At 64.0% G+C, this 57671-nt stretch carries 48 protein-coding genes, 1 tRNA gene, 1 pseudogene and 2 riboswitches (1 of these 52 running past the window's edge); of the genes and pseudogenes, 11 read left to right on the forward strand and 39 right to left on the reverse strand.

All coding sequences use genetic code 11. From position 1 onward, the window contains the following. Positions 1-18: 18 nt before the first annotated feature. Positions 19-1011 carry an IS110 family transposase gene (locus tag F623_RS0109805; protein ID WP_018862131.1) on the reverse strand — a complete coding sequence of 331 codons (993 nt, stop codon included), beginning with the start codon at positions 1009-1011 and terminating at the stop codon, positions 19-21. A gap of 613 nt (positions 1012-1624) precedes the next feature. Between F623_RS0109805 and F623_RS0109810 the strand changes: the two genes are divergently transcribed. From F623_RS0109810 to F623_RS0109830, 5 genes are all read left to right on the forward strand, one after another. Then, positions 1625-2032 carry a pilin gene (locus tag F623_RS0109810; protein WP_018868623.1) on the forward strand — a complete coding sequence of 136 codons (408 nt, stop codon included), beginning with the start codon at positions 1625-1627 and terminating at the stop codon, positions 2030-2032. Positions 2033-2108: 76 nt separating this feature from the next. After that, positions 2109-4073: a M48 family metallopeptidase gene (locus F623_RS0109815; protein ID WP_018868622.1), complete on the forward strand. Its 1965-nt coding sequence runs from the start codon at positions 2109-2111 to the stop codon at positions 4071-4073. Positions 4074-4106: 33 nt separating this feature from the next. Continuing rightward, the gene (locus F623_RS0109820) at positions 4107-5003 is read left to right on the forward strand and encodes a glycosyltransferase family 2 protein (protein WP_026279393.1); all 897 of its coding nucleotides are present in this window, start codon (positions 4107-4109) and stop codon (positions 5001-5003) included. Further along, a complete protein-coding gene (locus tag F623_RS0109825; protein ID WP_018868620.1) occupies positions 4987-6261 on the forward strand; it encodes a glycosyltransferase in 1275 nt (424 codons plus the stop codon). Before F623_RS0109820 ends, F623_RS0109825 begins: the two co-directional genes overlap by 17 nt. Then, positions 6258-7442, forward strand: coding sequence for a CDP-glycerol glycerophosphotransferase family protein (locus F623_RS0109830; protein WP_018868619.1), 1185 nt, complete (start codon positions 6258-6260; stop codon positions 7440-7442). The genes F623_RS0109825 and F623_RS0109830 overlap by 4 nt, the downstream gene beginning before the upstream one ends. On the opposite strand, the gene F623_RS0109835 is transcribed toward F623_RS0109830, so the two are convergent. Both F623_RS0109835 and F623_RS0109840 read right to left on the reverse strand, forming a co-directional pair. Further along, positions 7432-7818 (reverse strand): adenylyltransferase/cytidyltransferase family protein, encoded by a 387-nt coding sequence (locus F623_RS0109835; protein WP_231367710.1) that lies wholly within the window; start codon positions 7816-7818, stop codon positions 7432-7434. The two genes, F623_RS0109830 and F623_RS0109835, sit on opposite strands and share 11 nt — an antisense overlap. Before the next feature lie 20 nt (positions 7819-7838). Beyond that, positions 7839-8831, reverse strand: a complete 993-nt coding sequence (locus tag F623_RS0109840) for a glycosyltransferase family 2 protein (protein ID WP_369772113.1) — start codon at positions 8829-8831, stop codon at positions 7839-7841. 198 nt (positions 8832-9029) lie between these two features. Here F623_RS0109840 and F623_RS13430 point away from each other — a divergent pair, with 198 nt between their 5' ends. Continuing rightward, on the forward strand, positions 9030-10109 hold the full coding sequence (locus F623_RS13430) for a stealth family protein (RefSeq protein WP_155984201.1): 1080 nt from the start codon (positions 9030-9032) through the stop codon (positions 10107-10109). Between the two features lie 350 nt (positions 10110-10459). Here F623_RS13430 and F623_RS0109855 read toward each other — a convergent pair whose 3' ends face one another. After that, positions 10460-11710, reverse strand: a complete 1251-nt coding sequence (locus F623_RS0109855; RefSeq protein WP_019572177.1) for a polysaccharide biosynthesis C-terminal domain-containing protein — start codon at positions 11708-11710, stop codon at positions 10460-10462. Positions 11711-12425: 715 nt separating this feature from the next. Between F623_RS0109855 and F623_RS0109860 the strand changes: the two genes are divergently transcribed. Next, complete coding sequence (locus F623_RS0109860; protein WP_018862384.1) at positions 12426-13268, forward strand: ion transporter; 843 nt, start codon at positions 12426-12428, stop codon at positions 13266-13268. A 203-nt stretch (positions 13269-13471) separates the two neighbouring features. On the opposite strand, the gene F623_RS0109865 is transcribed toward F623_RS0109860, so the two are convergent. Further along, positions 13472-15157, reverse strand: coding sequence for a 2-isopropylmalate synthase (locus F623_RS0109865; protein ID WP_018868613.1), 1686 nt, complete (start codon positions 15155-15157; stop codon positions 13472-13474). A gap of 162 nt (positions 15158-15319) precedes the next feature. Between F623_RS0109865 and F623_RS0109870 the strand changes: the two genes are divergently transcribed. Beyond that, complete coding sequence (locus F623_RS0109870; RefSeq protein ID WP_018868612.1) at positions 15320-15811, forward strand: Lrp/AsnC family transcriptional regulator; 492 nt, start codon at positions 15320-15322, stop codon at positions 15809-15811. A gap of 39 nt (positions 15812-15850) precedes the next feature. Here the strand turns inward: F623_RS0109870 and znuB are convergent, their stop codons facing one another. Next, positions 15851-16672, reverse strand: coding sequence for a zinc ABC transporter permease subunit ZnuB (znuB, locus tag F623_RS0109875; RefSeq protein ID WP_018868611.1), 822 nt, complete (start codon positions 16670-16672; stop codon positions 15851-15853). Then, a complete protein-coding gene (gene znuC, locus F623_RS0109880) occupies positions 16669-17499 on the reverse strand; it encodes a zinc ABC transporter ATP-binding protein ZnuC (RefSeq protein WP_018868610.1) in 831 nt (276 codons plus the stop codon). The genes znuB and znuC overlap by 4 nt, the downstream gene beginning before the upstream one ends. 78 nt (positions 17500-17577) lie before the next feature. On the opposite strand from znuC, the gene F623_RS0109885 reads away from it, so the two are divergent. Next, on the forward strand, positions 17578-18672 hold the full coding sequence (locus F623_RS0109885) for a zinc ABC transporter substrate-binding protein (protein WP_018868609.1): 1095 nt from the start codon (positions 17578-17580) through the stop codon (positions 18670-18672). Positions 18673-18746: 74 nt separating this feature from the next. Here F623_RS0109885 and F623_RS0109890 read toward each other — a convergent pair. The 8 genes and pseudogenes from F623_RS0109890 to F623_RS0109925 form a co-directional block, all read right to left on the reverse strand. Further along, positions 18747-18938 (reverse strand): annotated as a pseudogene (locus tag F623_RS0109890) (GGDEF domain-containing protein); the annotation flags it as partial. A 154-nt stretch (positions 18939-19092) separates the two neighbouring features. After that, positions 19093-21468: a sensor domain-containing diguanylate cyclase gene (locus F623_RS0109895; protein WP_018868607.1), complete on the reverse strand. Its 2376-nt coding sequence runs from the start codon at positions 21466-21468 to the stop codon at positions 19093-19095. A 220-nt stretch (positions 21469-21688) separates the two neighbouring features. Then, positions 21689-23200: an aminomethyl-transferring glycine dehydrogenase subunit GcvPB gene (gcvPB, locus tag F623_RS0109900; RefSeq protein WP_018862391.1), complete on the reverse strand. Its 1512-nt coding sequence runs from the start codon at positions 23198-23200 to the stop codon at positions 21689-21691. A gap of 71 nt (positions 23201-23271) precedes the next feature. Next, complete coding sequence (gene tpx, locus F623_RS0109905; RefSeq protein WP_018862392.1) at positions 23272-23799, reverse strand: thiol peroxidase; 528 nt, start codon at positions 23797-23799, stop codon at positions 23272-23274. 50 nt (positions 23800-23849) lie between these two features. Continuing rightward, positions 23850-25208: an aminomethyl-transferring glycine dehydrogenase subunit GcvPA gene (gcvPA, locus tag F623_RS0109910; protein ID WP_018862393.1), complete on the reverse strand. Its 1359-nt coding sequence runs from the start codon at positions 25206-25208 to the stop codon at positions 23850-23852. 119 nt (positions 25209-25327) lie between these two features. Next, a complete protein-coding gene (gene gcvH, locus F623_RS0109915; RefSeq protein ID WP_018137941.1) occupies positions 25328-25720 on the reverse strand; it encodes a glycine cleavage system protein GcvH in 393 nt (130 codons plus the stop codon). A gap of 74 nt (positions 25721-25794) precedes the next feature. Next, on the reverse strand, positions 25795-26892 hold the full coding sequence (gene gcvT, locus F623_RS0109920; RefSeq protein ID WP_018862394.1) for a glycine cleavage system aminomethyltransferase GcvT: 1098 nt from the start codon (positions 26890-26892) through the stop codon (positions 25795-25797). Between the two features lie 278 nt (positions 26893-27170). Further along, positions 27171-27280, reverse strand: a riboswitch (glycine riboswitch). Between the two features lies 1 nt (position 27281). Then, positions 27282-27382: riboswitch (glycine riboswitch) on the reverse strand. A gap of 184 nt (positions 27383-27566) precedes the next feature. Continuing rightward, a complete protein-coding gene (locus F623_RS0109925; RefSeq protein WP_018862395.1) occupies positions 27567-28496 on the reverse strand; it encodes a ZIP family metal transporter in 930 nt (309 codons plus the stop codon). A gap of 167 nt (positions 28497-28663) precedes the next feature. Here F623_RS0109925 and F623_RS0109930 point away from each other — a divergent pair, with 167 nt between their 5' ends. Continuing rightward, the gene (locus F623_RS0109930) at positions 28664-30055 is read left to right on the forward strand and encodes a sodium:alanine symporter family protein (RefSeq protein ID WP_018862396.1); all 1392 of its coding nucleotides are present in this window, start codon (positions 28664-28666) and stop codon (positions 30053-30055) included. Continuing rightward, the gene (gene nadC / locus F623_RS0109935) at positions 30045-30953 is read left to right on the forward strand and encodes a carboxylating nicotinate-nucleotide diphosphorylase (protein ID WP_026279391.1); all 909 of its coding nucleotides are present in this window, start codon (positions 30045-30047) and stop codon (positions 30951-30953) included. Before F623_RS0109930 ends, nadC begins: the two co-directional genes overlap by 11 nt. Positions 30954-31804: 851 nt before the next feature. Here the strand turns inward: nadC and F623_RS0109940 are convergent. From F623_RS0109940 to F623_RS0110055, 24 genes are all read right to left on the reverse strand, one after another. Then, positions 31805-33007 (reverse strand): aminotransferase class I/II-fold pyridoxal phosphate-dependent enzyme, encoded by a 1203-nt coding sequence (locus tag F623_RS0109940; protein ID WP_018862398.1) that lies wholly within the window; start codon positions 33005-33007, stop codon positions 31805-31807. Continuing rightward, positions 32994-34457: a ribosome biogenesis GTPase Der gene (gene der / locus F623_RS0109945; protein WP_018862399.1), complete on the reverse strand. Its 1464-nt coding sequence runs from the start codon at positions 34455-34457 to the stop codon at positions 32994-32996. Before der ends, F623_RS0109940 begins: the two co-directional genes overlap by 14 nt. Positions 34458-34507: 50 nt before the next feature. Next, complete coding sequence (bamB, locus tag F623_RS0109950) at positions 34508-35698, reverse strand: outer membrane protein assembly factor BamB (RefSeq protein ID WP_018862400.1); 1191 nt, start codon at positions 35696-35698, stop codon at positions 34508-34510. Between the two features lie 15 nt (positions 35699-35713). Then, a complete protein-coding gene (locus F623_RS0109955) occupies positions 35714-36328 on the reverse strand; it encodes a tetratricopeptide repeat protein (RefSeq protein ID WP_018862401.1) in 615 nt (204 codons plus the stop codon). A 43-nt stretch (positions 36329-36371) separates the two neighbouring features. Beyond that, positions 36372-37655: a histidine--tRNA ligase gene (hisS, locus tag F623_RS0109960; RefSeq protein WP_018862402.1), complete on the reverse strand. Its 1284-nt coding sequence runs from the start codon at positions 37653-37655 to the stop codon at positions 36372-36374. A gap of 63 nt (positions 37656-37718) precedes the next feature. After that, entirely contained in the window at positions 37719-38900 is a 1182-nt protein-coding gene (locus F623_RS0109965) for a RodZ domain-containing protein (RefSeq protein ID WP_018868605.1), read from the reverse strand. Next, the gene (gene pilW / locus F623_RS0109970) at positions 38890-39660 is read right to left on the reverse strand and encodes a type IV pilus biogenesis/stability protein PilW (protein ID WP_018862404.1); all 771 of its coding nucleotides are present in this window, start codon (positions 39658-39660) and stop codon (positions 38890-38892) included. Before pilW ends, F623_RS0109965 begins: the two co-directional genes overlap by 11 nt. Beyond that, entirely contained in the window at positions 39660-40793 is a 1134-nt protein-coding gene (locus F623_RS0109975) for a bifunctional tRNA (adenosine(37)-C2)-methyltransferase TrmG/ribosomal RNA large subunit methyltransferase RlmN (RefSeq protein WP_018868604.1), read from the reverse strand. The genes pilW and F623_RS0109975 overlap by 1 nt, the downstream gene beginning before the upstream one ends. Positions 40794-40921: 128 nt before the next feature. Beyond that, positions 40922-41353: a nucleoside-diphosphate kinase gene (gene ndk / locus F623_RS0109980; protein ID WP_018868603.1), complete on the reverse strand. Its 432-nt coding sequence runs from the start codon at positions 41351-41353 to the stop codon at positions 40922-40924. 193 nt (positions 41354-41546) lie between these two features. Continuing rightward, positions 41547-42170 carry a class I SAM-dependent methyltransferase gene (locus F623_RS0109985; RefSeq protein ID WP_018862407.1) on the reverse strand — a complete coding sequence of 208 codons (624 nt, stop codon included), beginning with the start codon at positions 42168-42170 and terminating at the stop codon, positions 41547-41549. A 63-nt stretch (positions 42171-42233) separates the two neighbouring features. After that, a complete protein-coding gene (gene pnp / locus F623_RS0109990; protein WP_018862408.1) occupies positions 42234-44321 on the reverse strand; it encodes a polyribonucleotide nucleotidyltransferase in 2088 nt (695 codons plus the stop codon). Positions 44322-44446: 125 nt separating this feature from the next. Next, positions 44447-44716: a 30S ribosomal protein S15 gene (rpsO, locus tag F623_RS0109995; RefSeq protein ID WP_012982141.1), complete on the reverse strand. Its 270-nt coding sequence runs from the start codon at positions 44714-44716 to the stop codon at positions 44447-44449. Between the two features lie 111 nt (positions 44717-44827). Beyond that, on the reverse strand, positions 44828-45787 hold the full coding sequence (gene truB, locus F623_RS0110000; RefSeq protein ID WP_018862409.1) for a tRNA pseudouridine(55) synthase TruB: 960 nt from the start codon (positions 45785-45787) through the stop codon (positions 44828-44830). A gap of 13 nt (positions 45788-45800) precedes the next feature. Then, entirely contained in the window at positions 45801-46244 is a 444-nt protein-coding gene (rbfA, locus tag F623_RS0110005) for a 30S ribosome-binding factor RbfA (protein WP_018868602.1), read from the reverse strand. After that, on the reverse strand, positions 46244-48952 hold the full coding sequence (gene infB, locus F623_RS0110010; RefSeq protein WP_018862411.1) for a translation initiation factor IF-2: 2709 nt from the start codon (positions 48950-48952) through the stop codon (positions 46244-46246). Before infB ends, rbfA begins: the two co-directional genes overlap by 1 nt. An 81-nt stretch (positions 48953-49033) precedes the next feature. Beyond that, complete coding sequence (nusA, locus tag F623_RS0110015; RefSeq protein ID WP_018862412.1) at positions 49034-50521, reverse strand: transcription termination factor NusA; 1488 nt, start codon at positions 50519-50521, stop codon at positions 49034-49036. 58 nt (positions 50522-50579) lie between these two features. After that, a complete protein-coding gene (gene rimP, locus F623_RS0110020) occupies positions 50580-51035 on the reverse strand; it encodes a ribosome maturation factor RimP (protein WP_018862413.1) in 456 nt (151 codons plus the stop codon). Positions 51036-51233: 198 nt separating this feature from the next. After that, positions 51234-51310, reverse strand: a tRNA-Met gene (locus F623_RS0110025). Between the two features lie 98 nt (positions 51311-51408). Next, a complete protein-coding gene (locus F623_RS0110030) occupies positions 51409-51753 on the reverse strand; it encodes a DUF2818 family protein (RefSeq protein ID WP_018862414.1) in 345 nt (114 codons plus the stop codon). 3 nt (positions 51754-51756) lie between these two features. Further along, entirely contained in the window at positions 51757-53205 is a 1449-nt protein-coding gene (gene nuoN, locus F623_RS0110035) for an NADH-quinone oxidoreductase subunit NuoN (RefSeq protein ID WP_018862415.1), read from the reverse strand. Between the two features lie 13 nt (positions 53206-53218). After that, the gene (locus F623_RS0110040) at positions 53219-54733 is read right to left on the reverse strand and encodes an NADH-quinone oxidoreductase subunit M (protein WP_018862416.1); all 1515 of its coding nucleotides are present in this window, start codon (positions 54731-54733) and stop codon (positions 53219-53221) included. 52 nt (positions 54734-54785) lie between these two features. After that, entirely contained in the window at positions 54786-56795 is a 2010-nt protein-coding gene (nuoL, locus tag F623_RS0110045) for an NADH-quinone oxidoreductase subunit L (RefSeq protein ID WP_018862417.1), read from the reverse strand. Between the two features lie 6 nt (positions 56796-56801). After that, positions 56802-57107, reverse strand: coding sequence for an NADH-quinone oxidoreductase subunit NuoK (gene nuoK / locus F623_RS0110050; protein ID WP_012982131.1), 306 nt, complete (start codon positions 57105-57107; stop codon positions 56802-56804). A 103-nt stretch (positions 57108-57210) separates the two neighbouring features. After that, on the reverse strand, positions 57211-57671 hold the 3' portion of the coding sequence (locus F623_RS0110055; RefSeq protein WP_018862418.1) for an NADH-quinone oxidoreductase subunit J. 193 nt of this gene lie beyond the right edge of the window; only the last 461 of its 654 coding nucleotides appear in the window; its start codon lies beyond the right edge, outside the window; the stop codon is at positions 57211-57213.

The following is a 57671-nucleotide window of genomic DNA, read 5'->3' on the forward strand; positions in this document are numbered from 1 at the left end:
CGTAGATACCGTCTTGCCCTATGAGGTGCAAGGCGTGTCATTTCGGGGTTGATACGGAGTTTGCGACTTGAGGACGCCGAAGGCGATGTGCAGGAGCTTGCGCATGGCTGCCCCGATCGCGGCCATCTTGGCCTTGCCCCGCCTCAGAAGACGGTGGTACTGGTGCCGTACGTCCGGGTTGTGGCGGCTGGCCACGACGGCGGCCATGTAGAGCGTTTTGCGCAGCCGCCCCGAGCCGGCCTTCGCCAGCCGCGGGGGTCGCTGGACCGAGGTCCCGGACTCCTGCAGGACCGGTACCAGTCCATGGAACGCCGCCGCCTGCCGAGCACTCGTGAACGCACGGCTGCGCAACGTCGCGGCCATCGACGCCGACAACACCCGGCCGATGCCGGGGATGCTCTCCAGCAAGGCCCGATCCCGCTTGAGATGATCATGCGCGTCGAAGTGATCATCGATCTGCTGCTGTAGCCGACGGTATTCCTCGCGCAGGGCTTGCAGCACGTTGTCGATCGACGCCTGGGCGAGGGTGTCCTCGCTGAACTGCGCCTTCTCCAGGCGATTCTCCTCGCGCCGGATGTCCTGCTCAAGGGCTTCCAGCCGGCTGAGCAGGCGTTTGAGCTCCCGCACCTCGGGCGGCTCAGGTTGCCAGCGCCGTGGCGCGCGCTCGATGCCGTAACGCGCCAGCATCATGCTGTCCTTGCGATCCGTCTTGTTGCGCACCCCCATGCCTTGGGCGTGGAAGCGCACCTGAGCCGGGTTCAGCACATAGACCCGAACCCCCTGCTCATGCAGCCAGTAGGCTAGCGGTTCGTGATAGATGCCGGTGGCTTCCAGATACACCTGAAGCGTCTCGGGCGCTTCACCCGTGTTGCGCTGCAGCCAGCGCAGCAACTCCGGGTACTGGTCCTGGCGGTTCGGGAATACCTTCGGCTTGACCTTGCCCGCCTCCAGATCCCGGACCCACATGCAGTCGAGCTTGTTCTTGCTGACATCAATGCCAATATGAGCCATCTCGTCCTCTCACCTTGTCCGTACAGCCTCACCCGCCCTTCACGGGGAGCTTGGATACCGTTCAAACTTCGAGATGAAAAAGGACTCGGGGGCCCATCTACGGCACAGGTTCGTGACCTCAGGATGCGATCGGGTTACCCCGAGTCCGGTGCGGTCCATGGTAGCGATCCGTGAACCGCAAGACACAAGGATGCGATGAGCTCCGCGAATCGCATCATCACACCTGCCCACAACCGGTGCGTTTCACCAGGCTCAACCCACCCTGCGAATCGCTTTGTCATCTCGGCTGCACCCCCGTCATCCCGGCCCCAGCGCAGCGAAGAGCCCGGATCTCCACCCCCAGCCGAAACCCCTGCCTGGCGCCATCCGCCCGGCACAACACCCCGCAAACCCCCAACACTGACAATGTGCGTCAGTTCACATGACAAAATTGGTCACATGCCCCCTGTCACAGAGTGACCAAAGCCGTCATACTCGGGGCATCAGGCAACCCATACCCGCCTGACTACGGGGCTTTTCGCGAAATCGGACGAGTTGGCACCCGCCTTGCATCCACTAGAACGTATGCCGCACGGCGGCACTCCGTCTTCCGTCACACACAGGGAGTAACACAATGCAGAAGAAAACCGCCCAACAGGGCTTCACCCTTATCGAACTGATGATCGTCATTGCGATCATCGGCATTCTAGCTGCCATCGCATTGCCGGCTTACCAGGATTACACCGCCCGTGCCCAAGCCTCCGAAGGGTTGAGTGTGACTTCAGGTGTACGAGCCGATTTCGCAGTTGCCCAATCCGAGGGAGAAGATTACAGCGCAGACGACCTCGGGAACCTTTCGGGCCGTTACGTCAGTACGGTCACTTACGCTGGCAGCCGTTTCACCGTCAACTTCGGCGACGGTCGGCTTGCTGGCGATAGCTTCGAACTATCCCCGCGCATTAGCAACAATCAGATTCAGGGATGGACCTGCCGTGGGACCAACATCGAAGACCGGTTCTTGCCCAGTGCCTGCCGTCCGTAAGACTTTACAATAAGGCCTTGATCGTGAACCGGGGTTGCCGTGCGGCGCGCGGCAACCCCTTTTTTATGACGCTTGCATGCTAATTTCCGTCTCCAAGGCACATCAGCTCGCTCCTACGGTCGCGTTAGCCACCGCACTGCTCGCGGTCGGAAGTCTCTATGCCCTAGCCTTGCCGGGCTACTGGCTATTCGACGACTGGCCTAACCTTGTGGGGTTAGACCATGTCGATGATTACCATTCGGCGCTGCGCTATATACTGTCCGGCGAGGCCGGCCCTCTGGGACGACCGGTCTCCCTGTTGACGTTCGCTCTACAGGCCGACGCCTGGGCTGAGAATCCCGAAACCATGCTTCGGGTCAACTTTGCAATCCATCTGCTGGCGATGGTCGCAGTATTCTTTCTCGCGAGCGGTCTCACCAAACTACGCCCGACCCTCTCTGTGGAGCGGGCCTTCTGGATCGGCGCACTGACCGCCGCCATCTGGGGCATAGCTCCTTTCCTGGCCACCACGCACCTTATGGTCATCCAGCGTATGACCAGCCTTTCTGGCCTCTTCGTCTTTGCCGGACTCGCGCTGTTCGTCTGGGCACATGTGCTGAACAACCGCACTGGACGATTTCTAAGCCTGATCGGCGGACTTGGCGTCGCCACGGCACTGGCCGCACTGTCAAAGGAGAATGGCGCGCTCTTGCCTCTCCTGGCACTGCTCATTCTTCTGGCCTGGATTCCCAGAGAGCGCTGGCTGCGCGGGCTATGGGAACGCTCGGTCATCGTCTGCCTCGCCGTAATCCCGAGCCTGTTTATCCTCGGGTATCTCGGTCTGGACCTGTTCGACACTCTGCGGGCCGGCGATTACGGGAACCGAAGGGAATTCACGGTGGCGGAACGTCTGATGAGCCAGCCCGTGATCCTGCTGGACTATCTCCGCCAACTACTCATACCACGCGCCATTGCGGCCACCCCTTTCATGGACCACATTCCCGCCTCGCGGGGTTTGCTGGACCCACCGATCACATTAGTCGCAATGGCCTTCTGGCTTGCGCTCGCGGGAGCCGCCATATGGCTGCGCCAAATCGCACCCTGGTTCCTCTTCGGACTCACCTTCTTCCTACTTGCCCACGTACTGGAGTCCACCTTTATTGGCTTGGAGCTGTATTTTGCTCATCGAAACTATGTCCCGGCCTTCGGGCTGTTTTTTGCGCTGGTCTACCTCGTCTTTACATTACCCGCCCAATACCTACGGGCTGGACTGATCGCCTTGATCGCCTACGCACTACTCAGCGCCATAGTCCTTTTTCAAGTAACCGCGAACTGGAATGATAAGAGAGTGAACGCGGAAATGTGGATTGATTACAACCCCCACTCTGTTCGAGGTACGCAACTTCTTGTCCAACAGCTCAACGCATCTGGCGAGCACATGGCGGCTCGAGAGTTACTGGAACGTATCGCCAAAAAGCGCCCCGAAATTGCGTTGTTGCAGATCCAGCGAACGAATAACTGTATCGGCGCAGTTGAAGAGTTTCCCAATATTCTGAATGAGGTACTGACCAAGCTAGCTTCGACTCCTCGCTACCGTCCCATTGGGCCTATCGAACTCCACAGACTATCGCAGAGCAAGGAGCCTTCGCCCCTCTGCCCCCCACGAGACCACGCGGTACTTATCAAACTCTCAAATGCGCTACTGGATAACCCAGCGTTTTCGGATAGGGACTTTTCCAAATCACAGCTCCTAATTGCACGCGCATTCGCTCAGGTTCACTTAGGGGAAAAGGCGAAAGCCGTGGAAGATTTCCACGAATCGGTTAGGCTCCATCCGGATCTCGAAATAGCTTTTCGCAGTTTATCTCTCCAAGCCAACCTGGGTGACTACGAAGGTGCTTTCGCGTTCTTGGAAGAGCTGGAAGCCAACGTACCGAATGACCCCTTGCGACATGTCGCTTGGCGAAGCAGGATTTCAGAGTTCCGCGGGATCCTGGAAACCTCGCGCGAGATCGATCGACAATCCGATGCACCCGGGGTTTTCGCACCCATCCCCGAATAGCAGGGCAGGCGCCCACACCAAAAGGAACGGCCGATGCCTGGATCACTTAGTGTCGTAATTCCGGCCCGTAATGAAGGACGGGCGATCGGGAGTGTTGTGCAGGGGGTGCGCGAGGTGCTGCCTGATGCAGAGGTCATCGTGGTCGATGATGGGTCCGTCGACAACACCGCGGCGACGGCCAAGGAAGCCGGCGCCAGAGTACTTGTGCAGCCTTACAGCATGGGCAACGGAGCCGCCATCAAACGCGGCGCGCGCTCGGCCGGAGGGGACATAATCGTATTTATGGACGGGGACGGGCAGCACAACCCGGACGATATCGGACGCCTTGTCGAGTGTCTTGAAAACGGTTTCGACATGGCGGTGGGGGCGCGACAGAAGGGCTCTCAGGCCAATGTGGGACGAGGCCTGGCTAACCAGTTTTACAATCGCCTGGCCAGCTACATGACGGGACAACACATCAAGGATCTGACCTCGGGCTTTCGCGCCGTACGGGCGCGGCTCTTCCGGGAGTTTCTCCACCTGCTACCCAATGGTTTCTCGTATCCAACCACGATCACGATGGCGTTCTTTCGCGCCGGGTACCCGGTTTCGTATGTGCCCATACACGCCGCCAGGCGGGTCGGCAAGAGCCACCTGAAGCCGATCCAGGACGGCATTCGCTTTCTGCTGATCATCTTCAAGGTCGGCACACTCTATTCGCCGCTCAAGCTGTTCGTTCCATTTAGTCTCGTCTTTTTCCTGGTTGGCCTTGGCTATTACTTGTTCACGTTCGTGACCATGGGCCGATTCACCAATATGAGCGCCCTTCTGCTTACAACATCCGTGGTGATCTTTCTGATCGGACTGGTTTCCGAACAGATCACCCAGCTCATTTACAAGGACGCGGTGGCGGAGGACGATCCGACCTCCACTGATGGCCGACACGACTGACACCCCAGCCAGCACGCACCGCACCCGCGTGCTGATGACGACCTCCACCCTCCCACGCTGGGAGGGCGACACCGAGCCGCGGTTCGTACTGGATCTTGCGCGCTCACTGGATGCGCAATGCGATGTCGAACTACTGGCCCCGCACGCACCGGGCGCCGCGCGCAGAGAAACGCTCGAGGGCGTCGCGGTCTCTCGATTCCGGTACTGGATCCCCGCCTGGCAGGCCGCTGCCTACGAGGGTGGGATGGTGCAGCGGCTGCGGCGCAGGCCCTGGCGCGTGCTCCAGCTCCCGATATTTTTGCTGTCTCAGACCCTTGCGATCGCACGTCGTCTGCGCAGAAAGTCGGATGTCGACTTGATACACGCGCACTGGATCGTCCCTCAGGGACTCGCCGCCATAATCGGTCGTGCGCTTGCGGGCAAGCCAGACGTTCCGATCCTCTGCACATCCCACGGTGGAGACCTCTTTGGGCTGCAGAAAGGCTGGATGCAGCGGCTGAAGCGATGGATCGTATCCCGCTGCGATGCCACCACGGTGGTCAGTGAGGCCATGGTCGCGCCCATGCAGACGCTTGGTTCCCGCCATCCGCCAGAAGTAATCCCCATGGGCACCGACTTGCAGGGCCTCTTCACGCCCGGGGGCAAAACCTCGACTCGGCGAGAACCGAATCACCTGATCTTCGTCGGGAGGCTGGTGGAAAAGAAGGGTGTGCACGTTCTGCTGGACGCCCTGGCGATGTTCGATGCCGACAAGCGGCCTGACCTCGACATCGTGGGGGAAGGGCCGCTGCGGCCAGCGCTGGAAGAGCGGGTGCGGAAACTCGGCATCGAACCCAGCGTGCGTTTTGTGGGTGCAATCCCCCACTCCAGGCTCCCCGAGTACTACCGCCGCGCCAGCGTGGCGGTGTTTCCGTTCGTCCAGGCCTCCGACGGCGACCAGGAAGGTTTCGGGCTGGTGATGGTAGAGGCGATGGGCTGTGGGTGTGCGGTTATCGCATCCGACCTGCCCGCCGTGCGCCAGGTCATTCCCACAACCGAACACGCGGTGCTCTCACCTCCGTTCGATCACCAGGCCCTTTTCGAACAGATTCGCCGCACCCTCGAAGACCCGGAGCACCGCGCCCAAATAGCGTTGCAGGGGCGCCGGTTCGTACTGGAACGGTTCGACCGGGACGTCACCCGTGACGCCTTCGCGTGCCTCTACCAAACGCTGGCGAGCCCTGGGACGAACAAAACCAGCCACAGTCCCGACAGATGAAGATCGACAAGCGCAACCCGGTCCACTGGATGCTACTCGGGTCGTCCGCGATCATGGCGGTTGCCGCCGTTCTACTCCGTCCTCTGTTACGCGAGCGCAAGCGGACGGATCGCGCGCGTCGAGTCCTGCTGTATGGGCACAAGCTGAACGGGAACCTGCTGGCCCTCTACAACGCGGTACGCAACGACGAACCCGGTTTGAAAATCCAGTTCCTGACACTGGACCCGGCGTATCACCGCAGCCTCAGATCCTCCGGGGTCGACAGTGTCCTTGCGATCACGCCCTCAGCCGCACTCGAACTGGCCCGGGCCGATGCCATCATCAGTGATCATGGACTGCACACGCTTCAGGTGCTGCTTGAGTGGACCGACATCCGCTTTTTCGATGTCTGGCACGGCATTCCCTTCAAAGGCTTCGACGCCGACGACTTTCGTGTCCAGCATCGCTATGACGAGATATGGGTGGCTTCTCCCCTGCACCGACAGCTTTACGTCGACCGGTTTGGATTCGACCCCAACCGGGTTGTAGCCACCGGCTATCCGCGAACCGACCGTCTTGTCGCTCCGGAATCGACCAACGCCGAAACCCGCCAACGCCTCGGCCTCCCGCCCTCGGGGCCGGTGATCCTGTTCGCGCCCACCTGGGCCCAGGACGATGCCCAGCGTGCGATCTATCCATTCGGGGAGACCGGAGACCGGTTTCTGAAGGGCCTGTCCGACGTCGCAGCGCGGCACAACGGTTGCGTGATCCTCCGCCCCCATCTCAATACCCGCGAACCGGTCACGGCCCAGCAACCACGTGTTCACACGCTCGCGTCCGACGCATACCCCGACACCGAAGAGATCCTTCAGGTCAGCGACATCCTGATCTGCGACTGGTCGTCCATCGCATTCGATTTTCTCCTGCTGCAACGACCTACGATCTTCCTCGAAACACCCGCGCCATTCCGCAAGGCCTTCTCACTGGGCCCGGAGTGGCGTTTCGGTCCGGTCGTGGACGACCTTCCCGCGTTGCTCGCAATCTTGGACACTGCCCTAGATGAGCCGGATCGATACTGGGAGGATTACAGACAAACCCACCAAAGTACGCTTGAACGCCTTTATCAGGGCTACGCCGACGGGCAGGCCAGTCAGCGCTGTATTGAGCGCCTGCAGAGCCGGATCGGGCCATCTACTTCCTGATCTTCTCGATCACGGCCGTCGTGGACACCGCGGGTGTCCGGGCAAAATAGACAACCTTGCAGATATCCGAAAACTCGTCGAACCGGCCTTTCCAGTCATCACCCATCGCCAGGACATCGGCTTCATTCTCGATCAGGTAGTCCCTTTTCTGCTCGAGCGACGCCTCGAAGAACACATCGTCCACACAGCGCAGCGCCGCTACCAGCCGCGCCCGCTCATCCTGCGAAAAGACCGGTGCGCGACCCTTCTTGGACTCATTCAGCGCATCGGTCGATACCCCGACGACAAGCCGATCTCCAAGCGCACGCGCGCGTTCCAGCAAACGCAAATGCCCCAGATGCAGCACGTCGAAGGTGCCAAACGTCACGACTGTCACAGGCCCGTGTTCCATACAAACTACCTTCTGCGTTCCATGCGGATCGGCGACTGGCGCAAGGACACCAGCCGATGCAAATGATAGTGGAGCCTGCGTACGAGGCGCTTCGGCAGTACGTGGAGCAACGCGGGTTGTTGCCTGATGAGGCTCAACGCGCGCCGCCAACGCCCCTGTCGGATATCCCTGGAGAACGCATACAGGGCTTCGTTCACCCGCAGTGCCTCGATCTTGCGATCGAACGCCCCGATCACGGGCTCGGGCCAGTTTGTCATCTCCCTGCAAGCTTCCAGGCACCGGCGCATCGCCGCATCATCGGAGAGCTGCGCCGTGATCGAACCTGGTGTAATCCGATAGTAGTAAAGTGGCTCGGGCCAATAGCGCAGCTGCGCGCCCGCCGCAGCGAGGCGTAACACAAATTCGGCATCTTCCCCGAAGATGCGGCTGCTGTGTCTAACGCCGCTCTCTCGGAGGAATCTCGCCGGTATGATTGGCTTGATCAGCAACCGATCCGAACGAATGTACTCTTCAAGCGCAATTTCTCTACTGACCTTCCCACGTGAACCGAAGGCACGCCATCCATGAAGCGCTCTCCACGGAACCATCCCACCCTCCGCGTCATGGCAGATTAAGAGATCGTCGAACACCAGAGCATGTCCCCCCCAAGCTTCTGCTCGCCACATAAGCTGTGAAAGCCGGTCCGGATGCCAAGCGTCGTCCGCATCGATCACAGCAATCCATGATCCCTTGCTCACGGCAATCGCTCGGTCTCGAGATCGGCCCGGCCCGATGTTCTGCTCGTTATGAATCAGCCGCACCCTCGGGTCTCGGACGCTAGACAACACGTCCCAAGTGCCATCAGTGGAACAGTCGTCACAGATGATCAACTCGATCGATTCCATCGTCTGTTCAAGTACGGAATGAACCGCCTGAACAACGGTGCTCTGCGCATTGTATGCGGGCATCACCACCGAGACCCTAGGTGGGCACATACCCCCGTGCGCTGTCCAAGCCATTCCTAGGCCTTTATCAACGGAACCATCACGCCAACCCCGGGGTCGCAACCTTCACGATGCACCGCCCCCAAGACCCAGAACCCCTTTCGCCATCCCTCCAAGCGTACCCCCATCATCCTCTCAATCTTCCTGAGGCAAATTCCACCTGCTATCCTTCCCAAATTGCCTTCCACCGCTCGGCCCTCCGAGGACGTACCCGTGCCACCGGCGCCGCACCAAACCAACAGCCCACTCAACAGCGAACCCATTGATGCGGTCATCACATGGGTCGATGGCAATGATCCACGCCACATCGCCAAGAAAAAGGCCGTGCTCGGCGAGAAAAGCCGGTTTTCCATGAGCGCTATCCCGGGTGGACGCAGCCGGACCAGATTTATGGACAACGGCGAGCTGGCCTTGTGCATATACTCAATCCGAAAGTTCGCACCGTGGTTTCGAACGATATATGTCGTTACAGATGATCAATGTCCTGACTTTCTGGACATCCGCACTCGGCAAAGACTGGCCGTACAAATCATCGACCACAAAACCATTTTTAGAAACCATGAATGGGCACTTCCTACGTTTAACTCCCGGACCATCGAGACTGCAATTCATTTGATACCGGGACTTTCAAGTCGATATGTATATTTCAATGACGATTTTGTGATCCTTCAACCAACCAACGCAGATGATTTTTTCAGTTCAAATGGAGTCGTATTGCGGGGAAAGTGGAAAAACATTCAGAAATTTGGCCCCCTTCGGTTATCAGTTAGCTCATTGGCCAACCATTTCGCCGAGCGTGTTCTCGGAATCAATAGGTCCATGCACATACTGCCTCAGTACCGCGCTGCAGAACTGGCCGGTCTGCGGGACCAATTCCTCGAGATACCACATGTGCCATATCCCGTGAAGAAGTCCTCTCTTGAGCAGTATTTCTCACGAAACCCGGACGTTTTCACCGAAAACATTCGGTACCGGTTTCGAGATATGAACCAGTTTGTCACAAACCCGCTCGCTGCATATTTGGAGATCGTCAGTGGAAGATATACTGTGTCACCTAGGGATGACTATCTGACAATCTGCTTTAACCGACATACTCCCAAGAAAATACGCGAGAAAACTGATTTGATTGAATCCGGAAATATACGATTTCTCTGCCTGCAAGGCCTTGAACAGGCTCCTCCTCCGGCCTTCCAACGCGTAAGGTCACTCCTAGATTCACTGGTTTTCGACCGCCCTACCGCGAACCCCTTGAGCCCTAATGACCAACGTTCGCCCGGCGGGCAATCTGGCTAATGAGCGGAAGGAAGACATCCGAACTTTTGCGCCCTTAGTCTCGCTGCGCAGTGCAACAGGTGGAGCCGTCAAAAGGCGCGACCGGAGAAGGACGAACCCCACACGAAGAGCCGGTGGTAAGAATGTCTTGAATCCTTCTGACACGTTAGACCACTTGCACTCATCCCGCGCATACGATCGCGGGGAATATCGATCACAACGCCCCCATCGGCGCGGGATTACAACTCGACCAGATGAACCTCGCCTCCTCGCAACCCCACCGGGCGGGAACCGCAAACCTGTACGCCCCGACGTTCGCCCATCCCAGGCACCCAGCATTCGCCATATTAATGAATTGTCCACTTCCCCCTCTAACCCGCGCTTTGCAGAGGAACCGTCCTGACGCCCAACGACCGGCTGACCGCCAGGGCCAGGACAGCATGGGCCGCCGCCAGGGTTACGGCGGTCGCCATGGCTGCTCCGAGCATCCCGAACGGCGGGATCAGCGCGAGATTTAGGACGATGTTGGTCACACTGGCGGCCACAAAAATTCGCAGTGAAATTCGCTCGTGGCCGGTCATTTTGAGGACCGTCGGGGCCAGCCCGAAAAAGGCCACGGCAATCTGACCCGCCGCCAGAACCAGAAGCGGCCCGATGGCCACGACGTAGTCTCCTCCAAAGACGATACGCAACAGCCATTCCCCCGCGAAGTAGAGCACGGCAAAGGCCGCAACTGCAGCAAGAAAACTCCATCGGGCCGCGCGGACGACCAGACGTTGCAGGCCTACTTGATCGTTCAGCGCATGCAGCCGGGCCACGCGGGGGCCGACCACCAGCGTAACGCCCACCAGCACGAAGATGATCAGCTCCGCCGCCTGCGCGGCAATGCGGTACTGTCCAACCTCGGCCGCTGTGGTGAGCACTCCCAGCAGGACGATGTCGGTGTACTTGATCAGCTGCTGCGCGCCCATCAGCAGCGCCAACGGGACCAGGGCCCGCCACCATTCACCGGGTACAGAGAAGGGCTGCACGTCCCGTGTTTCCGGGGCCCTGAGTCTATGGAACCAGAGCAGGCCAGCGAGCACCGCAACCGCCGTGGCGGCGGCGTTGATGCCTACGGCCAGGCCGGGCTCCAGTCGCGAAGCCAGCGCCAGGGCGCCCACCCCCAGAAGCAGCAGCCCCGGCTTGACCAGGGCTTCCAGCAGTATGCCCTTGACCGGTTCGCCAATGCCCCGCATCAGCGCGATACGCAGACTGTTGGCGACCAGCAAAGGGATCAAAACAATCCCGCCGAGGGCTGTCCAGTATTCCGTGGGCGACAGGCGTTCGCCCCATATGACGAGTGCCGCGATCAGCACACCGACGACCGCCAGAGTCGAGAGGGTCGAAACACGGAAGGCCCAACGCCAGAAGCCCCGTACCCGCGCCCAGTTCGCAACCGCATGGCCTGCAGCCGTCTCACGTACCGTCAACGTCCCCAGCCCGGCGTGCGCGGGAAGCACAACCAAAGACGCCACTGCGATTACAAAGCTGTAGATCCCGAACCCACTGGGCCCCAAGGAACGCGCCAGCACGACAGTCGCCGCCAATCCCAGTACGAGGCTGACGACCTTCAGCATCATCACAAGACTGGTCTGAGAGCCCAGACTATATAGCGATTGATCGCCCGATCTTCCCAATTCGTGGCTCCCCCACAGACGCCGCGTTGCGCGACATACCCCAACCAGGACCGCACGATCGAATGCGCCGGCAGCTGCTAGTTGCCCACGCCTAGGCGGCGATCATGCTTGTTCCTTCAAGCTCATTGTCGTTACGAAGGATAACGTTTACCGACGTATGGGGGCAGTTGGCGAGCCCCATTCGTCCTGTCGGTGCAATTGGGATTGGCGTTGCTCTTGCGCCTTACAGGGCGGAACGGGACTGGTCGCCAGCGGGGGCCTGACGAGGGGGCATCCAAAAGAAAGAGCCACCCGGGCTTCCGTTCCTGGGCGGCTCTAGTGAAGGCGTCCCTGCCTTCGCGGTTAAAAGTAGCACACCGTTTACCGATTTCTAGACTTATTCCGCGTTTTTTGCCGAACGGCGCCGTGTGAACGATGAACGGTGTTTTCTCCAAAAGATCAACGATCATTTCATTCGTTTTGGCAAATCCAATCAGTCACATGGCTTCGCTTTGTGCGGTCGGCGCAGGGGGCATTGCCACGCAAGGCCGGTCGATGATTGCCGCTGATTCGGGTTTCGCCTACTCTTTGGCGCCTTCCCCGCGTGGCGCCCGGCAGTCACACAGCCGCGCCGCCGCGGGAAGCTCCATTCGTAATCAATACCAGGCAACCAAGCACCATGAGCGAGCCCATCACGCTGCGCGGCCGTCTCGGCCAGTTCATCGAGGCGCGCCTGACCCAGCGCGCCATCATCGCAATCATCCTGCTGAATGCCGTGACGCTCGGACTGGAGACGTCCGACACCGTGATGGGCTGGATGGGGCCGGTGATCATCGCCGCAGACGTGACCATCCTGTCGATCTTCACCGCCGAGGTGCTGATCAAGCTGTTTGTCTATCGCCTCAGCTTCTGGCGCAACCCGTGGAACGTCTTTGATTTCCTCGTGGTGGCGATCGCCCTGGTCCCGGCCACCGGGCCGTTCCAGGTGTTGCGCGTGCTGCGACTGCTGCGCCTGGTGTCGATGGTGCCGAAACTGCGCTTTATCGTGGAGGCGCTGTTGAGGGCCATTCCCGGGATCATGTCGATCATGGGCCTGTTGATACTGATCTTCTACGTGTTCGCGATCATCGCGACCGGGCTTTTCAGCGACTCGTTTCCGCAAAAATTCGGGACGCTCGGGGCCTCGATGTACAGCCTGTTCCAGGTGATGACACTGGAAGGCTGGTCCGAAGACATCGCACGCCCGGTGATGGAGGTCTACCCCTGGGCCTGGGCGTTCTTCGTACCGTTCATCCTGATCGCCACGTTCACCGTGTTGAACCTGTTCATCGCGATTATCGTGGACGCGATGCAGCGCATGCATGACCGCGCGATGGAGATCGAGCAGCAGATGATCCACGACAGCGTGCACGAGGAGAACAAGGCGCTGCACTCGGAGATCCACGAGCTGCAGCAGGAGACGGTCAAGCTTCAGGAACGCCTGATCCGCATGCAGAGCATGCTGGAGAAACGGGTGAAGTGACGACCTGACGAATGGCGGCATGCGCACGGTTCGCGTGCGAGCACGCTCCCGCAGGGTCCGGAATGTCCTCCGGGCCCATGGAAATCCGTAGGATGCAATGAGCGCAGCGAATTGCATCAATGCCGCGCCGCCCCCCAGCGACCGGTGCGTTTCGCGAGGCTCAACGCACCCTACGAAGCCTCCGGTAGTCCGTGGTCGCTGGATCAGGCGTTGGCGGCGACCTGCTCGGCCGCGGGTTCGCCCAGACGGCGGCCGGTGGCGTTGAGTACGGCCTGCAGCGTGGCGGCGGTCGTGTCCTCGCCCAGGGCGACGCCGACGGAACGCTCGCCGTCGACCTGTACGTCCACCGCGGCCATGGCGCGCGCCTCGGTGCCCGCCTCCATCGCATGCTCGTCAAAGTGGTTCACCTTGACCTCCACGCCCCGGTCGGCCTTCATCGCGGCGGTCAGGGCCTCGACCGCGCCGTGGCCCTCGCCCTTCAGGCGTGACTCGCGTCCGGGCGGGCCCATGGTTGCGTCCAGCCGCACCACCGCGCCTTCCTTCTCGATTTCGTAGCGCACCAGATCCCAGCCGGCGACCGGCGTCAGGTAGTGCTGTTCGAACAGCCGGTGGATACGCTTCGAGGAGACCTCAACCTGGGTGGTCTCGGCGTCCTTCTGCACGATGCGGGCGAACTCGATCGCCAGCCAGCGCGGCAGCTCAATGCCGTAGTCGCGCTCCAGCACATGGGACACCCCGCCCTTGCCGGACTGGCTGTTGATGCGCACAACCTCTTCATAGCGCCGACCCAGATCGCTCGGGTCGATCGGCAGGTAGGGCACGTTCCAGTGGCCGCCCTTCTCCTTGTAGTGCGCCAGGCCCTTGCGGATCGCATCCTGATGGCTGCCGGAGAACGCGGTGTACACCAGCTCGCCGGCCCACGGGTGGCGCGGATGGATGGGCATGTCGGTGCACTCCTTGTACACGTCCATCAACCGTTCCATGTCGGACAGGTCGATGGTCGGGTCGATCCCCTGCGAGTACAGGTTCATCCCAACGGTGACCAGGTCCATGTTGCCGGTGCGCTCGCCGTTGCCGAACAGCGTGCCCTCCAGGCGATCAGCCCCGGCCAGCAGGCCCAGTTCGGCCGCGGCCACACCGGTGCCCCGGTCGTTGTGCGTGTGCAGCGACACGCAGAAGTGCTCGCGATACTGCACATGGTCGCAGAACCATTCGACCTGGTCGGCGAATACGTTCGGCGTGGCGGACTCGACCGTGGCCGGCAGGTTGATCACCACCTTCTGGCCCTGATCCGGGCGCCAGATCGCGTTTACTGCATCCACGACCTCGACCGCGTAGTCCAGCTCGGTGGTGGAAAAGCTTTCCGGCGAGTACTGGAAGATCCAGTCCGTCTGCGGGTATTTCGCCGCGTAGTCGCGCACCCAGCGCGCGCCGTTCTCGGCGATGCCGCGGATGCCGGCACGGTCCATGCGGAAGACCTGCTCGCGCTGCGCCGGGTTGGTGGAGTTGTACACGTGCACCACCGCGCGCGGCGCGCCCTCCAGCGCCGCGAAGGTCTTCTGGATCAGATCCTCGCGGGCCTGGGTCAGTACCTGGATATACACGCCCTCGGGGATACGGTCTTCCTCGATCAGGCGGCGGGTGAAGTCGTAGTCGATCTGCGAAGCGGAGGGAAAGCCGATCTCGATCTCGGTCAGGCCAATATCCACCAGCACCTCGAAGAAGCGCATCTTCTGCTCGACGCTCATCGGATGCACCAGCGCCTGGTTGCCGTCGCGCAGGTCCACCGCGCAGAAGCGCGGCGCAACCGTGGTGCACTTCGCCGGCCAGCGGCGATCCGCCTTGTCGATCGGCGGGAACGGGGCATATTTGGTGTGATCGAAGGCCATCTTGATTCTCTCCTGGGGCCGCAGCGTTCATCTGCGGCGATTCGTCCACTTGCACATTATCCTAACGAATTTATGCGGACAGAACCTTGCTTATTTCGCATGGAACCGGCTCATCGTGGTTCATTATTGCGTACGATAGCCAATTAGGCGCAATATTCCACCATGGAACCGCAACCGCACAAGCTCGACCGCTTTGATCGCCACATCCTGGAAATCCTGCAGGAGGACGCGAGCCTGTCAAACCAGGCACTCGCCGATCGCGTGGGGCTGAGCCCTTCGCCGTGCCTGCGGCGGGTCCGGGCACTCGAACAGGCCGGAATCCTGATCCGGCGCGTGGCCCTGCTCGACCGGCGCGCCCTGGGGCTGGAACTGACCGCGCTAATCCACATCGGCATGGACCGCCACACCCCGGAACGCTTCGCCCGCTTCGAAGAGGCGATCTCCAGCTATCCCGAGGTGCAGCACCTGTATCTGATCACCGGGCAATCAGCCGACTACATGCTGCAGGTCGTGGTCCCGGACATGGATGCCTACCAGAACTTCCTGCTGCGCCGGGTCACCCGGCTGGAAGGAGTGGACTCGGTGCACTCGAGCTTCGTGCTGCGCCGCGTGGTGGATCGCACCTCGCTGCCGCTGGACTACATCCGCGACTGACGGCGGACCACGACCGGTCCTACGACACGGCTTCGTTGCTCAGCGCCCGCCGAACTGGGGCAGCAGACGCGCGGGCAGCAGGTGGACCAGGATAAAGCCCAGCATCGCGGCGACGACGATCGTCGGCCCGGTCGGGGTGTCGTACTGGAACGAACCCCAGACGCCGGCGATTACCGCCAGCATGCCGATCACGCCCGCCAGCAGTGCCATCTGCTCCGGCGTCGAGGCAAAGCGCCGGGCACTCGCGGCCGGGATAATCATCAACGCCGTGATCAGCAGCACGCCCACCACCTGCATCGCCGCCGCGATCACCAGCGCGATCAGCAGCATCAGCCCCAGACGCACGGCCAGCACCGGTACGCCCTCGACCCGCGCCAGCTCCTCGTGCACCGTCAGCGCCAGCAGCGGCCGCCAGAGCAGTACCAACAGCAACAGCGCAATGCCGCCGCCGATCGCGATCGCCACCAGGTCGTTCGTGCCCACCGCGAGGATGTCGCCAAACAGATAGGCCATCAGATCCACCCGCAGGCCCTCAATAAAGGTGACCGCCACGATCCCCAGCGACAGCGCGCTGTGCGCGAGGATCCCCAGCAGCGTGTCGGAGGCCAACTCCTGGCGCCGCTGGAGGATCACCAGCAGCACCGCGATCGCGACGCAGACGATGGTCACCATCAGGTTGAGATTCGTTCCAAGCAGAAACCCGAGCGCTACCCCCAGCAGGGCGGAATGCGAGATCGTGTCGCCGAAATAGGCCATGCGCCGCCAGACCACAAAGGCACCCAGCGGTCCGGCCACGGCCGCCACCATCAGCCCGGCCAGCACCGCGCGGACCAGGAAGTCATCCAGCCAGGCGTCGATCATCGTTTCGGCCTTCCCTGTCCGTGACGGTGGGCGTGGCCACAGCCGTGTGACCCGCCCGCCCCGTTGTCGTCCAGATCATGCACTTCGCCGTGCAGGTCGTGGACATGGTTGTGGTCATGTTTGTAGATACCGATGCCCTGCACATCGGCGGTGGGGAACAGGCGCTGGTATTCCGGGTGGCGCGAGACCTCCTCTGGCCGGCCGGTGCAGCAGACGTGCTGGTTCAGGCAGATCACGGCATCTGCACCCGCCATGACCAGATGCAGGTCATGCGAGACCATCAGCACCCCGCAGCCCGTCTCGCGCCGAATGTCGTCGATCAGGCGAAAGACCTCCCCCTGCCCGACGATATCCACGCCCTGCGCCGGCTCGTCCAGCACCAGCAGGTTGGGCCGGTTGAGCAGGGCCCGTGCCAGCAGCACACGCTGCATCTCGCCCCCGGACAGGGACTGCACCGGCTTGTCCAGCAGATGCGGGACACCCACTCGCTCCAGGTGGGCCAGCAACTCGGCCCTCGGCGCGCGCTGGCGCAGCGTCAGAAACCGCCGCACCGACAGCGGCAGCACTGGTTCGATCTGCAGGCGCTGCGGCATGTAGCCGATGCGCAGCCCGCGACGACGCTTCACCTGCCCCCGCGTCGGCTGCCACAGGCCCAGCAACACACGCAGCAGGGATGTCTTGCCCGCACCATTGGGACCAATCACCACTGCGACCTCGGCCGGCGGGATCTGCACTGAGACCCGGTCCAGGATCAGCTTGCCCCCGCGCTCCAGGGAGATGTCACGGGCATCCAGCAGCGGGCTGTGATCCGATTCCGGTGCGGACATGGTGGCAGGGCTTCCCTTGTTCATGTTGATATACTATAACGTTCTCTGATTACGATCCGACACCCTGGAGACTCCGCCATGCACTCGCGCCCGTGCCACCCCTTCGGGATTTCGCTGACCGTCAGCCTGCTGGCCATCCTGGGCCTGTTGCTCCCGGGGATGGCCGCCGCGGACAAGCCGCGCATCGTCGCGACCATTCTACCGATTCACAGCATCGTCGCCGCCCTGGGCGAGGACGCCTTCGACGTGGAACTGCTGGTCCCCGCCACCGCCTCGCCGCACGGATACTCCATGCGGCCATCCGAGGCGCGCCGTCTGCAGAACGCGGACATGGTGGTCTGGGTCGGCCCGGATCTCGAGACCTTTCTGGAGCGTCCGCTCCGCAGTGCCGGCAGCCGCGAGATTATCAGCCTGATGGACGACCTCGACCTGGACCTGAAGCCCACGCGCGAAGGGGGCGTCTGGGAGCATCACCACGACCACGGGGACGATGATCACGGCCACGACGACCATGACCACGATCACAATGGCCATGGCCACAGCCACGACGACGGGCACTCCGACGACAATCACGGCCACAACGGCCATGGCCACAACCATGATCACGGCCACCACGACGAGGCCCATGGGCACGACCATGATCACCATCACGGCGACTACGATGCCCATATCTGGCTTTCGCCCGCGGTGGTACGCGCGATCACCGAGCAGCTCGCTGACAAGCTGATGCAATGGGATCCGGAACGCGCCGAGACCGTTGAGGCCAACCGCGATGCCCTGCTCGAACGCATCGACGATCTGGACGGACGCCTGGCGGAGCAGCTCGGGCCGGTGCGCGATCAGGCCTTTATCGTGTTCCACGACGCCTACCAGTACTTCGAGCAGCACTACGGCCTGAACGCCGCCGGTTCAATCAGCATCGACCCCTCGCGCAGCCCGGGGCCACGACGCATCAGCGAGCTGCGCGAACGCGTCGCCAACGGCGACGTGGTCTGCCTGTTCACCGAGCCGCAATTCCGGCCGGCCCTGGCCGAAACCGTGGCCGAGGGCACCGATACACGACTTGGCGTGCTGGACCCGGTCGGTGCCGAGTTGGAACCCGGCCCGGATGCCTGGTTCGAGTTGATGCAGAACATGGCGGACGGCTTTGCCGACTGCCTGAGGAAGGAATAGCCCGCGGGACAAGCCAAGGCGGTGCGTTTCGCAGCACTCAACGCACCCTACGCGGTTGAGTTACGGCCGAGGGATCATGAAGTCGCTTCCGGCAAAGCCGCTACCGCCACTCGGTTGCGGCCCTCGCCCTTGGCGCGATAAAGCGCCTCGTCGACCCGGCGCAGCAATCCGGTACGCGGCTCGCCCGGAGAACAGGCCGCCACACCGAGGCTGATCGTAACCCGGCCGGCCCCCGGGAACTCATGCTGCTCCACCCGCGCCAGCATAAGCTTGAGCGTCTCGGCGGAATAACGGTAGAAGCCCGCTGCGGCAGGCTCGCCAAGCAACCGGGATGCGGGTACTGATGGTAAAGGGCTGCTCGTAGACCTGGGCCGCGGAGTCACCCTAGGGTCGGCGCTGAGCAGTGACCTGGATTGATCGTCATGCACTCAGTTGCACGACACGATTACGTCCGCCTTTCTTGGCTGCATACATGGCGTCGTCCGCCCGTTTGATCCAGTCCTTGATGGGCTCGCCGAGCCGGTACTCTGAAACCCCCAGGCTGATCGTAATAGAGCCCACGCGCGGAAACGGCGTACCGGCAACCTGCTCGCGCAGCTGTTCCGCGACATGGTGGGCACGCTCGGCTTCGGTGCCCGGCAGCAGCACCACAAATTCTTCTCCGCCCCAGCGCCCCAGCGTATCGGTCTCGCGCAAGCGGGATGTCATGACCTGCACCAGTCTGTGCAGGACCTCATCGCCCATTTCATGGCCAAAGGTATCGTTAACGCGCTTGAAGTGGTCGATATCCAGCAACAGGAGCGAGCAGGGGTGTTCGTACCGCTGCGCGCGGCGTGCCTCCTGTTCCAGCAAAGTTTCGAAATAGCCTCGGTTGGCGGCGTCGGTCAGCGGATCGTAGAAGGCCTGGTGCTCAAGAGCCGCTTCCAGCTCTTTCTGCCGCGTGATGTCGTGGAACATGGCCACGTAGTACTCGACTTCGCCGCGATCATCGCGAATCGCCGTGATGATCTCGTGCAATGGAAAAATCTCGCCATCCTTGCGGCGATTCCAGATGTCGCCCTCCCAGTATCCGGTCTCCCGCACCGTACGGAACATTGCCTCGTAGAAATCGCGGTCCTGGCGCCCGGAATTCAGGATGCGCGGATTGGCCCCCACCGCCTCCTCCTCCGTATAGCCGGTGAGCCTGGTGAACGTCGCATTCACCCGCTGGATCGTACCCGCGACATCGGTAATGAAAATGGCCTGACTGGTCTCGAAGGTCGCCGCCAGTAGACGTTGCTCCTGTTCCAGGTGGTGCTGCTCGGTGATGTCCTGCACCGTGCCCACCATGCGCTCGGGCATGCCGCAGGGACCAAGCTCGACGGAACCGCGTTCGCGCACTACGCGCTCGGTTCCGTCCGGACGCACGATGCGGTGAGTAACATCGAACTGCTCCACCCCTGCCAGGGCCCGATCTACCGCCGCCTGGACACGCTCTCGATCCTCCGGATGCACGGCCTGCATGAATGCCCCATGCGTACCCGCCCAGCGGGATCGGTCCATCCCGAAGATGCGATAGACCTCGTCGGACCAGCGAACCTCACGGTTCTGGAAATCGGAAACCCAGTTGCCGACATGCGCGATCCGCTGCGCCAGGGCCAACTCGCGTTCACTGCGCTGCAAGGCCCGCTCAACACGAACCCGTTGGGTAATATCCAGAATCACGCCATGCCAGAGGACACTGCCATCTTCCAGCGATTCGGGACTCGCGTGGCCTTCCAGCCAGATCTCGCTCCGTCCGGGGCGCATCACGCGGTAGCGCTGCAACCATGGCTCCAGCGAACGCATCGATGCCTCGATGCTCGCACGGATGCGGTCGACATCTTCCGGATGGATCACCCGAAAAACAGCCTCGGCATCGCGCATCGCCTCCTCGGGCGCGATGCCGAAGATATCGGTCATACCCTCACTGGCATACGGGTAGCAGGCACGCCCGTCGGGATGCTGGCGGTACTGGTAGATCACGCCGGGCAGGTTGTGGGCGATCTTTTCCAGATGACGTTCGGTCTCGATCCGTGCGCCGACATCCTGGAACGCACCCACCAGTTCGGTCACCGCGCCCGTTTCGTCACGAATGGCGGTGATCTGGTCCTCCAGCCACTGCCAGTGGCCATTGGGCATCCGCTGACGGTAGTTCAGCCGGCAGAAACCGCGCGCACCGTCGTCGAGCCATCGCCTCACCTGGCTGGCGCAACGGCTATAGTCCTCGGGCGAGAGATGGGTGCGTAACCAGTCGGCAGTCGAACTGATCTGCTCGGGGGTCCATCCGGTCACCGCGATCGAATTTCGGCTAAGCCAGGTCATGGTGCCCAGGTCATCGGGATCCATGGTGTAGATGACCGCCGGACTGGCGCGCAGCAGGGTGTCCATGCGCTGTTCGGTTCGCTTGCGCGCTTCGATGTCGGCAAACGCCCCCAGCAGGGCCTCCGGGCCGTCGGAAGTCGCGGGAATGCGGCTTATGCTGATCTCGACCCAGCGGGGTGCACCCGTGGCGTCAATCAGGCGAACCTCCACCCGACAATTGGGGCAGACCCCGTCGAGCAGGTCGCGACGCCACGCCTCGCAAGGCTCGACATCGTCGGGACACAGGCGATCGTGCAGCCACGCTCCTGCCAGATCCACCGGGTCGCACGCGAGCATTTCACCCAGGCGCGGGTTGGCGCGCAGGATGCGCCCCTCCGTGTCCATCTCCGCCAGTCCCACCGGCGCGTGTTCGAATAGCGCGGCGTACCCATGGACGGCACAAATCTCCGTCATTCCTCGTCCTTGCCCGCCACGAAAAGACCTGCTGGCCCTTCCACCCCCCTGCCGGGAGACCCCACGGACGTGGTAATGGATTTCGATATCCAGTCTAAAACTTACCACAAAACTTGGGATTATTTCGCGCCCTCGTCAAGAAAAGGACCCGACAAGACACAAAAAAAAGCCCCCGAGACCGGGGGCTTGTACCAAATGGCCAACTGTACAGGGGCGGGTGCTAGCCGCTGGTTCCGGTACGCGGGGCAGGCTCGCCATCCTGAGCGCCCGGTTCAAGGTAGACCACGTCGAGCGCCTTCGCGGCAGCGACCTCGTTGAAGCGGCGGTTCGGCAGGTTGTGCGGCGAGGCCTTGATCGTGTCGATATCGCGACCGGCCTCTTCCAGGATCGCGGCCATCGCCTCGACAAACCCGTCCAGCGTCTCCTTCGACTCGGTCTCGGTCGGTTCGACCAGCAGGCACTCCGGCACCAGCAGCGGGAAATAGGTCGTCGGCGCATGGTAGCCGTGGTCGAGCAGACGCTTGGCGACATCACCCGCGGTCAGCCCCAGCTCCTTCGCCTGCTTCTTCAGCGTGACGATGAACTCGTGGGTCGCGCGGCGCTCGGGATAGGCCAGGTCGAAGCCGGCACTCTCCAGCTCGCGCGCCAGGTAGTTGGCGTTCAGCGTGGCGAACTCGGACACGCGTTGCATGCCCTCGCGGCCCAGCATGCGCATGTAGACATAGGCGCGCAGCAGCACGCCGGCGTTGCCGGCAAATGCAGACAGGCGGCCGATGGTCTCCGGATAGTCCGTCTCGGTGGCGAAGCGGTACCCATCTTCACCGTTCTCGACCACGTGCGGCACCGGCAGGTACGGCAGCAGGCGCTCGCCGACCCCGACCGCACCGGACCCCGGGCCACCCCCGCCATGCGGCGTGGAGAAGGTCTTGTGCAGGTTCATGTGGATCACGTCGAAGCCCATGTCGCCGGGACGCACCTTGCCGAGGATCGCGTTCAGGTTGGCGCCGTCGTAGTACAGCAGGCCGCCGGCGTCGTGGACGATCTTCGCGATCTCGGAGATGCGGCGCTCGAACACGCCCACGGTGGACGGGTTGGTCAGCATAATCCCGGCGGTCTGCGGGCCCACGGCCTCCTTCAAGGCCTCAAGGTTCACGTCGCCGCTCGCGTCGGTGGGGATCTCGCGTACCTCGTAGCCGCACATGATCGCGGTGGCCGGATTGGTGCCGTGCGCGGCATCCGGGACGATGATCTCGCGGCGTTCGCTGTCGCCGCGCGCATCGTGGTAGGCACGGATCATCGCCACACCGGTGTACTCGCCCTGCGCACCGGCCATCGGCGCCAGCGACACGGCCTTCATGCCGGTCACGTCCTTCAGCATCTCCTGCAGCTCGAACATCGTGTGCAGGAAGCCCTGGCTGTGGCTGGCCGGGGCATGCGGGTGCCGGTTCAGGAAGCCGGGCAGCATGGCCAGGCTGTTACAGGCGCGCGGGTTGTATTTCATCGTGCACGAGCCCAGCGGGTAGAACTCGGTATCGATGGAGAAGTTCTTCTGCGACAACCGCGTGTAGTGACGCACCACATCCAGCTCCGAGGCCGCAGGCAGGCCGGGGGCCGATTTGCGCTGCAGGTTCGCGGGGATGGCGGTCGTGGCATGCGCGCGCGGCGCCTGGGCCACGGCCGAGCGACCGGCACGCGAACGTTCGAAGATCAGATGGTTTTCCGTGGTGTTCATAGCGGTTTCTCGCTTCAGGAATTCGTTGAAGGCGGCCGGGCCCGAAAGTCCGGCCGCCAATGGCCCGTGATTTATTGCGTCGGGCTCAGATCGGCCCGGTCATCCAGACCCTTGAAGATGGCGTCATAGTCCGGCTCCTCGCCGATCTCGGAGACAAGCTCCGCGTGCATCACCAGATTGTCGGTGTCCAGCAGCACGACGCCGCGGGCGGTGATGCCCTCAAGCGGGCCGTCCTGGATCAGCACGCCGTAGTCCTTGGCGAAGTTGCGATCGCGCATCATCGACAGCACGGTCACGCGCTCGAGGTTCTCGGCGGCACAGAAGCGGCCCATCGCGAACGGCAGGTCGGCGGAGACCACCAGGATCTCCAGATCCGGGCGCTGCTTGACCATATCCTCGAACTTCTTGGTGGACTCGGCACAGACCGGGGTGTCCAGGCTCGGGACGATCGAGATCAGCTTGCGCTTGTCGCCAAAGTTGGCGAGCGAGACGTCCTCGAGGTCCTTGGTCGTGAGCTTGAAATCCGGGGCCGGCGAGCCGACGTGCGGCAGGTCGCCGTTGGTATGGATCGGATTACCCTTCAGTTTGACTTCGGCCATGGCGTGCCTCCTCAGGCTTGTGGTGTATGGCGCGTCGGGTGCAACCCGCGTCAGGCGGCCTTCGCCTGCTCGCAGGTCGTCACATACTGCTCAAGATCGGCATCCGTCTTGGTCTCGGTCGCGCAGGCCAGCACGCAGCCGTCGAGCTGGGCGTAGTCGCGGCCGAGTTGGTAACCGGCCAGCACACCGGCATCGGCCATCGCCTGCACGCGACTCGCGGCGTCCCCGCCGAAGTCCAGCGCGACTTCGTGGAAGTACTCGCCGGTAAAGCGCGGCTTGATGCCCTTGGCCGCGAGCTTCTCCACCAGCGCGTGGGTGTTGGCGTAGCAGGCCTCGGCCACGCGGGTCAGGCCCTCGTCACCCAGCATGGACATGTGGATGGTCGCGGCGGTGACCACCAGGCCCTGGTTGGTGCAGATGTTCGAGGTCGCCTTGGAGCGGCGGATGTGCTGCTCGCGCGCCTGCAGTGTCAGCACGTAGCCCGGTTTGCCGTCGGCATCCTCGGCACGGCCGACGATGCGCCCGGGCATCTGCCGAATGTGCTTCTTCCGCGTGGTCATGAAGCCGAAGTACGGCCCGCCGGAGGACAGCGGGGCACCCAGCGGCTGGCCCTCGCCCACCACGATATCGACACCGTTGCTGCCCCACTCGCCCGGCGGCTTCAGCAGCGCCAGCGAGACCGGGTTGACCACGGCGATCACCGGGATCTCGCGCTGCTCGGCCCAGCCGGTGAGTGCGTCGACATCTTCCAGGATGCCGAAGAAGTTCGGCTGGCTGATGATCATCGCGGTCACGTCGTCGTCCGCGAATGGCGCCAGCGCCTCGACCGGCGTCTGGCCGGAGGTCTCGTCGAACGGGATCTCGACCAGTTCGATGCCCTGGTTGCCGATCAGGGTGTGGATCACGCGGCGATAATCCGGGTGCAGCGCGCCCGGGACCAGCACCTTCTTGCTCTTCGAGCGGCGGTTCACGCGCACGGCCATCAGCACGGCTTCGGCCAGCGCGGAGGCGCCGTCATACAGCGAGGCGTTGGAGGCCTCCATGCCGGTCAGACGGCTGATCATCGTCTGGTATTCGTAGATCAGCTGCAGCGTGCCCTGGCTGGCCTCCGCCTGGTACGGCGTGTAGGCGCTGTAGAACTCGCCACGCGTGGCGATCTGCCACACGGCCGCCGGGATATGGTGCTCGTAGGCCCCGGCGCCGATGAAATTGGACGCCATGCCGTCCCGCGCCGCACGCTCCTGCATCAGGCGCGAGATCGCCATCTCGTTCAGGCCCTCGGGGACCTTCTCGAGCGCCGGTGCGCGCAGTTCTTTCGGGATCTCGTCGAACAGATCCTCGATGGAATCGGCGCCGATGCGGTCGAGCATCGCGCGGATGTCTTCTTCGGTATGCGGGATAAAGGGCATGTCGTACTCGCTTTCGCTACTGCGAAGTTCGGATCGGGCCCCGGGCCGGATGCCCGGGGCGCCTTCTCGCTCCTGCCAGGTCGGCTTCCGTCAGGAACCGCCCCGTGGGGAACGTCGAATCAGGACTCGGCCTCGACGTGCGCGGCGTAGGCGTCGGCGTCCATCAGGGCGTCGAGCTGGCTCGCGTCGGAGGGCTTCATCTTGAACAGCCAGCCCTCGTCAAACGGGGACTCGTTAACCTTCTCGGGGCTGTCGGCCAGTTCTTCGTTGGCCTCGGTCACCTCGCCGGACAGCGGGGCATACACGTCCGAGGCGGCCTTGACCGACTCCACCGTCGCGCAGGCGGAACCGGCCTCGACCGAGGCGCCCGCCTCCGGGGCCTCCACGAACACCAGATCGCCCAGCAGTTCCTGCGCGTGATCGGTAATGCCGATGGTCACGCTGCCGTCGGCCTCCTGGCGCACCCACTCGTGGCTCTTGGTGTACTTCAGATCCTTCGGTGCTTCGCTCATGACGTCTTCCTTTCTCGTTTGGATCCCGCCTGCGCAGTGTAGTCTGTGGCAGGCGGCATGAGGCAATAAAATCGCTAGCGATTCAGTTCGATCTGCGGCTCGCCGTTGCGCACGAACACGGGCTTGACCACCCGCACCGGCAGCATGCGCCCGCGGATGTCGGCCTGCAGCTCCTCGGCGTCCACCGCGGCCGGGATGCGCGCGAACGCAACCGACACGCCCAAGCTCGGCGAGAAGCTGCCGGAGGTCACCACGCCGTCGCCGGCCGGGGTCTCGATCCGAGTGCCGCCACGCAGCACGCCGCGGCCTTCGAGCACCAGCCCGACCATGCGCTCCGGCACGCCCTCGGCCTTCCACTGCTCGATGGCCTTGCGGCCGATGAAGTCGCGTTCGGCGTCCTTCAGGGCGATGGTCCAGCCGAGGTTCGCGGTCAGCGGATTGGTCCGGTCGTCCATGTCCGTGCCGTAGAGATTCATGCCGGCCTCCAGGCGCAGCGTGTCCCGCGCGCCCAGGCCGATCGGGTTCACGCCGGCGTCCTTCAGCTGTTCCCAGAAGCCGTCGGCCTGCTCCGCCGGCAGCATCACCTCGAAGCCGTCCTCGCCGGTGTAGCCGGTTCGGGCGACAAACCAGAAATCGTTCCAGACGGCGGAGAAGGGCTTGAGATCGTCGGCCTTGCGCAGGTCTTCCGGCAGCAGCGGCAGCGTCTTCTGCACGGCCTGCGGGCCCTGGATCGCGATCAGCGCGAACTCCGGGCGCGGCTCGACGTTCACCTCGAAGTCCTTCGCCACCTGCTGCATGTGGGCGATATCACCCTCGGCGGTCGCGGCGTTGACCACGGCGCGGTAGCTGTCGCCCCCGGTCCAGTAGATGATCAGGTCGTCGATTACGCCACCGGCCTCGTTCAGCATGCAGCTGTACAGGGCGCGGCCCTCGGTCTTCAGCTTGGCGACGTCATTGGCCAACAGGTAGCGCAGGAAGGCCTGCGCCTGCGGGCCGTGGATGTCGACGACCTGCATGTGCGAGACATCGAACATGCCGGCCCCGGCGCGCACCATCTTGTGCTCCTCCATCTGGGAGCCGTAGTGCAACGGCATCTCCCAGCCGGCGAAATCGACCAGCTTGGCCCCGGCGCGCTGGTGCGCGGCGTGAAGCGGCGTTTTCTTCAGACTCATCTTTTGTCGCCTTGCGTCTTTTGTGAGGCGCTGAACAAAGCCATCCTGGCTTTCTCAGCGCACGCGGCGCTACAAACGCGGTTTGCAGCTTGCTTCGGAACCAACCCCTACGGTGTCGGTTCCGGCGGCACGTCCCTGTTTGCCGCCGGTAAACGCCGATCAATCGGCGTTTACCCAGTTCGTGAGACGGGTCGGCTGCCGACCCGACGCGGCCCCTGCCATACACGCGGCGCGTACGCGGGGCATAAAAAAAGGGCGGCCAGCAGGGTCTACCTGCCAGCCGCCCCTCTGTCCTGAAACCTGAGAGTTTGCGCCGTGCCAGCGATTACTCGCTGCAGGGCCGCCCCCTTCGGTGGGCCGTCGCCGGCCGCTCTCCAGAGTGTGTCTCCTGCACCGTTCCGGTCCGGTAGCCTGAGCGATTCCGGGCGGATGTTGCGCCTTCGGCGTCTGCCAATCGATCGCGATCGCAGATCTCTTCCAGAACGGTGTGCGGGCATTGTCGGGCACCCGCAGACGAAACTAATTGTACACCCAAATACCTCCTTCGCGAAAGCCCAGACGGGTGGCGGCGACTTTTCGGCGCCGGGCTTGCGGCCCCATCTCACCCCCAGCCGAACCTAAGGGGCGCTGCCACTACACGCCTCGCAAGGACAGCGTCGGAACCCGCGCCGGCGCTACAACGCCAGGTCGATCGCCAGGAGCGCGACGAAGCCGACCAGCACGCCGACGGTCGCCTGGGCCTCGTGCCCCTTGCGGTGCGATTCAGGGATGATCTCGTGGCTGATCACGAACAGCATCGCCCCCGCGGCGAAGGCCAGGCCCCAGGGCAGCAGGAACTCCATCAACGTGATCGCGCCGGCCCCGATCAACCCGCCGATCGGCTGCACCAAGCCGGTCAGCAGGGTCACGCCGAAAGCGGCCCACTTGCTGTAGCCCAGTGACAGCAGCGCAACCGCAACCACCAGCCCCTCGGGCATGTTCTGCAGCCCGATCGCGATCGCCAGGGTGATGCCGTCACTGACGTCGTCGCCGCCGAAGCCGACCCCGACGGCCAGACCCTCCGGCAGGTTGTGCAAGGCGATCGCGAAGATGAACAGCCAGACACGCCGGATCTTGGCCGGATCGGCGCCACTTTGGCGACCGATGTGAAAGTGTTCGTGCGGGACCAGCTTGTGCAGTGCCAGTAACGCCCCGCCCCCCAGGGCCATACCCACCGACAGCACCAGGATCGCCATGCCGACCCCGCCGTACTGAACCTCGGCATGCTCCACCGATGGCAGCACCAACTCGAAGGCGGTGGCCGAGAGCATGACCCCGGCCCCGAAGCCCATCATCGCGTCCTCGACCGACTGGCTGATCCGGCGCAGGAAGAAGATCGGAATCGCGCCCACGGCCGTCATCAGACCGGCAACAAAGCTCGCCAGCAGACCGATCTGCAGGGTGCTCATGCCCGCGATGTGCCCTTCCAGGGTCGGCCAGATCACGCTGACCAGCCAGATGAACGCGGCCAATGCAATCAGTGATCCGACCAGAAAGATCCGCGGAACGGGCTTGGCCGAATCGACATCGCCCTGATGACTCGGCTGTTCTCGATCCTCCGTCATGTTCCCTCCCTGAGATCCATTCCCTTGGCTGTTGAGAAGGCGCGATTTCGCCCCGGTTCCCGCACGTTTTCTATCGCGGCATTCGAGTTTTCCTATCGTCAACGCGGAAAAGGCGCGGTACATTCGCCCGGAGTGCCCACTGCATGCCCGGCAAAAGGACCTTCGCGATGCTCGATACCCTCGACCAGTTCCTCGGCGATACCGCCAGCCTCCTGTGGGGCAACCCGATCACGCTGATCCTGCTGCTGGGCACAGGACTCTACCTGACCATCCGCCTGGGACTGGTCCAGGTTGTCGCCTTCCGCCAGGGCTGGCGCGCGCTGCGCGGCACCGACGGGCGTGCCGGTGGCGCTGGCCAGATCTCGCCATTCCAGGCTCTGTCCACGGCCCTGTCCGGCACCATCGGGACCGGGAACATCGCCGGCGTGGCCACGGCCATTGCCCTCGGTGGCCCCGGCGCACTCTTCTGGATGTGGGTGACCGCCTTCTTCGGCATGGCCACCAAGTTCGCCGAGACCACGCTCGCCGTGCGCTACCGCGAAGTGGGACCGGACGGCACCATCGCCGGTGGCCCGATGTTCACCCTGCTGCACGGCCTGAACATGAAGAAGATGGCGATCCTGTTCGCCGCCTTCACCCTGATCGCCTCGTTCGGTATCGGCAACATGGTGCAGGCGAACTCGGTGGTCGATGGCCTCACCTTCATGGTCCCGGACCTGCGCGCCGATGACGACATCATGGGCTGGATGGCGCTGATCATCGGCCTGACCATGGCCGTGCTGGTCGCGCTGGTGATCATTGGCGGGGTCAAGCGCATTGCGATGATCGCCTCCGCCATCGTGCCGTTCATGGCGGTGGTATACATGCTGGGCGCATTCATCGTAATCGTGGCGAATATCGAGGCCGTGCCGGCGGCCGTCGCCACCATCCTGAACCTCGCGCTGAATCCATGGGCCGCCGGGGGTGGCGCCATTGGCCTGGCCATCCAGTACGGAGTCGCGCGCGGCATGTTCTCCAACGAAGCGGGCCTGGGCTCCTCCGCGATGGCCCACGCCGCGGCCAAAAACGGCGATCCGCCCCGCGAAGGCTCGGTGGCCATGCTTGAGCCGTTCATCGACACCATCGTCGTCTGCACCCTGACCGGGCTGGCGATCGTGGTCACCGGCGCCTATATCGACCGCGCCGACGACGTGGTCGGCGCCTCGCTGACCGCCACCGCGTTCAGCAGCACGCTGGGGCCGTTCGGCGCGATGGTGGTCGGCTTCAGCCTGATGCTGTTCGCCTTCTCCACGATGATTGCCTGGTCCTACTATGGCGACCGCTCGGCCTACTTCCTGTTCGGCGACCGCGCGGTGATGCCTTATCGCATCACGTTCGTGATCCTGATCGTCATCGGGGCGACCATCCCGCTGGGCATGGTCTGGAACTTCTCCGATATCGCCAACATTCTGATGGCCGCGCCCAATCTGATCGCGCTGATCCTGCTGGCCGGGCTGGTGAAGAAACTGCGCGACGACTATGTGTCCGGCCGTCCGATGCCCGATCGCCATGATGGCTGACCACGACCACCAACGCGCGCCGCATGACCCGTTTGCCCAGGGCCCCGCCCGGCCGGACGGGGCCATGCTGGTGCGCGAGGTCGAGATGGCGCTCGATGAGGACCTCGGGCCCGATGCACTCGCCGGCGACATCACCGCGGCACTGGTACCGGAGGACCGCGTCGCCCGCGCCACTCTGCTGCTGAAAGAACCCGGCGTGCTGTGTGGCCAGGCGTGGTTCGACCGCGTGTTTGCGCGCCTTGCACCCGAAATTCGGATCGACTGGCAGGTAGCCGAGGGCGCCGCGCTGGAACCCGAGGGAGCACAGCCCGTCGCCACGCTCGAGGGCCCGGCACGCACCGTACTGGCCGCCGAGCGCGCCGCACTCAACCTGCTGCAAACGCTGTCCGGGACCGCCACCGAGACCGCCCGTTGGGTCGCCCGCTTGGGAAACGCCCACAGTCGCATCCTCGATACCCGGAAGACACTCCCGGGCCTGCGTCATGGACAGAAATACGCCGTGCGCATCGGCGGCGGGTACAACCATCGCCTGGGGCTCTGGGATGCCGTGCTGATCAAGGAGAACCACATCGCCGCCTGTGGCTCGATCGCGGCCGCCGTGGAGCGCGCCCGCGCGCTCAGGGTCGGGCGCTGGGTGGAGGTGGAAACCGAGAACCTGGACGAGGTCGACCAGGCCTTGGCCGCCGGCGCCGACGTGATCATGCTGGACGAACTCTCGCGGGACGACCTCGCCACCGCCGTGCAGCGTATCCGGGGGCGGGCCATCTCCGAAGCCTCGGGCGGGGTCACGCCGGACAGCCTCGCCGAGATCGCGGCCACCGGCGTCGACTACATCTCGGTCGGCGCCCTGACCAAGCACGTCCGCGCCATCGACTTCTCCCTGCGCCTCGACTCGTAACCGCTTCGCGTTAAGCCTCGCTGAGAGCCGATATCCAGCCGCATACGCCGTTGTGGCTGGCCCTGGTTCGTCGTCGGTGTTTACGTGCCTTCGGTCCGCATACTGCCGTGCGCTCACTCGCGAGCGCGCCGCGAGGTACTTTCTTGCTTGCCCAAGAAAGTACCCAAAGAAGGGCACCCGGATTCCGCCCGGGGACCTTGCTCCAGGGCCCTCGGGCCGGCGGCGCTGAAACTCGCTGCGCTACGCTCCGCTCAGACAGTCAGCGCCTCTCTTCCGTCCCGAGGACCCTTCCGCAAGGGGCTTCATACGGGGAATGAAGGTCAAGACAACGGCTAACCTGATGTTCTTGCGAATGGATGGAGGCAAGGTGTTCCAGCATCCTGGGCACGCGCGGCCTTCGGCCCTGGCGTGCCGCGCCCGCGAGCGGGCGCCAGACCCCATCGTAGGATGCGGATGAGCGCCGCGAATCGCATCAGGGTTGCCCCGACGTTGGCATGGTGCGTTTCGCTGCGCTCAACGCACCCTACAGCTCGGGGCCTACGGCACGTGCTGGAACACCGCCTGTTTTGACCTTCCCTCCCGATATGAACCCCTTGTGGAGGGCGTGACAGGCCGGGAGAAGGCGCTGACTGTCTGAGCGAAGCCAAAGGCGTAGCGAGTTTCAGCGCCGCCGGCCTGGCGCGGCCGGAGCAAGGTTCCCGGGCGAATCCCGGGCGTGTTTCTTGGGTACTTCTTTGCACGAGCAAAGAAGTACCTCGCGGCGCGCTGGCGAAACAGCGCAGGCAGGCGGCAAGACGAAGCCACCGTAAACACCGGATGCCGAACCAGGGTCAGCCTCAAACAGGTGAGTGTCAGGCGAGGACAGACGCGAGGCGGTCCAGTGCTTCGCGCAGGCGGGATTCGCGCTGGGTGTAGGCGATGCGCAGGTAGCGCTGGCCCGCGCTGGGGCTGAAGTCTGTGCCCGGCGTCAGGGCCACGCCCGCCTCGTCGAGGATGCGTGCACAAAGCGCCTCGGAGTCGTCCCCGTGTGCCGTGCAGTCGGCGTAGATGTAGAACGCCCCATCGGGGCGGGCCTGGACCGCGAGGCCCAGTGCCGGGAGGGCCTCCAGCAGCACGTCACGCCGTGTCTGCAACTCGCGCACCTGGCGTTGCAGTCTCTCCTCGGTCTCGGGCGCGAAGGCCTCGACAGCGGCCGTCTGCGCCATGCTGGCCGGGGCCACGAACAGGTTCTGGGCGATCCGGCGAGCCGGGTCGATCCACATCTGCGGGACCACCATCCACCCCAGCCGCCAGCCGGTCATCGCGAAATACTTGGAAAAGCTGTTGATTACGATCACATCGGGATGGAAGGCCGCGGCACTGCGCTGCGGTTCGTCGAACAGGATCTGGCCGTAGATCTCGTCCACGATTACCAGACCGCCCCGCGCCCGTACGACGTCGACGATGTCCGCGAGACGATCAGCGGACAGCCGGGTACCGGTGGGATTTGCAGGTGAGCCGAGCAGCACGGCCCGGGTACGCTCCCCCCAGGCCTGCGCCACCGTCTCCGCGGTGGGCTGGAAGGCATGTTCGGCCGTTACTGGAAGGCCAACCGGGACGGCCCCACGCGCCGCGACAAACTGACGGTTGCAGGCATAGCCCGGGTCCGGGAGCAGCACTTCCTCGCCGGGGTTCACTCCGGCGGCCAGCGCGAGCAGGATCGCAGCAGAGGCCCCCGCCGTGATCACGATGCGCTCGGGATCGATGTCGGCCTGATGGCGGCGCCGGTAGTCGGCCGAGACGGCCTCACGCAGTTCGCGGGTGCCGTGCGCGGGGGTGTAGCGGGTATCCCCGGCCGCCAGCGCCAGCTCCCCGGCGCGCAGGACCGCAGGGGGCGTGGGGAAGTCCGGTTCGCCCACCTCGAGGTGGATGATGTCGCGCCCGGCACGTTCGGCGGCTTGGGCGCGTGCCAGGATGTCCATCACCCGGAAGGGCTCCACCGCTCGGCCGAATGCGGACAACTCGGGGGCGTGCGGCGCGCTCGCCGGGGACTGGGTCGGATCAGCGCCGGACATGGCGCATCATGCGCTTGCGCTTGCGTTGCTGGCGGGGAGTGAGGATGTTGCGACGCCCGGCGTATGGATTCCGTCCGGAGCGAAACTCCATGCGCAGCGGTGTTCCGATCAGCCCGAGGTGCTTGCGGAAAAAGTTCTCCAGATAGCGCTTGTAACTGCCTGGCAAGGCGTCCGTCTGGTTGCCGTGGATCACGATGACCGGGGGATTCTGTCCGCCCTGATGGGCATAGCGCAGTTTGATGCGGCGACCGCTGACCAGCGGTGGCGCATGCTCGGCGACTGCACTCTCCAGCAGACGGGTCAACTCGGGGGTCGAGACCTTGGCGAACGCACTGGCATGGGCCTCCTGCACGTCTTCGAGCAGGTGACCCACGTTGGTCCCATGCAGGGCGGAGATCAGCCGCAGCCGGGCAAAGTTGACGAAGCCAAGGCGTCGGTCCAGATCGTCGCGCACGCGCTCGCGTTCCTCCGGCGCCATGCCGTCCCACTTGTTCACGGCGAGCACCAGCGCGCGGCCGGAGTCGATCACCAGGCCCAGCAGGTGGGCATCCTGTTCCGACAGCCCCGCCTGGGCATCCATCACCAGGATCACGACATGCGCGGCCTCGATCGCCTGCAGCGTCTTGATCACGCTGAACTTCTCGATGGTCTCGTGCACACGCGCCCGCCGCCGCACCCCCGCGGTGTCGATCAGGGTGTAGTCCTCCCCGTCGCGCGCGAACGGGACAAAGATGGAGTCGCGGGTCGTGCCGGCGACATCCGTGGCCACCACGCGTTCATCACCGAGGATGCGATTGACCAGCGTGGACTTGCCGACATTCGGGCGCCCGACGATGGCTACGCGGATACCCGGCCAGTCATCCAGCGCGGCCTGCTGCGAGGCCTTGTCCAGCCCATCCTCCGCGGCCTCCGCGGCCTCGTCCCCCGCCCCCTCGGCTGCTTCGGCCTCGCGCCGCTCGGCGGCGACGGCGCGCCGGACCTTCTGCATCAGGCCCTTGATGCCGCGACCATGGGCCGCGGCGATCGAGGTGATCTCGCCCATCCCCAGGGTATAGAACTCGGCACTCACGGCATCGGCATCCAGACCGTCGGTCTTGTTCACCACGACTCGGGCCTTGACCCCGGCCGAACGCAGTTGGTCGGCGATGGCCTGGTCCTGGGGCGTCAGGCCATCGCGCGCATCCACCAGAAACAGGACATGATCCGCCTCCGCGACGGCCCGCTGGGTCTGCTCGGCCATCGCCCGATCCATCTCGGCACCCTCGCCCGACAGACCACCGGTATCCACCACCAGGTAGGGAAAGTCACCCACCTTGCCGATGCCGTACTGACGATCGCGAGTCAGGCCCGCGACATCGGCCACCAGTGCATCACGCGAGCGCGTGAGCTGGTTGAACAGGGTCGATTTGCCAACATTGGGTCGGCCGACCAGAGCAATGACGGGGATCATGAGGCAACGTTACCGCAACCGCAGGATCCGGGGGTGGGTGCCAGCGACGCTCATCCCCCGGAGCCCAAACGCGGATTGACGGCGGTGAGCCGACCGTTGTCGGTCACCACGTAGAGGATGTCGTCCACCAGCACGGGGCGGGTCACGACCGCGCCGGAACTCGCCCGCAGACGCGCCACGATGCGCCCGTCCTCCAGGTGGAACCAGTGAAGGTAGCCTTCGTAATCCCCGACGATGGCGTAGTCACCCACCACGACCGGGGCGGTGACGCCACGCAGGCGCAGCTGGTCGTTTTGCCAGAGATCGGCACCATTGCGCGGGTCCAGACCCCACAGGTGGCTCTCGGCATCGGTCACCGCGAGGACGTTCGCCTCGTTCGTCACGTCCCCGCCCTGATAGGACGAAAAGTCGCGTGCCCAGAAGATCTCGCCGGAGTTCAGGTCGATGGCGGCCAGACGCCCCTGATAGCCGGATGCGATCGCCGCGCCCTGATAGATCGGCATGTAGCCATCCACGTCGACCATACGCTCCACCTCGGAGCGGCCGGTCGGGATGCCGAGGGTGGTTTCCCACAGCACATTGCCTCGCTCCCGCCCGAGCATCACCACGCGCCCGTTATCAAAGCCCGTGAGCACACGCCCGGCCGTCATCTGGGGCCGATGCGCACCGCGCAGGCTCAGCGAGGGGGTGGTCCGCAGCGCGGTCCATTGCGTGGCGCCGGAGGCTGCATCCAGGGCATGAACACGGCCATCGTTGGTGCGTGCAATCACGACGCCCGAGGCGACATCCGAAATCGCCACAACCTCGCTGGACAGACGCGAGCGCCAACGCTCGCCGTCACCCTGCAGATCCACCGCGATGGCCTCGCCATCCAGGGTGCCGACCACCGCGATCTCGTCGCCCACACCAACACCTGCCGACACCCGCGCGTCGTCCAGGCGCACGCGCCAGCGCTGGCTCCCCGTTTCCGGGTTCAACCCGGACACGCGGCCATCGGCATCGACCATCACCAGCATGTCGTCCGCCACCCCTGGATAGACCTGCCAGAGGAAGCGTTCACCACCGCTTCCCACCGAGCGTGACCACAACTGTTCCGGTTGTGCCTCCGCCTCGAATTCGGGCAGGTCGGCCGGCGGCTCCGTGGTATCGCGTTGCCAAAGGCCACAGGCACTCAGCGACAGCATGAGCGCACCGGCAATCAGCAGGCGCACGGCAGTCTTCGTCGGGGCAGACACGGACATGGGAGGTCAGTTCCTTTAGGCGGAGAGCTCTTCGTACTTCAGGCTCAGGTATTCGGGTGTATGGCCATGGTCGAGCGCTTCGCGATAGCGCTCGCGGGCCAGGTCGCGATCCCCGCGCGCCCGCGCGAGGTCCCCTTCCAGTTCCAGACGCAGGCCGCGAAACGCGTCACGACGCACATCTCCAAGGGCCGATTCGGCGTCGTCATACTGCTCCGCAAGGATCATCTGACGCGCCATGCGCAGGGTCAGCAGTTCGCGGTAGCCGCGATCCGGCGAGGCATCACGTGCCGACCGCAGCGCCTCGATCGCCGCCTCGTGATCACCCTCGGAAACTGCCAGATCGGCACGAAACATCCAGGCCAGCGCACGGTATGGCGTACCCCGCCCCTGTTCGATCAACTGGTCAGCGAGTTCCATCGCACGGACATTGTCGCCGGTCTGGGCGGCGCCCTGCATGGCGATATACATGTCGGAGGCCCCGGCCGCGCGTTCCTCCTGGTGACCGGTCCACCAGTTCCAGCCGATCAGGCCGCCAATACCCAGCACCAGACCGGCAATAATCGCGATCGCGTTATCCGACCACCATTGCTTGATGCGCTCGGCTTTTTCTTCGTCAGTGAGGTAGCTCATCGTCCTCTTGATCCTTCAGTAACGGTACGCACCTGAACGCCGGTCAGGCAGCGGGCGTGTGCAGGGCCTGTTCCAGATGGCGCGCCAGATCCTCGCGCGGTACGGCACTTTGTTCGGCTCCCGGCGATCTTAACGGCTTCACCGTCACCGTGCCCGCGGCGTGTTCGTCAGTTCCGAGCACCAGGGCAAAATGCGCGCCCAGGCGGTCCGCCCGCTTCATCTGCGACTTGAAGCTGCCGCCCCCGCAATGCTGGACCAGCCGCAATCCGGGCAGTTCGTTGCGCAGCCGCTCGGCCAGTTCCAGCGCCGGGCCCACCAACTCGTCACCGCCCACAATCAGGTAGGCATCCGGCGCCGGCGACTGCGGTGCGGCTTCCCGAGCCTCCAGCAGCGCGACCAGCCGCTCCAGTCCCATGGCCATACCAATGGCCGGGGTGCCGCGTCCACCCAGCTGCTCGACCAGCCCATCGAAACGGCCCCCGGCGCAGACCGTGCCCTGGGCTCCAAGGTCGTCCGTGATCCACTCGAACACGGTGTGCGTATAGTAGTCCAGCCCACGTACCAGACGTGGGTTATGAACGTACCGGATACCCAGCACATCCAGATGCGAGCGCAAGGCGTCGAAGTGCGCGCGCGACTCGGCGTCCAGGTGGTCCATCAGGCTGGGCGCGTTGGCGACCACAGCCCGCGTCTCGGGATGCTTGCTGTCCAGGATGCGCATGGGGTTGTCATGCAGGCGTCGCAGCGCCTCTTCGTCCAGCGAGTCCCGATGCTGTTCAAGGTAAGCGATCAGATGCTCTCGATACCGGGCACGACTCGCGGGCGTACCCAGGGTGTTCAACTCCAGGCGCACATTGTCCAGGCCCAGCATCTGCCAGAGCCGCGCGGTCATGGCAATCATCTCGGCATCCACGTCCGGACCGTGAAGCCCGAACACCTCCACACCGACTTGATGAAACTGACGGTAGCGACCCTTTTGCGGGCGCTCGTGCCGGAACATCGGCCCCAGATACCAAAGGCGCTGGACCTGGTTGTGCAGCAAGCCGTGCTGAATCCCGGCCCGCACACAGGAGGCGGTTCCCTCTGGCCGCAGGCTCAGGCTGTCGCCATTGCGGTCCTCGAAGGTGTACATCTCCTTCTCGACGATATCCGTGACATCACCGATGGAGCGCTTGAACAGTTCCGTCGCCTCGACAATCGGCATGCGAATTTCCTGGTATCCGTAGCGATCGAGCAGGTCGCGCAGGCGGTCCTCCAGGTGCTGCCAGACATGGATCGACTCGGGCAGGATGTCGTGCATCCCGCGGATGGACTTGATTGCTTTCATGTTGCCTTTGTGGATTCGGGGCCGGCCACGCTTTGATTGACTAGCGCACCCGGGGTCGAAAATTCAGGGCTCGAGGTCGAAACGGGCGGTCCGGTCGCCCCGTATGTGCGGCTCGAAATCAAAGGGCTTGCCATCCAGGGTCAGCTCGACCCCACGGGCGTTCCCGAGAACCACGCGCCCGGGCAGCATCAATTCCAGTTCCTCGCGATCGCCGCCGCTCAGCACCCCGGTCAATACCACTTCGTCGTCGGCGTCGCGAATCTCGACCCACGAGGTCTCGCTGACTTCCAGGACCAGGCGGTTCAGACCCTCGCGTTGTGCCGCATCGGGCTCGGCCGCGTCCTCATCCTGCGCCGGGTCCGTACTGGCGCCACTGGTCAGCAGCACCATGTCCGAGACGGGGCCGGATGTCGACGACTCGGCCGTATGATCCGCCTCTGTCTCGTCGGCCGCGGTGTCGTCCGAGGGTACCGGCTCGGTCAGGGTGTCCAGCGCGGGTTCTGGGTCCCGTTCCTCGTCGGCCCCACTCGCGTCGGCATCGGCGGTGGTCTCCGACTCGGGCTCCGGCTCCTTGGCCAGCGCCGGGGGCGCGCTCAACTCGTCGGCCGGCGCCCTGCCAACTGCATCTTCGGACGCAGCACCCGAGTCTTCGTGAGTCCATCCCAGTGACGGGAATGACGGCGTACCGCCTCCGCGTTCCGTCCATGCGTAGACCCCCAGCGCCAGCAGCGCCAGCAGCAGCAGGAAAGTCAGCCAGTAAGGAGCGCTGGAACGACGGCTTCCCCTGGAACGTGCAGAGGAGGTGGCCACGGCACGCAGTTCAGGATCCGCCAGACCGTGCGTCTCGAACGACCGAAGCCACGGATCGACATTGACCCCCAGCTCGCGAGCGCAGGCCCGCAGGTAGCCTCGTACATACGCCGGGGCCATGTGGTCGAATCGGTTCGCCTCCAGGTCTTCCAGCGTTCCTCGGCCGAGGTGGATACGATGGGCCAGCGTTGCGGTATCCAGACCGGCCGCCTCGCGCGCCCGTCGCAGACTGTTCCCGGGCTCGCCTTCGCCACCCTCGGGATCGGGTGGCGGGGGCTGATCCCGCGTCGTCAGACCACTGGCGGCGGGAAACTCCGGCGCCGCATGGGGGTCGTCGTCCGTGGTACGTAACGGTTCCATCTCGGAAACGGAATCGTCGACTTCGTCGACCCGGCCCAGACCCGGCTCCTTGTCATCACGCGGCTCAGCCACCATTGCGCTCCATGTCTTCCAACCGGACCAGCTCCATGCTGTCCGGGTACTGACGACGCAGACGCTCGGCACAGTCATTCGCCACTCGGCGGTTACCGAGCGCCAGTTCCGCCTGATAGCAGAGGAACAGCGTCTCCGAGTTTTCCACGCCCATTCCTTCCAGACGCTGGAGGAATGCCCGTGTCTGCATCGGACGATCGTCCTCGTAGGTCAGGTTGGCCATTTCCAGAAGGGCCCGCGGATACTGCGGATTGATGCGCAGCGCCTCGCGCAGCTTCTCTTCGGCGCGTTCGGTCTGTCCGGCATCGGCGAAGCACACCCCCGAATTCATCAGCGCGATCTCGCGCTGGTCGTAATCCGGATTGTCGATCGCCTTGGCAAACAACTCCTGCGCCTCGTCAAAGGCCTGGCGTCGACACAACAGGGCCCCAAGGCTGGTCTGCACGTAAGGGTTTCCTTCGTCCCGGCGCAGCGCCCGGCGGTAGTGATCTTCCGCCCGGTCATGCGCACCACGACGCTCGTAGACATTGGCCATACCCAGATTGGCGAGCGGATGGTTCGGATCGAACTCCAGCGCACGCTTCAGATTGCGCTCCGCCTGGTCGACCTCCCCCTCGCGCAGATAGCCAATACCCAGCTCGGCGTTGACCTCGGCGGCCTCCGCACGCTCCCCGGTCACCTCGCGCTCGGCCATCGCCGCGCATCCCCCGAGTACCAGCCCCAGTAACATCACGGCGGCCGGACGCCACCAGCGCAGTCCCATCAAGAGGCCCTCCGTGGCCGATCAGGCAGTTCCGCGTGCAGACGAATCATGCGCATCCCCCGATTGGTACGGTCCTCCACCTGCCCCACCAGCTGACCACAGGCCGCATCGATGTCGTCTCCGCGCGTCCGACGCACGGTGGTAACATAGCCCGCCTTTTGCAGCTGACGCTCGAAACGCTCGATGTCCGGTTCCGCGGGACGGTCGAAGGGTGCACCGGGAAACGGGTTGAACGGGATCAGGTTGATCTTGCCCGGAATCCCCCGCAGGACACCGGCGAGCTGATTCGCATGCTCGGGCCGGTCATTCACACCGGCCAGCAGCACGTACTCGAAGGTCACACCACTGTGCGCGCCGGTCGCCTCGACATAGCGCCGGCAACTCTCCATCAGGCGCGCAATTGGATACTTGCGGTTGATCGGTACCAGACGGTCGCGCAGTTCGTCGTTCGGGGCATGCAGGCTGACCGCCAGGGCCACGTCGGTGTGCTCGCTCAGCCGGTCCAGCGCCGGCACCAGGCCGGAAGTGGAAAGCGTCACCCGTCGACGGCTCAGACCGTAGGCATTGTCGTCAGTCATCAGTTGGCAGGCGGCGACCACGGCATCGTAGTTGGCCAGGGGCTCGCCCATGCCCATCAGTACCACGTTGCTGACCGCCCGTGGGCGACCCTCCGGCGCTGGCAGGCGCTGCATCGCCAGCCAGACCTGTCCGATGATCTCGGCGGCCGTCAGATTGCGGTTAAAGCCCTGCTGGGCGGTAGAACAGAAGGTACAATCCAGCGCACAGCCCACCTGGGAGGAGATGCACAGGGTCCCGCGTCCGGACTCGGGGATGTAGACCGTCTCGATCGCATTGCCGTCATGCAGACGCAGTACCCACTTCACGGTACCGTCGCCGGAGGCCTTCTCCAGTGCGATCTCGGGCAGGGCGATCTCGGTTTCGCGCGCCAGGCGCTCGCGCAGCTTGCGCGAGACGTCCGTCATCGCGGCGTAGTCGGTCACGCCACGCCGGTGCATCCACTTGACCAGCTGGGTGGCACGAAAACGCGGCTCACCCCACTGCGCCAGCAGCTCGGTGAGCTGACTGCGGCTGTAACCCAGCAGATTCAGAGGTGTAGAGGTTCCCGCTGCCATGTTCGCGACCGGTTGAAAACACCCCCTAGTGTACTGTGCATGGGGGATTCCTGCCTATGGGGCCCGCAAAAGGCCCCGCGACAGCCAAAAGGAAGCGGGGGGCTCCCTCCACGTCCCCGAACCGGTACTTAACGGGTGCGCGGGCAGATCCCGTCGTTGCCGAAGAAGAATTCGATCTCGCGCGCGGCGGTTTCTGCGGCATCCGAACCATGGACGGCATTCTCGTCGATCGAGGTCGCGAAGTCCGCACGGATCGTGCCCGGGGCTGCTTCCTTCGGATTGGTCGCACCCATGATTTCACGGTTCTTGGCGATCGCATCCTCGCCTTCGAGGACCTGCACAATCACCGGACCGGAGATCATGAATTCGACCAGATCGTTAAAGAACGGGCGCTCCTTGTGGACATCGTAAAAGCCTTCGGCCTGCTCGCGGCTCAACTGCATCATGCGCGCGGCGACGATCTTCAGACCGGCCTTCTCGAAGCGGCTGTAGATCTCGCCAATCACGTTCTTGGCGACGGCATCCGGCTTGATGATGGACAAAGTACGTTCTGCGGCCATGTTGGCTCTCCTGACTAACGTTGACAAATTCGGGTGTTCTCTTGCTTCGCGAGCGCGAGCCTTCGCCGAACGGCGGGCTCCAGGGAGGCATCAGCAATGACCGCCCGGGCGCGTGCGTGCCGAGCAGAAGCAGCTTGCGGCGCGTAGTGTAGGCAAACTCGCCCCCGGACGCACGCAGCTGAGAACGCTCGCATCAGGCGTGCGCGGGCTTGCGAAACTCCACCTGCTTCCAGTAGCCGAACAGGCTGGCCGGCGCCACCGTAGCCGGCTCCTGGCCGGTCACATGCACGAAGTCCTCGAATTCCATGTCCGGACGAAACCCGACCGCACGCGACAACGGCCGCAGGCAGCGCTCGAACCCGCGCAGCAGCCATTGCCGCGAGGCAAAGTGGTTGATCACAAGGATCTGGCCGCCGGGCCGGCAGACCCGCCACATCTCGGCAAACAGGCGATCGGGGTTCGGTACCACGGTGGCGACATACATCGCCACCACGGCATCAAAACTGCCGTCGGCGAAGCCAAGCTGCTCGGCATCCATCTCGCACAGTCCGGAAACCGCGGGCAGCCCGCCATTCAGACGGCCGCGCGCCACATCCAGCATCTCGCGGGAGATATCGATCCCGACCACCTCGCAGTCGTCCGGATAGTCCGGCAGCGAGAGACCGGTGCCCACACCCACCTCCAGCACACGCTTGCCGGGCAGCGGCGCCAGCGTCTCCTGGGCGCGCTCGCGACCGGTGGCGAACACCCGTCCGAAGGTGGCGTCGTAGTGGCGGGCGTAGCGCTTGTAACTCTTGCGGATACTGACCAGATCCATGCCGTTACGTCCCGAATACCGATGGCCGGGCACCCGCGGGTGCCCGCTGCGTGACAGGCCCAATCAGGCCTCGGGCTCGACCGCCTTCATGCTCAGGCGGATGCGTCCCTGCTTGTCCACTTCCAGCACCTTGACGGTGACCGAGTCACCCTCGGCCAGAAAATCGGCCACGTTCTCCACCCGCTCGTCGGAGATCTGCGAGATGTGCACCAGGCCGTCGCGGCCCGGCAGGATGGAGACGAACGCCCCGAAGTCCATGATCTTCGCGACCTTGCCAGTGTACTGGCGGCCGACCTCGATGTCGGCAGTCAGCTCCTCGATACGGCGCTTGGCCTCAAGGCCCGCAGCCTGGTCGGTGGAGGCGACCTTGACGGTACCATCGTCCTGGATGTCGATCGTCGCGCCGGTTTCCTCGGTCAGGGCGCGGATCGTGGCCCCGCCCTTGCCGATCACGTCGCGGATCTTGTCCGGGTTGATCTTCATGGTGATAAAGCGCGGCGCGTGCGAGGACATCTCCTCGCGGTGGCTCGGCAGCACCTCGTTCATGCAGCCCAGGATATGCATCCGGCCTTCGCGCGCCTGTGCCAGCGCCTGCTCCATGATCTCGCGGGTAATCCCGTCGATCTTGATGTCCATCTGCAGCGCAGTCACCCCGTTGGTGGTGCCAGCCACCTTGAAGTCCATGTCGCCGAGATGGTCCTCGTCACCGAGGATGTCCGACAGCACGGCAAAGCGCTCGCCTTCCTTGATCAGCCCCATCGCGATGCCCGCGACCGGGGCCTTCAGCGGCACGCCCGCATCCATCAGGGCCAGCGAGGTTCCACAAACGGAGGCCATGGAGCTGGAGCCATTGGATTCGGTGATCTCGGACACCACGCGAACCACATAGGGAAAGTCTTCGGCCGTCGGCATCACCGCGGCCACGCCCCGCTTGGCCAGACGGCCATGACCGATCTCGCGGCGCTTGGGGGAACCGACGAACCCGGTCTCGCCGGTGCAGTAGGGCGGGAAATTGTAGTGCAGCATGAAGCGGTCGCGGCGCTCGCCCTCGATCGCGTCGATCACCTGGGCATCGCGGTCCGTACCCAGCGTGGCCACCACCAGCGCTTGGGTCTCGCCACGAGTAAATACTGCCGAGCCGTGAGCGCGCGGCAGGACCCCGGTCTGGACGCTGATCGGACGCACGGTCTTGTTGTCGCGCCCGTCGATGCGCGGGTTGGCATCCAGGATGCGGTCGCGCACCAGACGGTACTCGAGATCATGGAACGCCGTCTTCACGTCTTCCGCGCTGGGACCTGAGTCGTCTTCGCTCGCGATCGCCTCGACGGCCTGGTTGCGCAGTTCGCTGATGCGCTGGGTGCGGGCCTGCTTCTCCGCGATCTGGTAAGCCGCGACGAGGTCGTTGCCCACGGCCTCCTTGACGCGGTCTTCCAGCGACGCCTCGGACGGCGGTGCCTGCCAGTCCCAGGCTGGCTTGCCAGCCTCCGCGGCCAGTTCCTTGATCGCCTGGATCGCGGCCTGCATCTGTTCGTGACCAAACATCACCGCGCCCAGCATCACTTCCTCGGAGAGCTCACTGGCTTCCGATTCCACCATGAGCACGGCCTGCTCGGTGCCTGCCACGACCAGGTCGAGGTCCGACTCTTCCAGGGCGCTGTAGGTCGGGTTCAGCAGGTATTCGCCGGCACGGTAGCCGACACGCGCGGCACCGATCGGGCCGGCGAACGGGACACCGGACAGCGCCAGCGCCGCCGAGGCGCCCAGCAGGGCGGGGATGTCGGGATCGATGTCGGGGTTGATCGACATGACCGTGGCCACGATCTGGGTCTCGTTCTTGAAACCCTCGGGGAACAGCGGACGGATCGGACGGTCGATCAGACGCGAGGTCAGCGTTTCCTTCTCGTTCGGACGCCCTTCGCGCTTGAAGAAGCCACCCGGAATCTTGCCAGCGGCGTAGGTCCGTTCCTGGTAATTCACGGTCAGCGGGAAGAAGTCGCGGCCGGGATCGGCCTCCTTGCGCGCGACGGCAGTCACCAGGACCACGGTCTCGGCCATGTTGACGAGGACGGCGCCACTGGCCTGGCGGGCGATGTCACCGGTCTCGAAGGTGACCGTATGGTTTCCGTACTGGAACGACTTCTTGTGTGCCACGTTATATCCCGTTTCCCGTAGTGCGTGCATCGAACTTGCTTGCGACGGGCCGGCTCGCGCCCCTGCGCGGCCACCCCTGAAAATGAACGGGCCCGCACCAGTGGCGCGGGCCCGTTGTGCCTGCCTTAGCGGCGCAGGCCAAGCTCCTGAACCAGGGCCTGATAGCGGTCCTGGTCATTGCGCTTGAGATAGGTCAGCAGCTTGCGGCGCTGGCTGACCATCTTCAGCAGCCCGCGACGCGAGTGGTGATCCTGCTTGTGCTTTTCGAAATGCCCCATCAGATGCTGGATGCGGGCCGTCAGCAGCGCGACCTGGACTTCCGGCGAACCGGTGTCGTTGGCATCGCGTTTGTGTTTCTCGACGATGGCCGATTTTTCTTCGGTAGTGAGCGACATGAAAACCTGACTCCTGAAATTTCTTGACCGTTAATCGACCAGTGGCGCTGGCGATAGGCGCGCAATGTTAGCACGACACGCGGGCCTTGGATAGGAAGAATCCCGGCCCCTTCAGGGGGCCGAAACAAACAGGCGGCGAGGCCGTACCTGACCGTCGGGCGTACGCACGCCCACCGCCAGAAAACGGCCTTCACCGTCATGCACCCGCAGCAGCGGCCAGCCGGTTTCGGGGTCTAGCGGCGTATCTCCCGCTCCCGCGGCTTGCGCCTCGACCGCCTCGGAAAACGCAGGGTGGCCGTGACGCAGGGCCGTACTGGCCTGCTCGTTCAGGGACACGGAAGGCCAGTCTCTCAATGCGGCCTCCGGGGGCTGCAGCATGACCTCGATCGCGGCCGCGCCCCCCGCGTCGAAGGCGGCCTCTACCTGATCCATCGTGACCATGGCGGCGGCCTCGAACGGGCCATGCCCGACCCGGCGCAGACTGTCGACCGCGGCCCCGCAACCCAGCTCATGCCCAATATCCGCCACCAACGAACGCACATAGGTGCCCTTGCTGCAGCGCACATCGATACGTAGCCGATCGGGAGCGGTGTGCTCGATGGACAGGGCGTGGATCTGCACCGGCCGCGGGGGGCGTTCGACTTCCACACCCTGACGCGCCAGCTCATACAGCCGTTTGCCGTCATGCTTTAGGGCCGAGACCATGGGCGGCACCTGCCCCTGCGCCCCACTGAACTGCCGCTCCAGCGCCCGCAGTTGCTCCGACTCGATGGCCGGCACCGACGCCTCGCGAATGATCGCGCCATCGAGATCCGCACTGTCGGTCTCGATCCCCAACTGTGCCTCGGCGATGTAGTGCTTGTCGGCATCCAGCAGCCAGCCCGAAACCTTGGTGGCCTGACCGAAGCACAACGGCAAAAGGCCGGTCGCACGCGGATCCAGCGCCCCGGTGTGACCGGCCTTTTTGGCCTGCAGCAGATACTTCACGCGCCCCAGGACCTGCGTGGAACTCGGTCCCCGGGGCTTGTCCAGCAGCAGGATACCGTCGACCTCGCGACGTACGCGCGCCATCGGAAGCCGGCGGTCAGGCCCCGCGGCCCGGGTCCTGCGAATCCTCGGCCCCGTCCTGCTCGCCACTGCCGGTTCCCTCGGCATCTGCGTGGTGGGCACGATCCTCGGCCAGGGCCTGGTCGATCAGGGAGGACATGCGAGCACCGCGCTCCGGCGTGTCGTCGTAGACAAACCGGAGCTGGGGAACGCTGCGCAGTCGCATGCGCTGACCGAGTGCCCGGCGCAGAAATCCCGCCGCGTGATTGAGCCCCTGCTGTGCCTCGCGTCCTTTCTCCTCGCCCCCCAGCTGGGTAAAGAACACCTTGGCATGGGCGAGATCCCGCGAAACCTCGACATCCGCCAGCGTGATCATCCCCACGCGCGGATCCTTGACCTCCAGACGAATCAGGTCCGCCAGCTCGCGCTGGATCTGGTCCCCGACCCGGTCCGAACGATGAAACTCGCGATTACCGGGCATCAGAGCGTCCGGGCCACCTCGACGCGCTGGAAGACCTCAATCTGGTCACCGGCCTTCACGTCGTTGTAGTTCTTCACCGCGATCCCGCACTCGGTACCGGCCTTGACCTCGTTCACGTCGTCCTTGAAGCGGCGCAGGCTCTCCAGCTCGCCCTCGTAGATCACCACGTTGTCGCGCAGCACGCGGATCGGGTTGCCCCGCTTGACCGCACCCTCGACCACGAGACAGCCGGCGACCTGACCAAAGCCGGAGGCCTTGAACACGTCGCGGACTTCCGCCAGACCGATGACCTCTTCGCGGATCTCGGCGGACAGCAGGCCCGACAGCGCCTGCTTGACGTCGTCGATCGCCTCGTAGATTACCGAGTAATAGCGCACGTCGAGCTCGTTCTCGGCGGCCAGGCGCTTGGCGCCGGCATCGGCACGCACGTTGAACGCGATCACGATCGCCTCGGAGGCCATGGCGAGGTTCAGGTCGGACTCGGAGATCCCGCCGACCCCAGCAGACACCACCTTCACGCGGACCTCGTCGGTCGACAGCTTGACCAGCGACTCGCGCAGCGCCTCGGCCGAGCCCTGAACATCCGCCTTGATCAGGATGTTCACGGTAGCGATCTCGCCTTCCTGCATCTGGTTGAAGATGTTCTCCAGCTTGGCGGCCTGCTGCGCGGCCAGCTTGCGCTCGCGCTGCTTGGCGTCGCGGTGCTCGGCGACCTCGCGGGCGGTCTTGTCGTCCGCGACGACCAGGACCTCGTCGCCGGCCTCCGGCACGCCGGACAGGCCCAGCACCTCGACCGGCATGGACGGACCGATTTCCTTAACCGGCTTGCCAGTATCGTTGAACATCGCACGCACGCGACCGTATTCCTTGCCCGAGAGCAGGATGTCGCCATGCTTGAGGCGACCGGACTGAACCAGGATGGTCGCCACCGGACCGCGGCCCTTGTCCAGGCGCGATTCGATCACCACGCCACGTGCGGGGCCCTCGTCCGGGGCCTTCAGTTCCATCACCTCGGCCTGCAGGCCCAGGGCCTCCAGCAGCTGGTCGATCCCCTCGCCCGTATGCGCCGACACATTGATGAACTGCGTATCGCCACCCCAGGCCTCGGGGATGACCTCGTGCTGGGCGAGATCGTTCATCACGCGCTCGGGTTCGGCCTCCGCCTTGTCGATCTTGTTGACCGCAACCACCATCGGCACACCGGCGGCCTTTGAGTGCTGGATGGCCTCGAGCGTCTGCGGCATCACGCCGTCGTCCGCCGCGACCACCAGGATCACGATATCGGTGGACTGCGCCCCACGGGCGCGCATCGCGGTAAACGCGGCATGCCCCGGAGTATCCAGGAACGTCACCCCATCGTGGCCATTGTCGACGTGATAGGCGCCGATGTGCTGGGTGATCCCACCGGCCTCGCCGGATGCGACCTTTTCCTTGCGGATGTAGTCCAGCAGCGAGGTCTTGCCGTGGTCGACATGGCCCATCACGGTCACGACCGGCGGGCGCGGCTTGGCCTCGGCGGTCTGTTCCAGACCCGTGTCGATCTCGTCCTCGACGGAGGTTTCCTTCGCGGCGATCGGCTTGTGTCCCATCTCCTCGACCACCAGCATTGCCGTGTCCTGGTCGATGGACTGATTGATGGTCGCCATGACCCCCATGCCCATCAGGGACTTGATCAACTGCGGCGCCTTGATCGCCATCGCCTGCGCGAGATCGGCGACGGTAATCGTCTCCGGCACTTCGACTTCGCGCACCACCGGTGCGGTCGGCTTGGCAAAGCCATGCTTGCTGGCGACGGCTTGCGCTGCGGCCGACTGCGCCTTGCGGCCCTCGCCCTTCTTGCGGCGACCCCGACGGTCCCCCGCCACATGCAGTTCCTTGCGGTCGTCCTTGCGAGCACCCTTGCGTGCCTTGCCGCCGCTCTTGGCCGATTCGGCCTCGGCCGCAGCCTGGCGCTGGGCCGCCTCGCGCTCCAGACGCGCCTGCTCTTCTTTCTCGCGCTTGGCCTCCTGCGCCTCCAGTTCCTGCTGGCGGCGCTTCTGGCGCTCGCCGCGCTCGGCCTCCTCCTGCTTGCGCGCCTCAAGCGCCTTGCGCTGGGCGTCGCGCTCGGCCTCGACCTGCATGGCCAGCTGCTCGGTGCGACTCAGCGCGCGTTTCGGTTTGTCCGGGGCTGCCTCGGGCTCGGGCTCGGGCTCGGGCTCTGCCTCGGATTCCGACTTCTCGATCTCTTCGCTAGCCGCAGCCTCAACCGGCTCTTCCTCGGCGGCCTCGACTTCGGGCGTAGTGCTCTCCTCGGCCTCCTGCGGCTTGGGCTCCTCGGCCACGGGCTCGGCCGGAACCTCTTTCGGGGTCGGGGTCGGCTCGGCGGTCGGCGCGACGTCGGCCTCGACCGAGGCCTCGACGGGCTCCTCAGCCGGTTTGCGCTTGATCGTGCGCTTCTTGCGCACCTCGACGTTCACGGTCTTGGAGCGACCCGGCCCGGAACTCACCTTCAGCGTCTGGGCCTGAGAGCGGCGCTTGAGCGTCACACGGCCGCCCTCACTCTCGCCATGCGACTGCCGGAGGTGATCGAGCAGCTTGCGCTTCTCGGCATCGGTAATCGCCGCTTCCGGGCCATCCACCGCGACGCCCGCCTCCTTGAGCTGTTCCATGAGGCGGTCCACCGGCTTGCCAACCGATTCCGCGAATTGCTGCACTGTCATTTGCGCCATGGCGCCTTACCTCCATTCCATATTCTTTTCAGGCCAGCCGACGGCCTGTCACACGGGCTTCGCGATCCATTCGTCCGGGCGTTATTCGCCGGTTTCGAACCACGGGGCGCGCGCCGTCATAATCAGCTCGGACGCCTCTTCCGTGCTCAATCCAGTCATTTCGACCACGTCGTCGGCTGCCTGCTCCGCGAGGTCTTCCATGGTGCAGACGCCGTGCGAGGCCAGCTTGTTGGCCACGCCCTGGGTCATGCCGTCCATGTTCAGCAGGTCCTCGGCGGGCTGGTAGTTCTCGCCGCCCGCGATCGCACGGGTCAGCAGGGCGTCGCTGGCGCGGTTGCGCAACTCGGCCACGATGTCCTCGTCGAACTCCTCGATCGCCAGCAGTTCGGCCTCGTCGACATAGGCCACCTCGTCCAGCGTGCTGAAACCTTCCTGCACCAGGATGCCGGCCACTTCCTCGTCCACATCCAGCGCCTCCATGAAGAAGGTCACCAGTTGCTGCGCCTCGGCCTCGCTCTTCTCGGCCGCCTGCTCCTCGGTCATCACATTCAGTTCCCAGCCAGTCAGCTGGGAGGCCAGACGGATATTCTGCCCCCCACGGCCAATGGCCAGGGAGAGCTTGTCCTCCTCGACCGCGATGTCCATCGACTGCTTGTCCTCGTCGACCACGATCGACAGGACTTCGGCCGGGGACATGGCGTTGATCACGAACTGCGCCGGATTCTCGTCCCAGACGATAATGTCGATACGCTCGCCGGCCAGCTCGTTGGACACCGACTGCACGCGCGAACCGCGCATGCCGACGCAGGCACCGACCGGATCCAGACGCGGGTCGTTGGAGCGCACCGCGATCTTCGCGCGCTGGCCCGGGTCACGCGCCGCACCCATGATATCGATGATCTCCTGCCCGACCTCCGGCACCTCGAGCTTGAACAGCTCGATCAGGAACTCCGGCACGGTACGGCTCAGGATCAACTGCGGCCCGCGCGCGTCGGGGCGAATCTCCTTGAGATAACCACGCAGGCGGTCGTTGGTGCGCACGGTCTCGCGCGGGATCATGTGCTCGCGCGGGATCAGGGCCTCGGCGTTGCTGCCGAGATCGACATAGGTGCCGTTGCGGTCGGTACGCTTGACGATACCCATCACCAGCGTACCCACTCGATCCTGATACTCCTCGACCACCTTGGCGCGCTCGGCCTCGCGCACCTTCTGCACGATCACCTGCTTCGCGGTCTGCGCGGCGATGCGGCCGAAATCAACGGCCTCCACCGGCTCTTCGATCACATCACCGACCTGCGCATCGGCGTTCTTCTGCTGCGCATAGGACAGCAGGATCTGGTATTCCGGGGATTCGAACTCGGGGTCCTCGTCATCCACCACGGTCCACCGGCGGAAGGCCTCGTAGTCACCTTCCTCGCGGTCGATGCTCACGCGCACGTCCATCTTGCCGCCGTGGTACTTGCGGGTCGCCATGGCCAGTGCCGATTCCAGGGCATCGAAGATGATGTCCTTCTCGACACCTTTCTCGTTCGCCACGGCATCCGCGACCAGCAGGATCTCCTTGTTCATCTCTTGTCTCTCCGCACCTCGGCGGTCACCCGCCGATTCAACAAAACCGTACGCCGGTCTACAGCTGTTCCAGGACCCGCGCATTGTGGATAGCGTTCAACGGCAGCTCGTAGGCCATGCCGTCGACCTCGACTTCGATCATCTCCTCGTCCACCCCGATCAGCGTGCCGCGATAGTTCCGCCGACCGTGCTCGGGCCAGCTCAACCGCACCTTCACCGGATGACCGATATACCCCCGGTACTGATCGGGCGTGAACAGCGGCCGTTCGATGCCCGGACTGGAGACCTCCAGGGTGTAGTTGCCACGCAGGGCCTGTTCGACCTCGAGCACCGCACCGGCCTGTTCGCTCACCAGCGCGCAATCATCCACCGTCACCCCTTCGGGACTGTCGATGTAGATGCGCAGCATCACGGGCTTGGAACCGGGGTGGTACTCCAGCCCCCAGAACACGAACCCCTGCCCCTCGACCACCGGGGCCAGCAGTGCGCTCAGTTGTTCGGACTTTTCCGCCACCTGACTCCACTCGGCACGATTCGCGCAACGGCCCTTTCCAGGGCCCGGAAACAAAAAAAGGGCGATAAACGCCCCTCGAACACCTCAGCGATGACTGCAGCCAGTCGTACCGACTGCATGGCGCGCGGGAGCGCAGCCCGGCAAGACCATATCGGACCTGCCTAACAAAAAGGCCCCATATGGGGCCTCTCTGAAAATTGGTAGCGGGGGCAGGATTTGAACCTGCGACCTTCGGGTTATGAGCCCGACGAGCTGCCAGACTGCTCCACCCCGCATCCGAGACGCGAAACTATAGCAAAGCGGGTTGGGGCCCGCAAGGAGAAGCGCGAGTTTTTTCCGGGTCGGAAGCCCCCCTCGCGCCTTTCGAGATCGCTTACCGCGAGCGGTGCGCCCGGCTCCTCAGATGCTGCTTGAGATCGTAGCGCCAGATGTATCCCGGCAGCGCGAACACCGCGAACATGGACAGGGTGATCACGTAGAACTCCCAACCCTGCGTATGGATCCCACCGGTCGCCTGATATTCCAGGCCCTTGCCGATCAGCCCCGCCAGGAAGTAGAGCCCGACCCATTCAAAGATGCGGATCCAGGGGCCCTTCACGCCGCTGGCCGGCAGGACCATCAGGCCGATGCGCTCGGTGAGCCAGGGCAGGTTCGCCGAAATAAAGGCGACAACGACAAAACCCCAGACCAGAACTTCAAACGGAATCCACTGTGTCACGACTTAGCCCATGATTGCGTAGTGGGTGACAGACAACAGCAGGCCCGGAAAAATTCCAAGAAGCAGCACTGCGAGCCCGTTAATACTGAGCGCGGTGGCAAACGCGCCGGAGGGCTGAATCGGCTCCTTCGCGTCTTCCTGCGGGTCGTCGAAGAACATCATCTTGACCACGCGCAGGTAGTAGAACGCCCCGATGATCGAGAAGATCACGGCGACCACCGCCAGCCAGACCAGATCGGCGCCCACCGCGGCCTGGATCACCGCGAGCTTGGCGTAGAAGCCGACCGTCGGAGGCACCCCGGCCATCGAGAACATCAGCAGCAGCATGATGAACGCAAACCATGGGTTACGCTTGGCCAGGCCCTTGAAATCATCAATCTGGTCGGCTTCAAAGCCCTTGCGCGACAGGAACACGATCATGCCGAAGCCACCGGCCGCGGTAATCGCGTAGACGATCACATAGAACATCGCCGAGGCGTAGCCGCTGTCGGTCCCGGCCAGGATACCCATGAACACGAAGCCGACATGCGCGATGGTCGAGTAGGCCAGCATGCGCTTGATGCTGGTCTGTGCGATCGCGATCACGTTGCCCACCGCCAGCGACAGCACGGCCAGGATCACGAACATGCCCTGCCAGTCGGCATGCATCGGGCCCATACCCTCCACCAGCAGGCGCATCAGGAAAGCAAAGGCGGCGATCTTCGGCGCGGTGGCGATGAACAGCGTGACCGCCGTCGGGGCGCCGTCGTAGACGTCCGGCACCCACATGTGGAACGGCACGGCCCCCAGCTTGAACGCGATCGCGACCACCAGGAACACCAGGCCGAAGACCAGCGGGATGTTAAGCGTCTCATCGGCCGCCACCAGCTCGGCGGCAATAACCGCGATATCCAGCGAGCCGGTCATGCCGTAGATCATCGACATGCCGTAGAGCAGCAGACCAGAAGCCAGCGCGCCCAGGACGAAGTATTTCATCGCCGCTTCGGTCGCGCGGGTGTTGTCGCGCCAGAACGCGACCAGCGCATAGGACGACAGCGACAGCAGCTCCAGACCCAGGTACAGCGTCAGCAGGTTGTGCCCGGAGATCATGATCATCATCCCGAGCACGGCGAACAGGCCCAGGATGTAGAACTCGCCCTTGTGGATTCCGCGCTCCATCAGGTACGGACGCGCATACAAGAACACCAGGAAGCTGGTCACATAGACCGCGACCTTCAGGATGTCCGCCATCGGATCCTTAATGAAGCTGTCCGAGAAGGTCAGCACCGTCTCCGGACCCATCATCCAAAGGGTAAGGCCGGCGGCCGCGACCAGGGTCGCCTGCACCAGGCCGTAGGTGATGTCGCGCCGCGAATCCGGCAGGAACGCGTCGATCACCAGGATCAGGCACGCCATCCCGAGCACGAACATCTCGGGCACGGCGGGGAGGAAGTTGGGGATCTCGAAAGTCATGTCAGGCGTCCGTTCAGAGCTTCGACTGCGCGATATGCGCCACGAGGTGGTCGATGGTCGCGTTCATCACATCCAGCAGCGGCGCCGGCCACACACCCAGCAGCAGGGTGAAGAAGGCCAGCACGCCCATCAGGAAGAACTCGCGGCGGTTCATGTCGGACAGACCGGCCACGTTGTCGTTGGCCACCGCGCCGAAGATCACGCGCTTGACCAGCCACAGGGTGTAGCCCGCCGCCAGGATCAGCGTGGTCGCGGCGAGGAAGGCAATCCAGAAATCCGCCTTGAACGCGGCCAGGATGACCATGAACTCGCCGACGAAGCCGGAGGTGCCCGGCAGGCCGGTGTTGGCCATCGCGAACAGCACGAAGAACGCGGCGAACCAGGGCATGGTGTTCACCACACCGCCGTAGTCCGAGATCTGCCGGCTGTGCAGGCGGTCGTACAGCACGCCGACTGCGAGGAACATCGCCGCGGAGATAAAGCCGTGCGAGATCATCTGCACCATGCCGCCGGCGATACCCAGCGAGGCGCCTTCCCAGTCACCGGTGTTCGAATAGATGTAGAAGGCGAGGAAGAAGCCCAGCGTCACAAAGCCCATGTGGGCGATCGACGAATAGGCGATCAGCTTCTTCATGTCGCTCTGGATCAGCGCCACCAGGCCGATGTAGACGATCGCAATCAGCGACAGCACGATCATCAGCGTATCCAGCACCGCCGAGGCATCCGGCGTGATCGGCAGCGAGAAGCGCAGGAAGCCGTAGCCCCCAATCTTCAGCATGATCGCCGCCAGGATCACCGAGCCGCCGGTCGGTGCCTCCACGTGCGCATCCGGCAGCCAGGTATGCACCGGGAACATCGGGATCTTCACCGCGAACGCCATGAAGAACGCGAGGAAAATCAGTATCTGCGCGGTCATGCCGATCTGCAGGGCATGGAAGTCCTGGATCAGGAAGCTGCCGGACTGGATGTACATCCAGATCAGCGCGACCAGCATGAACACCGAGCCCAGGAAGGTATAGAGGAAGAACTTGATGGTCGCGTAGACGCGCCGCGGCCCGCCCCAGATCCCGATCACCAGGAACATCGGGATCAGCATCGCCTCGAAAAACACGTAGAACAGCACCGCGTCCATCGCCGCGAACATGCCGATCATCAGGCCTTCCATCACCAGCATCGCCGACATGTAGTAGGCGATCCGATCTTTCACCGACTCCCAGGCCGCAATGATCACGATTACGGTGATCAGCGTGGTCAGCAGGATCAGCGGCATGGAGATGCCGTCCACGCCCAAGTGGTAATTCACGTTGAACGCCGGGATCCACGAGGCCAGTTCCTGGAACTGCATCTCGGCGGTGCCACGCTCGAACGCAAACCACAACGGCAGACTGGCCACAAACGTCGCCACGGCCACCGCGAGCCCGAGCCGCCGCGCCACATGGGGCGCATCGCGCCCGGCGGCAAGCACCAGGAAGCCGCCGAGAATCGGCAGCCAGATCAACAGACTCAAGATAGGCCAGTCAGCAAACATGGTCGTTCCTTGAAACAGCGATGGGCTTCGAGCGCATGGGTGTCGAAGCCGCTCAGATCACGAAGGCGAACATCAGGACCAGCAGGCCGATGATCATCACGAACGCGTAGTGGTAGAGGAAACCGGACTGCATATGGCGGATGCGCGCCGAGATCCAGCCGACCGAGCGTGCGGTGCCGTTCACCAGCAGCCCGTCGATGATCAGCGCATCACCATAGCGCCACAGCGCGCGGCCCAGACGGACGGTCCCGCCCGCGAAGAACCAGTCATTGAAGCGGTCGAAGCCGTACTTGTCCTCGAGGATGCGTACGCCCAGCTTCAGCCGTTCGGCGATCACGCCCGGCAGCTCGGGCCGCTTCATGTACAGGTACCAGGCCGTGCCCAGGCCGGCCATCGCCAGCCAGAATGCGGGCAGCATCAGGCCATGCAACACGAAGCCGATCACGCCGGTGTAGGTCTCGCCTTTGGTGGCCAGCACATCCTGCTCCGGCAGCACGAACAGGCTGTCAGCGAAGAAGTCGCCAAACAGCATCGGGCCGATGAAGTAGCCGGCCACCACCGACGGGATCGCCAGCAAGATTAGTGGCACCGTCACCACCCACGGCGATTCCTTCGGTTGCAACGGGCCGTGGTGATGATCGTCGCCGTGCTCGTCGTCGTGGTCATCACCATGGTCGGGCATATACTTGTGCGCCTGGTCATAGCGCTCCTCGCCATGGAAGACGAGGAAGAACATGCGGAAGGTGTACAGCGCGGTCACGAACACCCCGGCCAGGACCAGCCAGTAGGCAAAGGTCGCCCCCGGAATCTCGGAGTAGCCGACCGCCTCGATGATCGCGTCCTTGGAGAAGAACCCGGAGAAGAACGGGAAGCCGATCAGCGCCAGCGAGCCGATCAGCGCGGTCGCATAGGTAATCGGCATGTGCCGGCGCAGCCCGCCCATCGCGCGCATGTCCTGCAGGTGGTGCATCGCGATGATCACCGAGCCCGCGGCCAGGAACAGCAGCGCCTTGAAGAAGGCATGCGTCATCAGGTGGAACAGACCGGCGGCATAGGCGGAGGCGCCCAGCGCCACGGTCATGTAGCCCAGCTGCGACAGCGTCGAATAGGCCACCACCCGCTTGATGTCGTTCTGGACGAGCCCGATCAGGCCCATGAAGAACGCGGTGATCGCCCCGATGATCAGGATCATCGACAGCGCCGGCACGGAGAACTCGTACAGCGGCGACATACGCGCCACCATGAAGATGCCCGCGGTCACCATGGTCGCCGCGTGGATCAGCGCGGAGATCGGGGTCGGGCCTTCCATGGAGTCCGGCAGCCAGACGTGCAACGGCACCTGGGCGGATTTACCCATCGCGCCGATGAACAGGAAGATCAGCGCCAGATCCAGCAGGCCGAAGGTCCAGCCCGGCCAGATGGTGATGGTCGCCTCGCTCATCGACTGGCCTTCGGCGAACACATCGGCGTAGTTCAGGCTGCCGGTGTAGAAGACCAGCGCGGCGATCCCGATCAGGAAGCCGAAGTCCCCCACGCGGTTCACGATGAACGCCTTCATGTTGGCGTAGATGGCGGTCGGGCGCTTGTACCAGAAGCCGATCAGCAGGTAGGAAACCAGCCCCACGGCCTCCCAGCCGAAGAACAGCTGCATGAAGTTGTTCGCCATCACCAGCATCAGCATCGAGAAGGTGAACAGCGAGATGTAGGCAAAGAAGCGCTGGTAGCCCGGATCGTCCTGCATGTAGCCGATGGTGTAGATGTGCACCATCAGCGAGACGAAGGTGACGACCAGCATCATCAGCGCGGTCAGGTTGTCGACCAGGAACCCGACCTCGAACTGGATGCCGTCGGAGACCATCCAGGTATAGACCGTCTCGTTGTAGACCCCGGCATCGCCGAACACATGGGCCCAGAAGACCACCACGGACAGGATGAACGAGATCGCCACCCCGAGGATGGTGACGCTGTGCGCCCCGGCACGGCCGATCTGACGGCCAAACAGGCCGGCGATGATCGCGCCGAACAGCGGCGCCAGGACGATCAGTAGATAGATGGTATCCATGGCCCGTTATCCCTTCATTGCGTCCAGATCCTGGACGTTGATGGTTCCGCGATTACGGAACAGCAACACCAGGATGGCGAGGCCGATGGCCGCCTCGGCCGCGGCGACGGTCAGGATGAAGAACACGAACACCTGGCCCGCGAGGTCCTGCAGGAAGAACGAAAAGGCAATGAAGTTGATGTTCACCGCGAGCAGCATCAGCTCGATGCACATCAACAGCACGATCACGTTTTTCCGGTTCAGGAAGATCCCGGCCACACTGATCGAAAACAACAGCGCGGCCAGCACCAGGTAGTGCTCTAGCGTAATCATGTTCTAGCCCTGAGTTCTTTCGGGGGCGGCATCCGCCCCCGGTGTCCGGGTCCCGACCTCTGGCCGGAATGCCTAGTTACTCGGATTGCCTATTTCCGGATTGCTATTTCGACGGGTCGTCCTGCTCCCCTTCCGCGTCGCCGCCCTGGGCACCACGACGCGGCGACTTCTTCTTCTCGGAGGGCATGGAGACCATGCGCACCCGACCCTCGCGCGAGACCGCCATCTGCTGGCCCGGATCGATCGACTTGTTGTCCGGGCGCTTGCGCATGGTCAGCGAGATCGCCGCGATGATCGCGACCAGCAGAATCACGGCTGCGATCTCGAACGGATAGACGTATTCGGTGTAGAGGATCGCGCCCAGCGCCTCGGTGTTGGCGTATTCCGGCCCGGCACGCTCCGGCACATCCATTGTGATGTAGCGGGTGATCACGGCTACCAGCACAACCGACATCGCAACCGCGACCACGATGCCCACCGGCAGATATTCGGTGAAGCCCTCACGCAGCTTGGCCAGGTTGATATCAAGCATCATCACCACGAACAGGAACAACACCATGACCG

Source organism: Thioalkalivibrio sp. ALD1 (assembly GCF_000381245.1).
Lineage (GTDB): Bacteria > Pseudomonadota > Gammaproteobacteria > Ectothiorhodospirales > Ectothiorhodospiraceae > Thioalkalivibrio.

Coding starts and splice junctions, on each gene's coding strand:
- der (WP_018862399.1), bottom strand. CDS start 34,457: ATGATCCCCGTCATTGCTCTGGTCGGCCGACCCAATGTTGGCAAATCG.
- pilW (WP_018862404.1), bottom strand. CDS start 39,660: ATGGGACTGCGCTGGTGGCGTCCGGCCGCCGTGATGTTACTGGGGCTG.
- F623_RS0109965 (WP_018868605.1), bottom strand. CDS start 38,900: ATGGTGGCTGAGCCGCGTGATGACAAGGAGCCGGGTCTGGGCCGGGTC.
- znuB (WP_018868611.1), bottom strand. CDS start 16,672: ATGATCGACGCCTGGCTGGATGACTTCCTGGTCCGCGCGGTGCTGGCC.
- gcvH (WP_018137941.1), bottom strand. CDS start 25,720: ATGAGCGAAGCACCGAAGGATCTGAAGTACACCAAGAGCCACGAGTGG.
- gcvPB (WP_018862391.1), bottom strand. CDS start 23,200: ATGAACACCACGGAAAACCATCTGATCTTCGAACGTTCGCGTGCCGGT.
- F623_RS0109895 (WP_018868607.1), bottom strand. CDS start 21,468: ATGACGGAGATTTGTGCCGTCCATGGGTACGCCGCGCTATTCGAACAC.
- F623_RS0109855 (WP_019572177.1), bottom strand. CDS start 11,710: ATGATGCTGAAGGTCGTCAGCCTCGTACTGGGATTGGCGGCGACTGTC.
- infB (WP_018862411.1), bottom strand. CDS start 48,952: ATGGCGCAAATGACAGTGCAGCAATTCGCGGAATCGGTTGGCAAGCCG.
- F623_RS0109870 (WP_018868612.1), top strand. CDS start 15,320: ATGGAACCGCAACCGCACAAGCTCGACCGCTTTGATCGCCACATCCTG.
- F623_RS0109940 (WP_018862398.1), bottom strand. CDS start 33,007: ATGTCCGGCGCTGATCCGACCCAGTCCCCGGCGAGCGCGCCGCACGCC.
- truB (WP_018862409.1), bottom strand. CDS start 45,787: ATGGCGCGCGTACGTCGCGAGGTCGACGGTATCCTGCTGCTGGACAAG.
- nusA (WP_018862412.1), bottom strand. CDS start 50,521: ATGAACAAGGAGATCCTGCTGGTCGCGGATGCCGTGGCGAACGAGAAA.
- znuC (WP_018868610.1), bottom strand. CDS start 17,499: ATGTCCGCACCGGAATCGGATCACAGCCCGCTGCTGGATGCCCGTGAC.
- F623_RS0109985 (WP_018862407.1), bottom strand. CDS start 42,170: ATGGATCTGGTCAGTATCCGCAAGAGTTACAAGCGCTACGCCCGCCAC.
- F623_RS0109930 (WP_018862396.1), top strand. CDS start 28,664: ATGCTCGATACCCTCGACCAGTTCCTCGGCGATACCGCCAGCCTCCTG.
- F623_RS0109865 (WP_018868613.1), bottom strand. CDS start 15,157: ATGGCCTTCGATCACACCAAATATGCCCCGTTCCCGCCGATCGACAAG.
- F623_RS0109805 (WP_018862131.1), bottom strand. CDS start 1,011: ATGGCTCATATTGGCATTGATGTCAGCAAGAACAAGCTCGACTGCATG.
- F623_RS0110040 (WP_018862416.1), bottom strand. CDS start 54,733: ATGTTTGCTGACTGGCCTATCTTGAGTCTGTTGATCTGGCTGCCGATT.
- bamB (WP_018862400.1), bottom strand. CDS start 35,698: ATGTCCGTGTCTGCCCCGACGAAGACTGCCGTGCGCCTGCTGATTGCC.
- F623_RS0109975 (WP_018868604.1), bottom strand. CDS start 40,793: ATGGCAGCGGGAACCTCTACACCTCTGAATCTGCTGGGTTACAGCCGC.
- ndk (WP_018868603.1), bottom strand. CDS start 41,353: ATGGCCGCAGAACGTACTTTGTCCATCATCAAGCCGGATGCCGTCGCC.
- F623_RS0109825 (WP_018868620.1), top strand. CDS start 4,987: ATGGCCGACACGACTGACACCCCAGCCAGCACGCACCGCACCCGCGTG.
- nuoL (WP_018862417.1), bottom strand. CDS start 56,795: ATGGATACCATCTATCTACTGATCGTCCTGGCGCCGCTGTTCGGCGCG.
- rpsO (WP_012982141.1), bottom strand. CDS start 44,716: ATGTCGCTCACTACCGAAGAAAAATCGGCCATCGTCGAGAAACACAAA.
- F623_RS0109860 (WP_018862384.1), top strand. CDS start 12,426: ATGAGCGAGCCCATCACGCTGCGCGGCCGTCTCGGCCAGTTCATCGAG.
- F623_RS0109815 (WP_018868622.1), top strand. CDS start 2,109: ATGCTAATTTCCGTCTCCAAGGCACATCAGCTCGCTCCTACGGTCGCG.
- F623_RS0109830 (WP_018868619.1), top strand. CDS start 6,258: ATGAAGATCGACAAGCGCAACCCGGTCCACTGGATGCTACTCGGGTCG.
- nadC (WP_026279391.1), top strand. CDS start 30,045: ATGATGGCTGACCACGACCACCAACGCGCGCCGCATGACCCGTTTGCC.
- F623_RS0109810 (WP_018868623.1), top strand. CDS start 1,625: ATGCAGAAGAAAACCGCCCAACAGGGCTTCACCCTTATCGAACTGATG.
- F623_RS0109955 (WP_018862401.1), bottom strand. CDS start 36,328: ATGAGCTACCTCACTGACGAAGAAAAAGCCGAGCGCATCAAGCAATGG.
- gcvT (WP_018862394.1), bottom strand. CDS start 26,892: ATGAGTCTGAAGAAAACGCCGCTTCACGCCGCGCACCAGCGCGCCGGG.
- F623_RS0109885 (WP_018868609.1), top strand. CDS start 17,578: ATGCACTCGCGCCCGTGCCACCCCTTCGGGATTTCGCTGACCGTCAGC.
- F623_RS0109840 (WP_369772113.1), bottom strand. CDS start 8,831: ATGGCTTGGACAGCGCACGGGGGTATGTGCCCACCTAGGGTCTCGGTG.
- gcvPA (WP_018862393.1), bottom strand. CDS start 25,208: ATGCCCTTTATCCCGCATACCGAAGAAGACATCCGCGCGATGCTCGAC.
- nuoN (WP_018862415.1), bottom strand. CDS start 53,205: ATGACTTTCGAGATCCCCAACTTCCTCCCCGCCGTGCCCGAGATGTTC.
- tpx (WP_018862392.1), bottom strand. CDS start 23,799: ATGGCCGAAGTCAAACTGAAGGGTAATCCGATCCATACCAACGGCGAC.
- hisS (WP_018862402.1), bottom strand. CDS start 37,655: ATGAAAGCAATCAAGTCCATCCGCGGGATGCACGACATCCTGCCCGAG.
- F623_RS0109925 (WP_018862395.1), bottom strand. CDS start 28,496: ATGACGGAGGATCGAGAACAGCCGAGTCATCAGGGCGATGTCGATTCG.
- rbfA (WP_018868602.1), bottom strand. CDS start 46,244: ATGCCCGGTAATCGCGAGTTTCATCGTTCGGACCGGGTCGGGGACCAG.
- F623_RS0109820 (WP_026279393.1), top strand. CDS start 4,107: ATGCCTGGATCACTTAGTGTCGTAATTCCGGCCCGTAATGAAGGACGG.
- nuoK (WP_012982131.1), bottom strand. CDS start 57,107: ATGATTACGCTAGAGCACTACCTGGTGCTGGCCGCGCTGTTGTTTTCG.